Origin of the sequence: Solibacillus sp. FSL K6-1126, assembly GCF_038003445.1 — a bacterium.
GTDB classification, from domain to species: Bacteria; Bacillota; Bacilli; order Bacillales_A; family Planococcaceae; genus Solibacillus; species Solibacillus silvestris.
Genome location: NZ_JBBOPD010000001.1, coordinates 1,384,901 through 1,441,559, shown reverse-complemented (window position 1 = coordinate 1,441,559; position 56,659 = coordinate 1,384,901). Strand labels below are relative to the sequence as shown.

Genomic DNA, 56,659 nt, shown 5'->3' with positions numbered 1-56,659 from the left:
TTAGTGCACAATATATTCAACTCGAATAGATATTTTTTCACTAAATATTATATTGCACTGTGATACAGATCCCCATTCACCATACAATCATTAACGCCATTTCTTATTAAAGAAATGGCGTTTTGCTTTTAAGTAGCAGGCTCTTAATAACCATAAGTTATATCAGAATAAAAAATAAGTATTTTTAATGATATAGAAATGCGTGTATATTTTACTTGTGCAAAAGATTAATTTTGCAGCACAAATAATCGAATTCAAATTACGATTTTTCAAATTCAGGACTTTTACTCAGTCTACTATTGCTTTTATAAAAACAGCCTTCGTCAAAATTGATTGACGAAGGCTTTTTATTATACAACTTCATGATAGTAAAGCGCATATAAATCATTCAATGTCACTTTGCCAAATGCAAAATCCATTACATTGTTATCCACCAAAAATTCAGTTAGCTCGCTTAACAGCATCGGTTCCGAACTAGGAAGATGCAGCAGTGTCATATCTGTAACGAGTGTTTGCTGCTCAATTAACGGATACTTTTCTTTCAGCAGCGCTTTTACGGATTCCTCCATATTTTTCACCCGCACTGTTTTGATTTTCGCCTGACTGAATCCTTCAATAATTTCATTCGTATCGACCAATTTGCCTCCATTGAACAGGAAAATCCGGTCGGCGTACTTTTCCAGATTATCGAGCAAGTGCGAAGCGATAATGATCATTTTCCCCTCGGCCTTTTTCTTCATTAAAATCTTAGAAATGATTTCAATATTATTCGGGTCGAGCCCGTTCATTACTTCGTCCATCATCATAATGTCTGTATTTGCTACAATTTGCATTGCAAAACAAAGACGCTGACGCATACCGAGTGAATAAGTACCCGTTTTTTTATTTACATAATGGCCCATATTCAGCGCTTCAATTGTTTCGTCGATCATTTTCGGATCGGACTTCCACATCGTTGCGAACATTTTTAAATGGGCACGACCGCTTAAATGGTTATATAAATCACTTTGATCCGGCATCATCGACACAAACTCGTGAATTTTCACCTCGTTTGATTTACTCGAATAGCTAAGATTACCGTTAAACGATACTTTCCCGCTTGTTGGCGGCAAATAGTTCATTATGACATTCATCAAAGTGGATTTTCCGGTTCCGTTTGGTGCAACTAGCCCGATCATCTCGCCCTGTTCAAACTTGATTGAAATATCGTTGAGTACTTTCTTTTCAGCAAACTGAACGGTAATATTTTCAATAGCAATCATCCGTTGTTCCCCCTATTTTACAAGCTTGAAACGTTTATTAAGTGAAATGAGCAGCGTAATTACCAATAGGACAACCGCGCATATTGTCAATAATAGCAGGCCGTATTGATAATCTACATTCTCACTTCCTAAATAATAGTTCTGATAACTAGACACAACTTTTCCGACATGTATATACGTTGTAGGTACTTTTTCCACTTCCCAAAAATACCCGATACCGCGGCTTAGATAAAACTTTTCGCCAAAAATGACTAATAGTCCGGCCGCCAAGTTCACCATTTCTTGGCGAAACAGTACACTGCTTAAAATCACAACATTGATAATGACAATAAACCATACAATCAGTAATGATAAAGACCGACCCAAAAACATGCCTAATGTCATTATATTAGCTAAACTCTCATTCCCCCATTGCAAGAAATTAAAAGCATACTCGGGTGATGGCAGTTTAAGATGGCCGAAACCTGATTGAGCCCCGATTATCATAAAACCAATAAGTAAAGGAACAAATAATGTGATACTGCCGATAAAAGCAACACATATTTTTACGAGCAGCTTCTTCCAGTCAGCAATCGGAAAACCTTTTAACAGCGACGGGTGACGACGATCCTTCGTCACAATATCGATCGCCAGTAATAAGGTACAAATAATTAATATTAAAGGAAGCGGGCCTTTCAGAAGTCGCTCAAACGTCTGCAATGCCGTACGTTGTTCAAAAACACCAATCGACAACTCGTAATTCGCCTCATTAAAAGCACCGTACCGGTAATGTTGATCCATCGCATTTAAAGCACCTTCCACATTTGCAAATTCCCTGTCTGCCACATAATATCGGTCATTATAGAAAAGGTGTTCATTATAAAAAGTCAAATAGTTCATTTGAACATACCAGGCGCTTGTTACTTCCGCATACTTTTTCAGATCATTTGCATCAAGGGCATCCATTCTTGCCTTATCCAGCGGGTTGATATCAGCAAAATCATAATATGCTCTAACTGATGTCGGATGTACTTCCCATAAATCCCTCTTACTTAAATCATCAATAAATTCCTGACGCGTTAAATAGCGGGCTTCAATTTCCTCCCGATCGACCTTTTCAATCGGATCATAGGCAGGTGCGATTTTAAATGCATAAAATATCGCAGCAAATGCCAAAAGAAAATAGATCGCCAAGTTTTTCTTATTCGTAAAAAACTGTTTCAGCTCAAATTTAAAATATCCGTACATTTCTTTTCCCCCCTAGGCCCTTTTAATTTTTCCTGTAGAGAAGAATGTTTTAATGACGAATAACATGATTAAAATACAAATACTCATAGTCAGTAATCCGATATTCATCGTTACATCCACAGGTCGCACTAAATCTAACGGCATTCCATTTAAAATTTCATTGAAGTTCATAAAATGGAACGGATTGTACGGGAATATACTAATAATTGAAGGGAAAATAATAGGTAAAAAGAATAGAATAAAATGAACAAACAATGTTAAATACATATTTTTCAGCAGAACATTTAAAATAATTGATAAGAGCATTACAAATATCGAGATGACGATCATGTAGACAATACATAGTACAATATAGTACACACTTGAAATTAATGCCGGCTCACCTAAATAAACGGCTACTTTTTCGGAACTATCTCCCAAACCATTAAATAACAATGGCGACGCGCTAATAAAGATGAGTACAATAAATGCAACAACATATAAAAAGGCAATGATACATTTGGATATCATATATTGGTCAAAACGAACAGGATAGCCTTTAATAATACTTGAATGCTCAAAATCATCCAGCAAAATCGAGCTCGTATAGAAGCTCATGAATATGTACCAGCCAACACCTACTAAACTAAAGAAATACAATAAAAATGGTATGTAATGAGATAAATCACTAATCGTATTTTTGCCCGATTCGTACATCGTTTTAAAATATAAATAGTTTAATGAATTTTGGAACTTGGAAGGCAGTAAATCCTCCACTTTTTCATACTCTTCCATCTCAAAAGCTTGTTGACGCAGTTCTGCAATACGGTAGGACGCCTCATAATACATAGGATAATTTTCTACAGTTAATGAGGCAATTTGTAAAGCGACGGCACTTTTTTGCTGTGTCAGATTTTTAAATAATTCACTGCCATCCCCGTCCCTTGAGGCATCCTGCACTTGGAACTTGGATAATACAGCACGCGAACTGTAGTAGTCGCCCCTTTTTTCATTGAGCTGATCCCCTACTGACTGTGCTTTAATAAAAAATATACAGCCGAACACAATGACGATCACAATGACGATCACTGCAAGTAACGCGACAATATTTTTTCGGTTGGAGCGTTCGATTAATAACCCTACTTTTAACGCCTGCAACATAGATAATCTCCCTCCCCTTCTATATATCGACATTGAAAACGTTTACAAACCTAAAGTTCAAAAACAGGTACTTTATTAGAATAATCTATCAATTAATAATTTTCAAACTAAAAGGTAAATTTTCAATAAAAAGGAAGAAAATCCTTCTAAATTCACTACTCTCCTTTAACTATTTCGTTTCATAACTGAAGTCAATATGAGATAAAATTATTTTTATATAATACACCTATTTTTTACAAAATTGTGAACTTTTTGTTTCTAACATGATTCGACACTGTATTATTTTGTAATAAGTTACGATGAATAAGCGCTGTTTTATTTAACTCAAAAATAGTAAAACATCGTAATACTTCAGAAAGGAATATAAATTTAGCAATGAGATTTTTATTTTTCAAAAAAATATTTAGACTAAGATTGAGAATAAGAATTGAATCTAAAAGAAAAGACATGTACAAAAAAGCAAATGATCTAGGATTCACACACCCTGAAGTAGTACATTGCAGTCAAGAGTTAGACGAATTACTTAATAAGTATTCGGATACTGCTGCATAACAATAGAGAGAATACATAAATAATGTCGCTCAGGTTCTGTACCTAGACCTGCCGTATTTATGTTTTGTTATTAAAAAAGCGTTGGAGCATAAGCCCCAACGCTTTCTTTTTATTATATTTTTGTATATACACAATTAAATACCGTCCGTGTTCATCAATACAATATGCCAGCCATCCGGATCCGCAATCGTCACACCTTTTTCTGCCCAATACGGATTTTCCGGTGGAACTTCATCGTATCCCATATTAGCGAGTCGAGACTGTACAGTTTGAATTTGTTTGACATTAGGCATATAAAAAACGAGCAAATTATCTCCCGTTGGTGCAGGACATGGACTTCCATCAACATGCTCAGTAAATTCCAGATGATACGATGCATCCGGTAAACCAATCATGATGCCGGTATATCCACGATGCCCTTTAAAGCCACCAAGCTTCTTAAGACCAAGACCTTCACAGTAAAAACGTTCGATTTGTTCTAATTGATCAGTTGGCCGTGCGATACGAAATTGTGCTACATGTAATGTTTCTGTCCACTGTTTCATTTACATCCCCTCCTTCTTCCATTTTAGATAGAAAAGGAGAAAAATACTCTACAACATAAGGATGAAATCAAGATCCTACATATCGTATATCTGTTAATATGAAAAACGCGTTGGAGCATGCAGCCCCAACGCTTTCCTCTTAGTACATCTTCATATATTGGTCACGTTCCCACTGTGTAACGGTTGTGCGGAACATATCAAACTCCACTTCTTTTGCTTCTTTAAAGTTTGCATAAATATGTTCACCTAACGCATCGATGATTACTTCATCTTTCGCTAAAGTACTTAATGCAGCATCCAATGAACCTGGTAAACTTGCAATACCATAAGCTGCACGCTCTTCAGCATTCATCACATAAATGTTACGATCAACCGGTGCTGGTGGCTCGATTTCATTTTTTACGCCATCCAATCCTGCAGCCAAAATAACAGCCATTGCTAAGTAAGGGTTTGCAGATGGGTCAACTGAGCGTAATTCAATACGAGTTGATAGACCGCGAGATTCCGGAATACGTACTAATGGTGAACGGTTTTTTGGTGACCATGCCACATAACAAGGTGCTTCGTAGCCAGGTACTAAACGTTTGTATGAGTTGACAGTCGGATTCGTCACCGCTGTAAATCCTTGAACATGCTTTAATACACCTGCTAAGAAATGTTTTGCCGTTTTTGATAACTGTAAGTCTTCCCCTTCATCCCAAAACGCATTTTTGCTTCCTTGGAATAATGATAAGTTGAAATGCATTCCTGAACCGTTCACGCCGAATAATGGTTTTGGCATAAATGTCGCATGTAAGCCATGTTTACGCGCAATTGTTTTTACTACTAATTTGAATGTTTGGATGTTATCGCATGCTTCCACCGCGTTGGCATATTTGAAGTCAATTTCGTGTTGACCCGGAGCAACTTCATGGTGCGATGCTTCAATTTCAAAGCCCATTTCCTCCAATTCCAATACGATATCGCGGCGGCAGTTTTCCCCTAAATCTGTCGGTGCCAAGTCGAAGTAGCCACCATCATCGTTCAACTCTAATGTCGGGTTGCCTTTTTCATCTAATTTAAATAAGAAGAATTCTGGTTCAGGTCCTAAGTTAAAGCTTGTAAAACCTAATTCCTCCATTTCTTTTAACATTCTTTTTAAGTTAGAGCGAGGATCCCCTTCAAAAGGAGAGCCGTCCGGACGGGCGATGTCACAAATTAGTCGGGCTACTTTCCCTTTTTCTGCAGTCCATGGGAAAATCATAAATGTATCTAGGTCCGGGCGCAAATACATGTCAGATTCTTCAATACGTACGAAGCCTTCAATTGAAGAACCGTCAAACATCATTTTGTTATCCAGTGCTTTGTCTAACTGACTTACCGGAATTTCAACGTTTTTAATTGTTCCTAAAATATCGGTAAATTGCAGACGAATAAATTTAACATTTTTATCTGCTACAATTTTCTTAATGCTTTCTTTCGTTGCTTTGCTTGTTCCATTCACCATTACATTTGCCATACTTCAACACTCTCCTTTTTAGTTGGTCCTACTCAGTTTTATATTGAAAGAAACGCGATAAATCGCCTTGACGTAGCGATGTTTTTTGCATGCGCTGTGCCTGCAGCATTTCTTCACGCAATATAGTCCGCAATTCTGTATCTGTCACGCGTACCACGTCAGGTTTCTTTACATACTCTTTCGATCTCATTGCAAATACCTTTTTGACACCCGCCATATTAATGCCCTGGTCGAGTAACTCTCTTATTTCCAGCAATGCATCAATATCATCAAGAGAAAACATCCGGCGATTCCCTTCTGATCTGGCAGGGACGATTAGTTCATGTTCCTCATAATAGCGAATTTGTCTGGCCGTTAATTCCGTCAATTGCATAACCATGCTAATCGGCAGTAACGGCATAGCTCTTCGAAACTCTCGACTCATTATCTCGCCTCCCTCTTCTTACCATTTACTTTAAACTAATGTAATATCCCTTGTCAATTCAATGTTATAAAAACTAACATACGTTTTTTAGAACGATCTTATCGCATAATTCGAACATTCCCTTAAATGGTTTTTTAATCCATGTTACGTTTCAGTACATATCCCGTAATTAAATGACGTAAAATTTCATTACTATATACATTGATGCTATTTTTTTTGCAAAAAAGTTGGTTAATTTACTCGTTGAAAAGTCATCTGGCCGAAATTCATGTATAATTATTACCATGCAAATTGAGGGGGAATTTTATGTCGAAGCAAGACATCGCAAAGTCAATCGGACAAAAAATCATTGTTATTATTGGCGGTTTAATCGCCGCTTATGGATTAGAAGCAGTATTAATACCAAATAACGTATCGGATGGCGGAATTACGGGGATTAGTATCGTTATTTCTCAGCTAACGCCAATATCATTAGGCCTGCTGATCGCCTTACTAAACATCCCGTTTATTTATTTAGGATATAAACAAATCGGAAAAACATTTGCTATCAATTCTGTTATCGGGATTGCATCATTAGCAATCGGTACTTCGCTTATGCACCATGTACCAACAATCATTACTGGCGATGCGTTGCTTATTACAGTTGTAGGGGGGATCATTTTAGGTATCGGTATGGGTTTAGCACTCCGCAATGGTGGGGCTCTCGACGGGATAGACATGCTTGCTGTGTTACTTTCCAGAAAACTCCCTTTTGGTACAAGTGATCTCATTCTATTTTTAAACTTTTTCGTTTTCATTATCGTTTCGTTTGTTTTCGGATTCAAAGGTGCCTTGCTATCAGCAATTGCGTACTATATTGCATCGAAAGTTATCATAATTGTAGAAGAAGGACTAAGCGGCTCTAAAACATACAAAATTATTACGAACGAGCCACTTAAAATGGTCGAAACGATCCGGGACCGCTTAGGACGAAGCGCCACATTCAATACGGTATACGGTGCTTACTCGCATCAGGAGTTCCAAGAAATCACTTGTGTAATTAACCGAATGGAGGAAAGCAAAATAAAAGGAATCATTCGTGAAATCGATCCGAATGCCTTTGTGACGGTGTACGAAGTAGTCGAAGTTAAAGGAGGAAACTTCAAAAAGCAAAATATCCACTAAAACAGAAAACGGGTGTGTAAAAGGAAATTTTTCCTCTTACACACCCATTTTTTTAATTCGTATTTACTTCACCGCTGCGATTCGGAATACATAATCCGATAACAGCTCCAACTACAGCCGGTACAATCCATCCTAAGCCAATTGAATAAAGCGGCAAGTAGTCCGCATAGATCGTTGAAATAGATGACAACAAACTTACTTCAAATGCCGGTACACTACCGATCAATGCATTGTATCCATCAATTATACTAATAAAGAATACCAGCACAATCGCACCTGTAAATACAGGTTTTTTATAGTGAAACAACGGTCCTAAAAGTGCCAGGATTATTAACACAATTGCCAGCGGGTAAAGGAACATCAACACCGGAACCGCATATGTAATAATATTCGTTAACCCAAAGTTCGCAATGATAAAAGAAACAGCACATAGCATCACTACAAATGTTTTATAGCTGATTTTCGGAAACACTTCATGGAAAAACTCACTGCATGAAGTAATGAGCCCAATACTTGTTTTCAAACATGCAAGTACAATAATAATCGCCAACAAAATCGCACCGTATGAGCCGAAGTAATGATCAGCTACAGCCGCAAAAATTTGCCCGCCATTTTCAAATGTACCAATAGCGGTTACACTTGATGCTCCCATGTAAGCAATCAGACCGTATATTAGCATCATTAATGCCATTGCAAAAATACCCGATTTCCAAGTCGCTTTTGCAATTTCTTTTTTATCTGTAATACCTGTCCGTTTAATCGCATGGATGACTACAATACCGAACGCAAGTGAAGCAAGTGCATCCATCGTATTATAGCCTTCTTTAAATCCTGTCATAAACGCCTCGTTAATATAAGTCCCAGCAGGCTCAACAAATTTCCCCATCGGAGAAAATAGACTAATTCCGATTAATACAAATAAAAATATTAAAAAGGCTGGCGTTAAATATTTTCCGATAATGTCCATTATTTTCGCCGGATTTAACGAAAAGTAAAAAACTATCGTGAAGAAAATAAAACTGAATACTGCTAGCCACAATGTTGCCTGCGAAGGATCGATAAACGGTTCAAATCCAACGACAAACGGCACGGTTGCTGTACGTGGAATTGCAAAAAACGGCCCGATTGTTAAATATAAAGCCAATGCAAAAAACAATCCAAACACCGGATGTACTTTACTTGCCAAATCACGCAATCCATTACTTCCCGACAATCCGATTGCCAGAATTCCTAAAAACGGCAAACCAATTGCCGTAACTAAAAAGCCAATTAGCGCAAACCAATAATTCGTTCCTGCCAATTGCCCCATTTGAATCGGAAATATTAAATTTCCCGCTCCAAAAAACATACCAAACAGCATCGTTCCGATTACTGCATAGGTTGAAAATGGTATTTTTTTGTCCATCATATTCTCTCCCAAGATGTCATTTCATGGTGTTTTAATGAAACGTCCTAATTTTCTTAACAATGTACAATATCATATCAGCCCTATAACAGAATGACAATAGTAATAGTAAATATAAAAGGAGCGGTGTCATAAAGTTAACACTTTTACGACATCGCTCCAAATTTTATTATTTAATTAAGCTAAATATTGTCGGCGCTGATTTTCAATCCATACACGCATTGTACGGTAAAGCATCGTCACGACAACAATCATCATAATTCCTTTAACAATATTAAATGGTAAAATACCCAGTACGATCGTTTCGTACATATTATATTCGAAGCCTAGTAAGTACGTATACAGCGGTAAGAACGCCACATAATTTAATGCTGCCATTCCTAGTGACATAACAACCGTAGAAACAACTAAGCCAGTCATTAACCCTTTTGCAGAAGGGAATTTTTTATAAATATAGTAAGCTGGTAAAATGAATAATACACCTGTAGCAAAGTTTGCCATATGACCTACCGGAATCCCTTCAGGAGCCCCTGTGTAAATCCAGTCAAGCACATTTTTGACAAGTTCAACTAGAATACCCGCAACAGGACCCATTGTAATCGCCGCAATCAATGCTGGCACATCACTGAAATCAATTTGTAAAAACACTGGGAACCATGGTAGTGGGAAGTTTAACAACATTAGAACAAATGAAACTCCACTCAGCATTGCGATTGTTACGAATGATCGTAACTTTAAACTTCTTTTTTGCATATAAATCTCTCCTCTTTGCTGATTCCATCTCGCAAGAAGAAAGGACGTATCAAATCATTTCATGAAAAAACCCTTATACTCAAATAGAGCATAAGGGAGAAATAGGCACACTTAAATAAAGGGTCTATCAGTGCATTTGCAGCAATTCCTGATTTTTGTATACGAAAAAATATTCCGCAACAAATAAGGAACTTGAAAATAAGTACTGCAAAGCACGGCATTTTCAAAAAAATGACGACCGTACCTTCACCTTCTCCCATCCAGACTATACTGTCGGCTTTGGAATCGCACCAAATCCTGCACACAAAAGTGGCTCGCGGGCTCGAAAAGTTTGACATAACTTCCTCCAAGTAAATGGTCAGAGGTTATCACTTTTATTACCGCCGGTCGGGAGTTACACCCTGCCCCGAAGATGAATCAATATGAAATTATGTAACAATTACCTTGCTACAATTCTTATTATATATAAAAAAAAGGAATTGTAAAGCCCATTGCTTACAATTCCTAGTAAATTAATTTGGATTATTGAAATTCATAATGGATACGATTTGCAGCTATCGGCTTCTCCACTGGTTTTGTGAAATCAAAACCGCCCCATTGTTCCTGTACAATATTTTCGAATTTGACTTGTTTATCAAAACTTGCCGCTGTCATTATTAACCCTTCAATCATTCGCATTGCTTGTGCAGGCTCGTAATTCTCCAAGTTTAAAGGCTCTTCAAATGTAATCGTAACGACTGATTCAGCGTCTTCAACTTTTAAATATACACCTGGCAATATAACCGTTCTATATATATCGTTCGCTTCCACCGTCATATTTTTGATTGCTTCTTCGACATTTGTAAAGCTCATTCGGAAATTCGGACTTAAATATACCGCCCCATTGCGCATCTGATACATAAAATAATTATATTGAGCGTTCTCATCGTTTAATAGAAACGGCTCATTTACATCGCCAATATGATCGAAGTAAATTGGTTTTCCGGAGATATTTTCTATTTGCACTTCCGTATATGCATCACTGAAAGTATCGACAAGTGAACCAAGATAATTCGATAAGGAAGCTGTTCCTGCATCATATTGGTGACCTTCCGGCAATATGTGAACAAGCGTGTTCCCTTCTTCTCGCAATTCACCCTTGTAAGGATGATATTCATTAAACCCGAGCGACTGTTCATCAAGCAACGGACTGAATGTATTATAAAGTTCCAGCTTTGACGGATTTTCTGTACCTGTTTTTTCGGCAACAACTTCATTTGGAATCAATATGCTCACTGGTACGCTTTCTGCATCATCCCCTGAAAGACCAATTTCTAATAATGTGTTGTCGGCAAGCTCATTTTCATAAACTAACGTTTGCTCCGGTTGAGCTTCCGTCGTAAAACTATTAATCATGGAGCGCTCATGTTGTGTAGACGCATCTTCTTTTGCACTCATCGTCATATTTTCTTCCGTTTCTGGAGTCTGAATGTCAAATGTTTCATTTTGCATTGTGACGGACTCATTATTCCCTATAAATTGTGCGCTGATTAAAACAATAATAAATATTGATGCAATCGAAACGAATAACGGTGCCCAACGGATTCCTTTTTGATTGTTTTGCTGTATATGAGGCGGATCTTCATTAAATGCTCCATCATCCTTTAATCGATTAAATACCTCATCTTTTGAACGATGATCGGTTACTTTCGGTGCTTTTTTCAGAAAAAGTTCAATCTCTTTTTCATCCCAATGCTCCTTTTTCATAATGGATTCGCCTCCCTTCCTTCTTGCGCTTCCAATAGCAGCCGCAGATTCTTTAAAGCACGGTGCTGTGTCGTTTTAACTTTGCCGGGCGTCCACCCTAAAATTTCAGCTGTTTCCTGGATGGACAGTTCTTGAATAAATCGCATAATAATAACCATTTTCTGATCTCCTGAACATTCTTCCAATGCAACCAATAATTGATGGAGCTGATCATTTAATTCGGTAAATTGTTCAGGTGAAGGGATTGGGCTTACGAGTTGCTCTGTCTCCCAATCAAATGCTGTAAATGCATGCTTATCACGTACTTGTTTTTTTCTGAAATAATCGATCGCTACATTTTTTGCTATTGAAAACAGCCAGGTTTTTTCAGAGCTTTTCCCTTCGAAACGGTCGTATGATTTTAATACACGAACATACACTTCATGGGCAAGATCCTCAGCTGTGGTACGGTCTTTTACTAAGTAGAACAAAAAATTAAAAACATCCTGATGATACGTATCGTATAATCGATGGAAAATGGATTGCTGCACCCATCCCACCTCCATTCACGTAATTTGTCGTTTTCGAAACAAAAAAGTTACAATAATCATCCGTTTATAAACGAACTAGTCATTTAAAAAGAAAAGTTTATCACTTTGAGCGATTCAAAATGATAAACTTTTTTATACTCATTATTCCATTACCCCATTTTTTTAAGGTAATGGCAAGTAAAATGTAAAGGTTGTACCTTGCTGTTCGACACTATCAACAGAAATTCTTCCGTTATGTGCTTCCACAATATTTTTCGTAATGGCCAGACCTAAGCCCGTTCCGCCTTTTGAGCGAGTACGTGCTTTATCAGCTTTGTAGAACCGTTCGAATACATATGGCAAATCATCTTGAGGAATGCCTTGCCCTGTATCTTTCACTTGAATTTTTGCGTAATTTTGCTCATTTATCATAGAAACAGTCACGGATCCATCGGCTGGTGTATGGCGAATCGCATTATCAATTAAGTTCGTTAACACTTGCTCGATGCGGTCCTCATCAATCGAAATAAGCGTTTCGTCCGAAAAGTCTGTTTCAATCTGCAGTTGCACATGGTTTTCTTTCGCTGTTTGGTCAAACTTATGTGTCATTCTTTCAATAACTGTAACTAATGGTACTTCTTCCTTATACAGGGTCATATGTCCCGATTCCATCCGCGCCAAGTCAAGTAAATCTGTTACAAGACGACTCATACGCTGTGATTCATCATATATTACACGGATCATATCTATACGTTCTTCCTCTGTTGTCACAACCCCATCAATAATCGCCTCTGAATAGCCTTGAAGCATCGCGATTGGTGTTCGAAGTTCATGTGAAACATTGGCGATAAAATCCGATTTCAGCTTTTCCAGTTTTGTTTCCTCGGTTTTATCTCGTATAACAGCGACTGCCCCACGAATGGAGTCCCTGCTGTACAGCGGACTAATCGTTATACTGTAATAGGATTTGCCCATTTCAAACTCTTCGTCCAGCTGATCTTCAAAATTCAATACATGATCAAGCATTTGATAAAGTTCATCAGGTATCGGCTTGGAGCTGTCCAATCCTTTTTCGACGAACCATTTTTGCAGTAGTCGCTCTGCAGGAGGATTGCTCACTAAAATCGTTTTATCACGATTAAATGTAATAACGGAATCGGTCATCGATGTTAAAATACTCGATAATTGTTCTTTTTCCTGGTTGATCACTTCCAAATGATGCTTCAATTGGCGGCCCATCTGGTTAAACGCAACGGCAAGCTGACCAATTTCATCATTTTGCTTCGTTTCAATTTTAGAATCGAAACGTCCCTTCGCCAATTCGAATGCATGCTCTCTCATTTTACGCAATGGAAGCGTTATTTTAGAAGATAGGAAAAATGCAAAAATTGTCGTCAATATAAATGCGATGGCTGCAGCTATAACAACAATTTTTGTTGTTTCATTACTTGTCTGGTGTAACGCATCGGGATTTTTGTATATAAAAACGGCCCCATGTAAGTCTTCAACACTTTTCAGCGGGAAACCTAATACAATATAATTGGTGTCGCTCGCATCTTCTTCCCGATTTGAAGGCAACTTCAGTTCCTCTACTATCGGCTCTGATGATGCATATACTTCTTCAAATGCATTACTGCTTATTATTTTTTGCTGAATTTCTTCTTTATTGATTCCTTCTTGTCTTGCATACAATATTTCATCTGAATTTTTGGCGATAAGTACATTTGTTGTTTCCGTTAATAATTCCGAAATAATCGCAAACTGCTTATCATCGATTTCTTCCTCATCGATAATGCTCGCAATAGCTGCAGCTGTTTGCCTTAATGAAGCCTCGGACTGCTCGTTATGATAGTTTTCAAGAAACTCCAACATGAAAATGGTGAATATAAACAGGACAAATGAAACGAGAAGCAAAATGGTTCCCCATAGCTTCCCGACAATACTTGTTGCTATTCTAATCATTTACGACCTCGAATTTATAGCCTACTCCCCAAACCGTTACAATCATTTTCGCTGCATTTTCAGAGACACGGTTCAGTTTTTCACGCAGGCGCTTTACATGTGTATCAACTGTGCGCAGATCACCAAAGAAATCATAATGCCAAACTTCTTTTAATAATTGCTCACGGTCGAAAACTTTATCGGGTGATTTCGCCAAAAAGTACAATAATTCGTATTCTTTCGGTGTTAAATTTACTTCCGTTCCATCTGCTGTCACACGATGTGCATCATGATCAATTGTTAAATGCGGGAACACAACTAGATCTTTAGATGATGAAGAATTTGAAACAGGTGAAAATACTGCTGAACGACGTAATATTGCTTTTACACGCAACACGACTTCTCGCGGACTAAATGGTTTCACAATATAATCATCCGCACCAAGCTCAAATCCTTGTACACGGTTTGCTTCTTCACCTTTTGCCGTCAACAATATAATAGGCGTTGTTTTCTTTTCGCGCAGTTCAGCACAAACTTCCAAACCATCTTTTTCAGGCATCATAATATCCAACAAAATACAATGATAATCTTTTTCAAGTGCCATCGAAAGTGCTTGTTCTCCATTTTCCGCTTCTTCTACTAAATAGCCCTCACGCTCTAAATACATTTTTAACAAACGACGAATTCGATCCTCGTCATCCACTATCAACACAGAAATATTTTCAGACACTGGTGTTGCCCCTTTCAAAACTCTATTTCTCTTCTCTATTGTACCTTTTTAGTGAACGATTGAAAAGAAAAGCCCAATCATTGTGATTGAACTTTTCGAACTTTATGACTGTTTATTAATTATTTTGTATAGAATTGGAAACTATTATAATTGCTTTAACGATAGGTTAAAAAGCAGTTATTGTCACATTATGCATAAGAGTGTAATCCTGCAATAACAAGATTTACAACGACTAAATTGAATAAGATGATTAGAAAACCAATTACCGTTAGCCAAGCACTCTTTTTTCCTTCCCAGCCTTTTGACAGACGCAGGTGTAAAAATGCTGCATAGAACAGCCATGTAATAAGGGCCCATACTTCTTTCGGATCCCAGCCCCAAAATCGTCCCCATGCTTCCTGTGCCCAGATCATCGCAAAAATAAGCGCGCCTAATGTAAAAATCGGAAAAGCAATTAAAATCGAACGGTAGGCAATTTCGTCCATCAGCGTCGAGTTCACCCGTTTAACTAATGGCTGAAACATTTTCGCTATCTTTCTTCTAAAGATTAGTCGAATGAGTATATAAATAATTGTACCGAATAGAGCAGACCAAAAAACAGTTGTGAGTTTCCGTGCATCGATCAATGCCGGTAACTCAAATATCGGTGTCATACGGTCTTCAGACAGCTCCACATACTCATTCATACCGAAAATAGCCGGCATCAAATACGTTGAAGTACTGACCTGATCCAATGTATCAACGTATTCATACTTCGCTTCATAATCCATTGCATTAAATGTAACCGTTGCCGCAACGAATCCTACAACTAATACACAGCAGAACATGACTGCTTCCAGCCAAAAACTTTCTTTTGAGCGCTCGTCCATATTCACATTTCTCAGCAAATAAATAAGTCCTGCTACCGCACTAATCCCAAAAATCGATTGCCCTAACGCTGCAGTTGTAACATGGATCGTCAGCCAATGACTTTGCAGTGACGGTACTAATGGACTTACCTCTGTCGGGAACATAGAGGCATATGCAATAATCAATAATGCAATTGGTAAAGCAATAACCCCTAATGCTGCAACTTTATACGTAAAGTAAATAACGATAAACGATAGAACGATGAACATACCGAATGCTGTCGTAAATTCAAACATATTACTAACCGGTGCATGTCCTGTATAAATCCAACGTGTAATAAAATAACCTAACTGCGCAACAAAACCGATAATTGTAACAACAAGGGCAATTTTCCCGTATTTATCTGCCCGAGCTGCTGCTGTGTCATTTTTTACTTTAATTGCGCCTGCAAATAAAAATGTCCCTACCAAATAACTAATAAATGCCGCATACAGTAAATAACCGCTTAAATCGATTAAACTCATAAGGTTTTACCATCCTTTTCTGTTTCAACATGTTCGTTGTTTTCTATTTCCTGTTGATCTACGTATTGTGGTAAATGAGCATGCTTCGTTAATGCATCTAAATCCTTTTTCATACTAAACCAGTTTTTATTCGTATGTGCTGCCATGCGTATTGTTCCATCCGTCAACTGTTCAATCCATATGCGGCGATGATTCCAATAGGAACCGATTACAACACCAATCATAAAGATAATGCCCCCTACAATTAAAATAGGGATTGTCCGGTCATAACGGATCGTTAAACCCGACATATGTCGCGTTTCCACATTCGAAAACTTCATTTTATAAATATTGTCACCCTCTGGCTCCAGTGTTTGCTGGATCGCAACAAAGCTTGTCTCCCCATCTGGTGTTTCAGGGGTAGTCATTTTAAAAATAAATGCCGGATTATTCGGTGTTTGGGTAGCAGTTTGTGGTACACCATCTTCAAAACCTGAAAAGTCCGGATAAAAACCCATTAATTCGACCTGTGCGCCATTTTCGAGCGTATATACTTCCTGTGGGTTCGTTAAATCAATGCTTAATTGGCCTAGCGATTGTTCTGTTTCCTTATTGATTAAATCAAAAACCATTGTTTTAATCTCATTTAATCGGAAATCCATCTGATAAAATGCATAGCCCTCATGCTTGAGCGGATGGTTTACCTGAATTCCGTATTGCTTCACTTTTTCCAGGTTTTCCGCCTGTCCTGGTACGCTATTTTCCTGCTGTTTATACAATGTCACGTCTGTCTGGTAATTTTTTGCGACTACATTGACCCCTTGTTTGATCTGCTCGCCTTGCGGAACATTATCGTAAGTCTCCAAAATAAATTTATCATTCTTCAGGAAATACCCGTCCATACCCGGTACAGCACGTGTCTCGCCTTCACGAAGCCACATCGATTCATCAACGTACATGCCCGGGACTAAATGGAGCATGACCCCAATTAAAAAGACAATTAATCCAACATGGTTTACATAGGCACCATAGCGCGAAAAACGTCCACGTTCCGCTAAGATGGAATCATCCTCACGTCGGACATTGTATTTCAATGTTTTTAAAGATTGTTCAACGAGCTGAAGTGTTTGATCGGGCGTTTCAGTTGGTTTCCCCTCACCAATAATTCGCTGACGCTTCATAAAGTTTGAATGTCGTTTAACTCGTTGGTTTTTTAAAGATTTATGTAATGGAATACCTCTATCTATACTTGCAATAATAATGGACACGCCTAACATTAATACAAGTAATTGGAACCATAAGGATGAATAAAGATCCGATAAACCTAACGCGTAGTATATTTCACCGAACCATCCATAAACATCCGAATAGTACTTTTCCTTCTCAGCGTCTGTCGCTACGCTTATGTAAAACTCCTGAGGCAGGATTGTACCAATTGATGCTGCTATTAAATTGATAATAATGAGCGTAATTCCGACTTTCACACTTGAGAAAAAATTCCAAATCTTATCAATAATTGACTTGTTATAAGTTTTTGAACGTATGGCTGTCCCTTCGTACCGCATATCTGCAATTTTTTTGCTTTTTTCTTCTGCGGATAATGGAGAACCGCATTTTTGGCAGAGCGTTGTACCTTCAGGATTTTCATGCCCGCATTCACAAAGTAGTTTATTCATTGCGTAAAAACTCCTATTCCGGCTTGATTGACTCCATATATTGCACAATTTCCTTCTCGGTCATTTCTCCAGTAATAATACGGTCTATTGTACCGTCGGGTTTAATGAAAATTGATGTAGGCAGGGGTCCAATATTATAGGCAGTGAAAACACTTTTCGTTTTATCGATCGCAACCGGGAACGTCATCCCCATATTCGCCACATATTTTTTCACTTCAAATTCAGACTGTGCGAAGTTAACGGCAATAATTTGAACATCCTGGCCCTTAAATTCCGCATATTGACGCGTCATTGCAGGGAATTCTCGTTCACACGGCTCACACCATGTACCCCAGAAATTCAGTACGACACCCTTTCCCTCGTAGTCTTTCAATCTATGTTTTTCCCCTTGTAAATCTACTACTTCAAAATCAGGCGCCTGTGCCCCGGCTTGTACAATATTTATTTTATCTTTCGTTACGGCAGCGTAAACTGTATATCCGATTGCGATTGCTAAAATGGTTAAAATGATGCCGCGAGTCACAGAACGTTGTTTCTTTTTTTCCAAATAAAAAACCCCCTTCCACTTCAGCAAGTACTGTTGCCTATTATAGCAAATTATTACAAAATTTAAATTCTTTTCTTTCAGAAGGGTTTATGCATATCATAAACAATTAATTGTTATAATCAACTTTACCTGTCTCCGCTAATACACGAAGTAGTTTTACTTCATGTTTAGTCAGCTGACGGTATTCTCCTGGACTAAGACCTGTTAAATCCAAAAATGCAAAGCGCTCGCGTTTTAATTTCACGACAGGTGTACCGATTGCTTCAAACATACGGCGGACTTGGCGATTTCGCCCTTCATGGATCGTAATCTCACAAATTGCTTTACCGGCATTCTCATCAAAGCTAGTCATGCTTACTTTTGCAGGAGCCGTTTTACCGTCCTCCAGCTTAATCCCGCTTTGCAGTTTCATTAAACCTTGCTTTGTAGGAATTCCTTTAACACGCGCAATATACGTTTTGTCGATTTTGAATTTCGGATGCGTCATTAAGTTTGAAAACTCGCCGTCATTCGTTAAAAGCAATAACCCTGTCGTATCATAATCTAAACGCCCTACCGGGAAAATACGCTGATGAACATGTTTCTTAAAAATGTCTGTAACCGTTTTTCGCCCTTTATCATCAGTAACTGCCGAAATATAGGCACGTGGTTTATATAGTAAGAAATATACTTTATCTTCTTTTTCAAGCTTTACGCCTTCTACTTCAATCGTGTCCGAGTTGGATACTTTTGTTCCAAGCTCTTTTACTACGACTCCATTTACTTTTACTTTACCTTCTACGATTAATTGCTCTGCTTTACGTCGTGATGCAACGCCTGCATAGGCAATCACTTTTTGTAATCTTTCCATAAGTTCACCTCATTGATTGATAAACTGCAAAGACGCATACTTCTTCAGCATTCGCCTTTGCACTTTTCGTTTACTGCTCTGTTAAATTTTAAATATCATTGCTGCAATCCACAATTACGAGCGAAAATAAATCCTTAACGAATAAAAATTATGTCATACTTTCAGAACTTAATCAATTATGCCTTGGTGTAATCGCGTCCGGACTGGGCTATGAGGCTCACAGGATGTGGGTCAGTCAGCTGTTGTCGCATGATGCGACGCTTTTAAGCTGGCTTCCTTTTTTAGAACTCCTTTTCGAATCCATGACATCCACCGGAGGCTTAACTTCAATCCTGAAGTTAAAGATATTTCACTTTTCGGATTATTTTACTGTAACAAGTTTTGATGATACGAGCATTTCATCTGCATATAAAAGCCAAACCCCTCGATTTGACCCTTTCAGCCGTGAAACTTTAACAATATGCTCAAAATTCGGCCGTTCTTTCTTATGAAGCAGCATTTGGAACGGTTCATCTAACTCGATGGCCAATCCATTCGCATTATACTTCCCTTTTTTCACAATCGTTTGTTGCTCAAAATTATTGTCGATAAAATCCGCCAAGTTACGGTGGATATTCCAATCATTTCCTTCATTAATAGTAACGACAACAAATGATTTTTGTTCCCGTTCAAAGAAAGTTGCCAATGTTCGTCCAGCCACTTTTGTGTAGCCTGTTTTTCCTGCAATGGCGCCTATCTTTTCATGCATAAGTCGATGTTTATTTTTCCACTGCCTGCCATCCGAAAAATTTTGAGTAGATGCAATTTTTCTGAATTGTGGATTCATCATCGCAATTTGCAGCATTTTTGCCGTATCGTAGGCAGAGGATAGATGGGCCTCATTGTGCAGCCCTGTAGGATTTGTAAAAGTTGTTTCATGCAATTGATAAAGCTCGGCCTTTTCGTTCATAAGCTGAACAAAACCTTCTACAGATCCGCCAATATGCTCTGCCAGCGCAGTAGCGGCATCATTCCCTGATTGCATCATTAAACCATGAAGCAAGTAATCAATCGTATATGTCTCGTTTTCCAGTAAATAAATCGATGAGCCTTCCACAAGTGAGGCTTCCTTCGAAATAACCACTTCATCGGTAAGCTCACTATTTTCCAAAACAACTAGGGCAGTCCAGATTTTTGTGAGGCTGGCGATCGGAAGGCGTGCATGTTCATTCACGCCCATTAATGTCCGCCCATTTTCCGCGTCGATAACAACATAGCTATTAGACGCCGCCTGAATTTGTGACGAACCACTCAAAAATACGAACATTACAACAATAGAAACAAACCACTTTTTCAACAGGCCACTCCTTTAATTTTGGTTAAATGTTTCCTGGAACTTCGTTAAAAATAAATCTGTCGGCTGATCATCTTCCTGATCGACTTCTTCCGGTAACGGCGGCAATTCTTTAATGTTTTTTAACCCAAAATAATTCAGAAATTCTTTTGTCGTCCCATATAAGATTGCCCGTCCTGTTCCTTCCGCTCTGCCAACTTCCTGTACAAGCGCCCTTGAAACAAGTGTTGCAATCGGACGTTCGCTTTTCACCCCGCGCAGATCTTCCACTTCCGCGCGCGTAATCGGCTGCTTATACGCTATAATTGCCAGAACCTCTAATGAAGCAGCGGTTAATACTTGATTTGTCGGGTTTTCAATTAATTTTTTTAACGTGTCGGTTACTTCCGGTTTTGTTGTTAACTGATATGTACCGGCAAGTTGTTTTAATGTAATCCCCCGCATTTCCTCCTCATTGTAATGAGACAGGAGTTCGCTTAATCCTGCTTCAATATCCATTGGCTCTACTTCTATATATTGTGCCAGTTGTTTAACGGTCATACCTTCATCACCAGCTACGAATAACAGTGCTTCAATTCGGCTCAGTAAGTTGTTCGTATTCATCATTGATCTCCTCCTTTGTCAATAATACGGATAAATCATCGAAGTTATTTTGTTGTTCGACAAAAATCACTTGGCGCTTCATTAATTCCAGTAATGTTAAAAACGTCAAAACAAGCATTGGCTTATCCTCTGCTTCAAACAATTGCGAGAACATCACTCTTCCGCCTGCATTTTTTAAAATGCTTACAACGGAACGCATTTGTTCCTTCACTGAAATTTCCTGTCTTGCGATGCGCGTTGACAACGGTTTTTTTAATTGTTTACGACGCATTAGTTTTTGAAACGCACTTAACATATCGTAAACATTTACATTTTGATCAAAAAGCGCTAATTGTTCTTCCGGCATAAATTCCGACAAGTCCGCTGGCGCTTTCGTGAACACTTGCCCACGTTCTGTTTCCAATTCCTGAAGTTGGACAGCTGCTTCTTTATATTTTTTATATTCGATTAAACGTGCAACAAGCTCTTCCCGTGGATCGACCTCATCAATTTCGAGCTCCTCTGCATCGATTTCATTTTCATTAATCGGAATGAGCATACGGCTTTTAATCGCCAATAATGTTGCGGCCATTACTAAATATTCGCTCGCTTCATTCAGTTCCAATGTTTGCATCGCATGGATGTGATCAATATACTGTTCCGTTAATTCCGCCATTGGAATATCATATATATCAATTTCCAAACGATGAATTAAATGCAATAATAAATCTAGTGGCCCACTAAAGGCGTCTAGTTTCACTTCGTAAGACATAAAATACCACCTATCGTTAATCGGAAATTATCATTAGCATCTAATTCGCGCTATGATTAATTTTACGTTTTGCTAGTTACTTTATTCGTCAAAATTCAACAAAATATAGCAGAACCTATTTAATTAGTATAGAGGAAAGGGGACAACAATGCATCCTTTGTTTCATCCACTATTTATCGATTATTGCGCCTATTTCAACGGCAATAATGACTATTTTGAATGCCATGAAGTTTTAGAAGAATATTGGAAGGAAATTGCACCAAAAGAAAAGCTTCATCCGCTAGTAGGCTATGTCCAGCTTGCGACAGGTATGTACCATTGGCGACGGTCAAACGTAACTGGCGCTGCACGCATAATAGAGAAAGCCATTCTTAATTTTGAGCTCAATCGCAATAGTGAATTTTTCGAGTTTATTGATTTAAAACAACTGCTCCTGATAATGAAAAATCAGCACCGAAAAATACAGGAAAATGAACCATTTAAACATTTCAAACTCCCTATTACAGATCGGCAGCTGCAAGAAAAAGTGCAACAGAGAATAAAGGCGATTCCTCTTATGGATTCACACTTTCTATTCAATAAACATATGCTTCGGGACCGGACGGAAATACTTGAAGCACGAGAATTAAAAAAAAGAAGTCGACAGTAAATTAGTCGACTTCTTTTAATATAGGTATACATTTTTGGACAAATGCACTTGTATCTTCATTTGCTTGAATATGCTCATATCCCATACTCCGCAGTTCATGTAACATTTTCAATGCGACACCTTCACCGCGATACGATGGAATGACTGTAATATGTTGAACGACTGCAGTATCTTTTTCTTCTGCAATCCCTATAGCCCCTACATATTCTTCGCCATTTTTCCATAAGAAGAGTGTCCAATTTTCTTTTTGTTCATATTGTTGAATGGTTTCCATTAAGCGTTTAATGTCTTTTTCCTGTGGCATTAACGAAATTAATCCCATTGCAATTTTTTCAAGTGCTTTTTTATATCGAACTAACATTTTACATTCCCTCAATTCTACCATTGCACATCCTATCAAAAGATCGACCGAATTGCAATAACACAATTTTCCAACGTTCAGTTTGAAAATTTGTAAATTAGCGGACTAATAATGTAAATGAACAACAGCGACCAAACCACAATTCCAATGAATAGACCGAAACCCCATTTAGCTTGCCTGGATAATTTCAACGACTATTCACCCTTTGTTAATGTTAACGGTAAATCATTTACCACTAAATCTTCATAGCTTTCACGTTTGATCGCTAATTGGTGCTCCCCGTTTTCAACGAATACAACGGCCGGTCTTGGAACACGGTTATAGTTTGATGCCATCGAATAACCGTATGCCCCCGTACAGAACATCGCTAAAATATCACCGGTATGTGCATTTTGTAATGACGCATCAATAATTAACTTATCTCCTGACTCACATAGCTTACCTGCAACAGTGTATGTACTTGTTTTTGGGTCATTTGCTTTGTTGGCGATAATCGCTTCATATTTTGCATCGTAAAGTGCCGGACGAATATTATCGCTCATCCCGCCATCAACCGCAATATATTCACGCACATTTGGCACCGTTTTCTGAGAACCGATTGTGTACAGTGATGTACCTGCATCTCCAACTAAAGAACGGCCTGGCTCAATCCAAATTTCCGGCATTGCCAAATTCAGCTTTTTACTTTCCTCCTGAACTGTTCGAATCATATCCGCCACATATTCATGAGGTTCCAAAGGCTTGTCCTCTTCAGTATAGCGGATACCGAAGCCACCGCCCAGATTCAGTACTTGTGCATCAAAACCGTGCTGTTCTTTCCATGCACCCATTTTTTGCATTACTTTGCCCGCTGCTAAACTAAAGCCTTCTGTTTCAAAAATTTGAGAGCCGATGTGGCAATGTAAACCTAATAGCTCGATATGTTCATCGCTTACTACTTGCTTAAATGCCTCATCAGCCTGGCCATTATTTAAGTCAAAGCCAAATTTAGAATCTGCTTGACCTGTTGTAATAAAATCATGTGTATGTGCTTCAACACCTGGTGTTACACGCAATAAAATTTTCATTTTCTGATTTTTCTGCTGTGCGATTTCTTTAATTAACGAAATTTCGTAAAAGTTATCGACTACAATACAACCGATTCCCGTTTCAAACGCCAATTCAAGCTCGGCAACTGATTTATTATTGCCATGGAAATGAATGCGATCTGCCGGGAATCCAGCTTTAATCGCTGTATAAAGTTCTCCGCCTGATACAACATCCAGCGACAGATTTTCCTGCGCAGCTAACTGATATGCCGCAACACAGGCGAATGCTTTAGATGCGTAGGCAACTTGCGCTTTTACACCTAATTGTTCAAATGTACCGATAAAGCCGCGTGAACGTTTACGAATTAACGCTGTATCATAAACGAATAACGGTGTCCCGTATTGTTTTGCCAATTCAATTGTATCTACCCCGCCAATTGTTAAATGACCGAGTTCATTAATTTGCTGTGTTCCATATAAATGCATCGTATTCTCCCCTGACTTAGCTAATCCTCGCTAATATTCTCAAAAATCACAAAATATTATATGAGAACTTTAACATAGGTGTCAAAGTGATGCAATTCATGTTTATACACGTTTTCGCTTTTTTGCGTTCACGATAAATGGCCTTGGTGCATCTTCCGACATCGGTGTTCGAATAACAACACGAGCGAATGCCTTCGGGAAAAACGGTACAAGCGGCCATAAATACGGCACATTCATCGGTTTTAATGAACATAAATAAGTGAAAATCAGGAACGCCCCAATAAAGAATCCATTAATTCCAAATAAAGCGGTTGCGCTTAATAGAATCAAACGGAACACTTTCACCGAAATACTCAATTCGTAGTTTGGAATCGCAAATGTAAAAATGGCAGTAATCGCAGTATAGAGGACAATTTCACTTGAAAATAGTCCAACATCGATCGCAATTTGCCCGATGATAATACCGGCGATCAGTCCCATTGCGGTCGATAACGGTGTTGGTGTATGAATCGCTGCAATTCGCAAATATTCAATCCCGATATCCGCAATTAATATTTGCAGGAATATAGGAATTTCACCTTTCTCATTTATCCCGATAAACGCTAACCTATCGGGGAGCAGCTCCGGATGTGTAACGAGTAAATACCAGTAAGGAAGTAAAAGAAAGCTTAAAATAACCGCTCCAAAACGAAGGAACCGCATTATCGTACCGACCAGCGGCGCCTGACGATATTCTTCCGCATGCTGCAGCAAATGGAACATCGTGACAGGGACAAGCATGACAGAAGGCGATGTATCGACCATTATCGCAATATGCCCCTCTAAAATATGGGCGGCTACAATATCAGGCCGCTCCGTATAACGGACAAACGGCAAAGGATGATATTTTTGCTTAAACAGCCATTCCTCCAACGATTTGTCACTCATCGTTAATCCATCATGATCAATTTGCTGAAGCCGTTCACGGATCCATTCTAAATGACGTTCGTTTACCAGATCATCCAAATACGAAAGTACGATATCTGTCTGGCCATAGGTCGTTACGTGGTGCATATGAAATCGCAGCTTTTCACTTCGAATCCGTCGACGAATCAGTGCCGTATTCAAAATAATATTTTCTGCAAAACCATCCCGCGAACCGCGAATAACCTTTTCATTATCCGGTTCTTCCGGATTCCGTCCCGGATAATTCCGAAATTCCGTCAAATAGCAGTAACCGCTTTTCGTAACAAACCCTACTCGCCCACTTAAAACTCCGAGCATAAAGTCATCAATCGACGACGCTAAATCTACTCCGAAGAAGTTGAAGTGGGCGTGAAAATAATCCTGTTCATCCAGTATTTCTTCATCATCGTTGTCCCGTTGTAAATCAGACAGTATTTCCGTCAGACTGTCTCCATTGATGAGACCGCTCACATATACCATTAATGTCGGTAAATTTTTTATCGTAATTTCTTTAATACATAAATCAAAGTTCTTCTCTGGCTCAAATTTTGAATTGAAGAAGCCTTCTGCAATTTTCATTGATGTAAAAAGCTGATTTGTCATTTTTTCACCGCTTATTCATATTTAGTCTAATACACCATGGAGTAATTGCGGGTCACTTAACTTATCTGCTTAATGTAGACTGATCCATCCATGATTTCAACTGGGCTAGTATTTTCTTTTCCAATCGTGATACTTGTACTTGTGAGATACCGAGACGATCGGCAATTTCCGTCTGGGTTAAATCCAGATAATAGCGGAAATAAATGATCGATTGTTCCCGTTTCCCTAGTCTCTTCAACATGTCTTTTAATGGAACGTAGTCAAATGCAAGCTCAGACTTATCGTCCCGCATCTGATCCATTAATGTAATGGAATCTCCATCATTTTCAAAGAGCTGATCATGCAAACTAGCCGGATCACGCATCGCGTCAGTTGCCAATAAAATATCTTCTTGTGAAACTTGCAAGATTTCAGCCAGCTCTGCAACAGATGGAGGTTTTTCATTCGTTTTTAAATAGTCATCAGTCGCATGACGAATTTTGTAATTCAATTCCCGAATAGAACGACTTACCTTTACCATACCGTCATCTCTTAAAAAACGTTGAATCTCCCCAATAATCATCGGCACTGCATATGTGGAAAATTTCACTTCATAGGACAAGTCGAATTTATCAACCGATTTCATTAAGCCAATACAGCCAATTTGAAACAAATCTTCCAGTTCAACACCCCTTGATGCGAAGCGTTGAACGATAGACCAAACAAGTCTAGTATTTCCTTCAATCATCGTTTTTCTCGCAACTTGATCGCCTTGTTGTGACTTTGCGATTAGTTCACGCATATAAGCTTGCGTTAATAACGTTTCAGATGACTGCTCGATGTTCCCCATCCCCTTATTTCGTTATGTCACGAGTGTCCCTATTGGCAAAATTTGTTTTGTGAATGTTACGACTGTGCCTTTTCCTAGTACGGATTCTACTTGCAGGAAATCCGAAAAACTTTCCATAATTGTAAAGCCCATTCCGGAACGTTCAAGCTCCGGCTTCGTTGTAAATAATGGCTCACGTGCTTGTTCGATATCTTCAATTCCGCAACCTTCATCTTTAATTGTCACACTGACTTCCGAACCGTAACGAACCGCATAAACCGTAATAATGCCATGCGGATTATCGGCATAACCATGGATAATGGCATTCGATACAGCTTCTGATACGATTGTTTTACATTCCGATAGCTCTTCAATTGTCGGATCGAGTTGTGCCAAAAAGCTTGTGACGGCAATACGTGCCAACCCTTCATTTTCACTGCGCGCCAAAAAAGTTAGCGTCATTTCGTTATCCATTGACAATCCCCCTCGCTGTGTGAAATAACTTGCTGTTCAGATGCAAATTGTATGAGATTTCCTAAACCGGAATACTGGAATATTTTCTGCATCGTTTTTGACGGATTTAACAAAATTGTTTGTCCATCGACAGCTCGGAGTTCTCGCATTCTGCCAAGCACTAATCCAATTCCGGAACTGTCCATAAAATGCAAATGCTCTAAATTCCAGACGAGTAATTTTACATTTCCTTGTAAAATAGCTTTCGATATATGTGTTCTCACTTTTTCTGTCTCATGATGATCCAGTTCGCCAAATAGTTGGACAATCAATACATCATTTGGATACATCGTTAAATTAAAGTTCACCTACATCGCCTCCTTCTTGCATGCAAATTCGGCAAGTTCAGAAATAATCCTATCTAGCTGACAAAACTAGTGTTCATTCGTTAAAAATAGTGCTCCTGCGACAACTAAAATCAGTATAGGTAACGCGGTCTATTTTTAATCATCCTGCACATGAAAAAAGAGACTGAACAGAAAGTATTACCTTTCCATTCAGTCTCTTATTCTTTGTTCTTTTTCAGAAATTTATACATGTTATATTGTGGCTTCGGTCAATTTATTCTGTGCCTGCACTTCATGCTCCGATAGCGGGATGCCATTTGCTAGCAATTGGCATTCTTTAAACGCATAATGTGTGCATCCAATACAATTATTCACCTCGATATACTGGCATGCCGCTGATATTGCGTCACTTGTCGTATTATAAAAATGTTCCGCTTCCATTAAATCATACAAACCGCTTCGCTTTAGCATTTGCTCTAATCCTGGCTGAACATTTGTTACGAAAACTTTACCACCGTAAGAGTTTATATTTTGAAGGATATTGCGGAAATATTCTTCCCCTGTCGAATCGATATACGGCACTTTTCGCATACGAAGGATAAACACTTTCGGACGTTGCTGTATTGTCTTCAGCATTGTCTGTTCAAACTTTTCGGCAGCGCCAAAAAATAGAGGACCTTCTATTGTATAAATACTGATTTGCGGACAATCATGAAAATCCGGTACAATCTGAGGATGCACCTTACCGTTCTCCCTGTCCAAATTCGGCAGTACTTTGGAAACAGTCAGGCTATCGCTCATGCTTTTCGCAAATAGGATCACCGCTAAAATGAGTCCAGCCATTACAGCAACCGTTAAGCTCATAAATACTGTCAGTAAAAATGTAATACATAGAACAAGCGAATCTCCGGATTTCAATTTTAGAATGTGCGCGAAATGGTGCCGTTCGCTCATATTCCATGCGACCATCATGAGTACAGGTGCTAAACTCGCAAGTGGGATATGTACCGCGAATGGCGCGAGCAATAATAGCGTGACTAAAACGAAGATCCCATGGATTACCCCTGACATTGGCGAAACAGCACCGGATTTAATATTAGTAGCCGTTCGTGCAATTGCCCCGGTAGCAGGTATTCCTCCAAAAAACGGTGTCACAATATTGGCAACCCCTTGCCCGATCAGTTCCCGGTTACTGTTATGTTTGCTGTTCGTCATGCCGTCTGCAACAACCGCCGATAACAGCGATTCAATCCCGCCGAGCATTGCAATGACAAACGCCGGTCCGATGAGCATGTAAATACGTTCAAATGTTATTTCCGGTATGTGGAACTGAGGAAGTGTATTCGGTATTGCACCATATGTGGAGCCAATTGTGGCAACATCCCCCTGTAAAAAAAGTACCGTTACAACAGAGGACACAATTATGCCGATAAGGGCACCCGGTACTTTCGGTAAAACTTTCGGTGCCATAAGTATGAATGCGAAACTTATCATTGCAACAAGTAAACTATAAAAATTAACGGTATCAATATTGGAAGCGATTTCATAAACGTTCATATGAAACTCCTCATGCTGCTCCATATTGGTTAACCCTAAAAAATTTCCGATTTGTCCAGTAAAAATAATGACGGCAATTCCTGCTGTAAAGCCTACTGTAACAGGCCTCGGGATAAATTTGATCAGTGACCCCATCCTGAAAATCCCCATCAGCAGCAGCATAACCCCCGCCATTAAACCTGCGATGAGCAAGTTCTCATACCCGTAAACGAGCACAACCCCAAGCAAAACCGGAACGAAAGCACCTGTCGGACCGCCAATTTGGAATTTTGAACCTCCTAATAAGGAAATTAAAATACCTGCGATAATTGCCGTGTAAATGCCGTATTCCGGTTTGACCCCTGAGGCAATGGCAAAACTCATCGCCAGCGGTACAGCAATAATCCCGACAATCGTCCCGGATAACAAATCCTTTTTGAAATGGGCGAATGAATAGCCTTCAAATCTTCTCGACCACTTAACTTTCATAGTATCCCTTCTTCTTATAAATATTCATAAAACAGAATTTTTATTACCTTAAGCAGTAATATACTTCTTAGTTTAACATATTTGTAAAATATTTAAAGCACAAAAAAGTCTTCCGTAACCCATACTGGACTGCGAAAGACTCTTAATTTTTGTTATTGTGTAATAATGGCTTCGATTAATTTCGGTGTTTCGACTTTTTCTGCAGAAATGTATACATGTGCATAAATCTTTTCCAATACTGCGTCGACATCTTCTGTATTGGCATGAATTGTCATAAGCGATTCGCCTACTTCGACCTGATCGCCTACTTTTTTATGAAGGACAAGCCCTACCGCTAAGTCAATTTCAGATTCCTTCGTTGCACGACCTGCACCAAGAAGCATTGCAGCTGTTCCGATATCATCCGCTTCAATTTTTGAGACATAGCCTGCCTGTTTTGCAGGTACATCAAATTTGAATTTAGCCTGAGGTAAACGGGATGGGTCATCAACGACTGAAGCATTTCCGCCTTGTGCAGCGATGAATTTTTTCAGTACTTCCAATGCTGCTCCACTTGCAACAACTTCCTCCAGCATTTTTCGAGCTTCTTCGATTGTTTTTGCTTTTCCGCCAACAACAACCATTTGAGAGCCTAATGTATAGCAAAGTTCATTTAAATCAGCTGGACCTTTACCTTTTAATGTATCGATTGCTTCCTGAACTTCAAGGGCATTTCCGATTGCATATCCTAAAGGTTGACTCATATCAGAAATAATCGCCATTGTTTTACGACCAACGCTGTTTCCGATTTTCACCATCGCTTCAGCCAATTTAATTGAATCTTCAACTGTTTTCATAAATGCGCCGTCACCAGTTTTAACATCGAGGACAATCGCATCTGCACCTGCAGCAATTTTCTTCGACATAATTGAACCGGCAATTAGCGGAATGCTTGAAACTGTTCCTGTAACGTCACGTAGCGCATAAAGCTTTTTATCTGCTGGTGTTAAGTTACCTGATTGACCAATTACAGCCATTCCGATATCATTTACCTGTTTTGAAAACTCTTCACTTGATAACTCAACGTGGAAACCTTCAATCGCCTCAAGCTTATCGATCGTACCGCCTGTATGACCTAAACCGCGACCACTCATTTTTGCTACCGGAACACCGACAGCTGCTACCATTGCAGTTAATGGTAATGTCGTTGTATCGCCAACTCCGCCTGTTGAATGCTTGTCTACTTTTACACCAGCAATTGAAGAAAGGTCTATTTGATCACCAGACTCAACCATTGCCATTGTTAAATCCGCGCGTTCGCGATCTGTCATATCCTGAAAGTAAATAGCCATACATAACGCACTTGCCTGATAATCAGGAATCGTGCCATCAGTATATCCTTCTACAAAGAAGCGAATCTCAGCGGTTGTCAACTCTTCGCCGTTACGTTTTTTTTCAATAATATCTACCATTCTCATGTGGAAAATCCTCCTTATTTCAGCTCTGCTAAAAAGCTTTTTCCGAACTGCGGTGCCGCAATATTAAAATTATCTGCAATTGTTGCTGCAATATCCGCAAATGTTTCACGTAACTCTAATTCTGCCCCAGCTGTAAAGCGCGGTGAGTAAACAATTAATGGTACGTATTCACGTGTATGGTCTGTACCAGGGAATGTCGGGTCGTTCCCGTGATCTGCCGTAATAATCAGCAAATCATCTGCTGACAAAGCATCCAGAACTTCCGGTAAACGACGGTCAAATTCTTCCAATGCTTGACCATAGCCAATTGGATCACGTCGGTGTCCAAAATTCGCATCGAAGTCCACTAGGTTCAAGAAGCTAATGCCATGGAAATCACGACGAACAACTTCCGCCATCTTATCCATACCGTCCGTGTTGTCTTTCGTACGGATCGCTTCTGTTACCCCGTCACCATTAAAGATGTCCGAGATTTTACCGATTGCAATCACATCAAGATTCGAGTCCTTCATTTCAGCCATTGTTGTGCGTCCAAATGGCGTTAATGCATAGTCATGACGGTTTGATGTACGCGTAAAATTGCCTGGTTGGCCAACGAACGGACGGGCAATGACACGACCTACTAAAAATTCAGCGTCCAACGTTAGTTCACGTGCAATTTCACAAATTTTATAAAGTTCTTCTACTGGAATAATTTCTTCATGTGCTGCAATTTGCATAACCGGGTCTGCCGATGTATACACAATAATTGCACCTGTTTCCATATGTTCCGGACCGTAATCGTCAATGACAGCGGTTCCACTGTACGGTAAATTACAAAGCACTTTGCGGCCAGTTGCAGCTTCCAACTTAGAAATCAGTTCTTCAGGAAAGCCTTCAGGATATACTTTAAACGGCGTATCGATGTTAAGCCCCATAATCTCCCAGTGACCCGTCATTGTATCTTTACCAACAGATGCTTCTTGCATCATGCCGTAAAATGCAGCCGGTTCTTCAGTTTTATTAATCCCTTTAAGTTCACGAATATTCGATAAACCCAATTTCTCCATATTCGGCATATTTAAGCCATTCATTTTTTCTGCGATATGTCCTAATGTATTTGAGCCAGCATCGCCAAATTTATCGGCATCCGGTGCTTCACCGATACCAACAGAGTCCATTACAATTACATGTATTTTTTTAAACGGTTGCATAATGCTTTCAACTCCTCTTCTTTCATTCTATTTTACATAAAACGTCTAAATAAAGTAAAGGTCAGACATCCGATTTCAGAAAGAATTATTTTTAATAGAAAAAAGTAAGCTTCCCATTAGTCTTACGTGTTTATGCCGTTTTTAAGCACGCGGATGGAATTGTTTATATACTTCCGATAAACGAGTTTTGCTTACATGTGTATAAATCTGGGTCGTCGATATATCTGCGTGTCCTAAAAGCTCCTGTACTGCACGTAGATCTGCCCCGTTTTCTATCAGATGTGTCGCAAAGGAATGACGCAGAACATGCGGTGTAATCTCTTTGGAAATACCTGCTGTAGCTGCATGCTCTTTAATGATCTTCCAGCAGCCTTGTCTTGTGAATCTTTTCCCTCTCTGTGTAATGAAAAACGCATCATTTTTTAATGCATCACCTAAAAGCTGAGGCCGTGCCTGTTCCAAATAATTGATACATGCCTGAATCGCACTTCGACCGAGTGGAATAATCCGCTCTTTACCGCCTTTACCAAACACACGGACAAAGCCCATCGTCAAATGAACATCCTCCAAGTTCAGGTCAATCAGTTCGCTTATACGCATACCGGAACCATACATCATTTCCAAAATCGCTATATCCCGCGTGCCCTGTGGTTTTTCAACGGACGGTGCTGTCAAAAGTGCATCAATTTCTTCTATTGATAATACTTTTGGTAAGGACAGTTCTTTTTTAGGCATTTCCAAATGAACGGTAGGATCTTGATTTGTCACCTTTTCCCTCAATAAAAACTGATGAAAGGAACGAATCGATGAAATTTGTCTTGAAATCGTCTTCGATGACTTCCCTACAGAACGTAAGCTGTCCAAATAAAGCAAAATATGTTCGCGCATAACGTTATCAAATTCCATAATCTGCTGTTCATAATGGATGTGACGGGCATATGCGACTAAATCACGCTTATAGGATTGTAGTGTATTATCAGAAAGCTGCCGTTCCACTTTAATAAAATGTAGATAATCTTCTATTGAATCTTTTAAAGCTTGCATAAAAATCGCCCCTCTTGCATTCTATACATCTATATTACCATTTTCGTACAATTGAAGTGTTGTTTTATCCTTCGATGATCCATTTTTTCAACAAAACACACTGTTCATATGTAATAGCTTCCATTTACAAAATGTACTATTTGCGGTATTCTTGAAAGTAAAACGTGACAGATAGAGGTGATAATTTGGGATCGACAAACTAAAAATCGGAGAGCTTGCTGCAGCAACAGGTGTAACAAAACGAACTATTGATTATTATACGAATTTGGGCCTTCTAAAAGTTGAACGTTCGGCATCCAATTATCGCTATTATGATAAAGAGATGATTGAGCGTATACACTGGATTGAAGAGCAGAAGAAGCTTGGCAAATGCCTTGAAGAGATTCACAGCTTACTTGGCCCTTCTAAAGAAGAACCCGAAGAAATTGATATTCAGGATATTCGATTGCAAATGCGTAAGCTTGAACATGATGTAACGGTATTAATGGAGCATTTAGATGACAAAGAGCGGCAGAAGCTTCGAAAAAAAGTGTCGCCTGAAAGTGTTGCACTCATGCAATCACTATTATTAATTTTAAATAACTAGGAGGTGAACGTTCTACTTCGTGAGTAGGACGCTCGTTTGACCACAATCATTAACTTAATTATTTTCTCGGTTTTAATCGCTTTTACTGCCTTTTTCGTTGCAACGGAATTTGCAATCGTAAAAGTACGTCAATCCCGTATTGACCAACTTGTAGCTGAAGGTAAAGCCGGTTCCATTTCAGCTAAAAATGTAACAACCCACCTTGATGAATATTTATCGGCCTGTCAATTAGGTATTACGGTAACAGCACTAGGAATCGGTATGGTCGGTGAATCCACATTTGAGTTTATACTTCACCCACTGTTCGAATCGATCGGAATTGGCACAGAATATATTCATTGGTTTACATTAGGTGGCGCATTCTTTTTAGCGACATTCTTCCACGTAGTTGTAGGTGAACTTGCACCTAAAACGATTGCTATTCAAAGAGCAGAAGCTATTACACTGGCATTCGCAAAGCCTATTCAATTATTCTATAAGCTTATGTTCCCTTTAATCTGGCTATTAAATGGTTCTGCACGTTTATTATTAAAATTGTTCGGTATGCGACCAGCGAGCGAACATGAACTCTCACATACTGAAGAGGAATTGCGCCTGCTTCTATCGGAGAGCTACAAATCCGGTGAGATTAATGTCAATGAATTAAAATATGTAAACAATGTGTTTGAATTCGACGATAAAATCGCACGTGAAATTATGGTTCCCCGAACAGATATTATCGGTTTCGATGTAACTGCAACGTTCGAGGAAGTGTTAACACAAGTTTCAGAGGAACGCTATACCCGCTACCCGGTTTACAATGGGGACCGCGATAATATATTAGGTTTTTTAAATATTAAAGATTTTTTAACACTTGGTATGAATAACAGGATTGACCCGGTAACATTTAAGCTTGAAGACTTCATCAATCCAGTTATCCATACAATTGAAACAACGCCTATTCAAAGTTTACTTCAGATTATGCAGAAAAAACGTATTCACATTGCCATTTTGCTCGATGAATACGGTGGTACTAGCGGCATGATTACCGTTGAAGATATATTGGAAGAACTTGTTGGTGAAATCCGTGATGAGTTTGACGATGATGAAGTTTCAGATATTCGGAAAATCGGTGAAGACCATTATTTAGTCTACTCGAAAGTATTGCTTGAAGATATTTCTAAATTGCTCTTTCTGGACATCGAAGACGCGAATGTTGATACAATCGGCGGCTGGTACTTCACAAACATGCCTGACCTGAATATTGAAGATACATTTATATTTGAAAACTATGCATTTAAGATCCATGAAATTGATGGCCATCAGCTACAATTTTTAGAGATCAAAAAAGTGCATGATCTTATTGAACAGTAACCTGTATCCAAGATAATTTTCATCTGTATGCACATTCTCCTGAAAGTTTAATACGACAGTATGAATCTCGTAACGTTTTAATTGTAAGAGCTTCGGGAATACAATAAGTATTCATACAAAAGGAGAGTGTATATATATGGCAATTATCAAATCAGTAGAAAACGGTGTGCAAGCAAAATCAGTAATCGAATCATTTATTACCGAGGGCTATGATCGCGATCATATTCATGTTTTCGCAAACAGCAACAAGCGTGCAGAAGACATTGCAGACTTTTTCAATGTGGATGCAAGCAAAACGCCTGAAACAACAGAAGATGACAAAGGATTCCTGGCATCGATCAAAAACTTCTTCCAAAGTACTCCTGAAGATTTGCACCACCAGCTTGCTGATATTGGTGTAGGCGAAAGTGAACATGCATCAGCAAAGAATGATCTGGATGCCGGTAAGGTCTTGATTGTTGCCCATCATCCTGGGAAATAAATAAAAATATTAAAAGAGGTTGGGACTTAACCCAGAAATGCCATTTTTCTCTGAGAGAAAAATGGCATTTTTTTGCTGAGCGTTAAAAATTGATTTCCATTCCGGGACGCTTTCCGCGGGCGTGGCCTGAGCCTGTAGTCTCAGGCGTCACGCTATTCCCGCAGGAGTCGCCCTTCATTCCAATCAATTTTATAAAATATCCGTTTCTTAATAAGGTTTTTCTCCTTAGTTAATGAAATTTCTTCTTCTGTCTCAACCTCTTTTTTACTGTCTGCTGAGAACTAATTGGATTTCTCCGTCTATTCCACGAACGAGCCAGTGAACATAGAATTCTTCAATTCTATTTTTACACACAAAAAAAGAACAGCTGGATACGCTGCTCTTTTTTTGATTATAGATTATGCATCGCTGTCTCCAGAGTTGTCATTATTGTCATGACAACGCCAGCAGATGCCATGGAATGTCAGACGGTGATCTTTGATAATAAAGTTCCAACGTTTCTCCACAATTTCTTCTACATCTTCTAGTAAATCTTCTTGAATTTCATCTACTGCGCCACATTCGATACAAACTAAATGATGATGGAAATGCTTCGCGCCCTCTTGACGTAAATCATAACGGGATACGCCATCACCAAAATTAATTTTATCGACAATTTTCAGCTCTGTTAAAAGCTCCAGTGTACGGTATACAGTAGCTAGTCCAATCTCTGGTGCCTTTTCTTTTACTAATAAGTAAACATCCTCAGCACTTAAATGATCTTCCTCATGCTCCAATAAAACCGCTACTGTTGCTTCTCGCTGTGGCGTCAGCTTATAGCTCGCACTATGCAGTTGCTTTTTAATTCGATCAATACGGCTCTCCATATGTGACGCCCTCCTAAACTCTTTTCATTATACCAAATGAGTAAATCTCATTACAAGATAATGATTATTTAAATAAATAAGTAATTGCTAAATATTCGACTGCAAAAACAATTATCATCACCACTATAAGGAAAATTACCTTTTTCCATGGCATCACCGTTTTCAATGCTCGTCTATTTGTAGTTTTAGTTGTTATTTGGTAAAGCATAATTAACAATACACAATATATTAACTGAAACGGAAACCACCAAAATGCATAGAGTTTAATAGATTCATGCTGTACGAGTAAATAGACCGAGCTAAAGCCTAAAAATGTTACTTTAATCGCAATAAAAATAAGGCCGATACGCGGCAAATATTTATGTGTCGAAAAGAATAATACAATACTTAAGGCAACTATGAAAGGAACTACACTCCAAAGCAGTTCAGGTTTTTCCATTTGGAGCAGTCTACGATCACTATATTTAATAATTTGCTGCACTTGTCCAATATCGAATAACTGATAACATACCACACCACAAATGAAACATACGACAATCATCGAAGTATATTGAATATATAGATATTTACGCATTTGGACGCCTCCTTGTCCATACAACTTATGCACATAAATTGTCCTTATGCGTAAACAATTATTGATTTAAATATTCATTTTTAACTTCAACCATAAAATCGCAAAAGCCGTTTTGGCATCGTAAATACGGCCGTCCGCAACCATCGCTTCAGCTTCTTCCAGCGATACTTCCATTAACTCTACAAATTCATCTTCATCCAAATCAACCGGAATGTCTAATTTTTTTAACTTTTCGACTACGTAAATATGAATAATTTCATCCGCAAATCCCGGGGAAGTTGCGAAAGCCTGAACAAATTCGAAATGATCAGACGTATACCCCGTTTCTTCCTCCAGCTCACGGCGAGCCGTTACAATAGGCTCCTCCCCTTTTTCCAGCTTACCGGCAGGAATCTCTATAATGGAACGTTCAAGAGCTTTACGGTATTGTTCCACAAGTAAAATTTTATTGTTTTCTGTGATGGCAATTACTGCAACTGCACCTGGATGATTAATAATTTCGCGCTTCCCTGTTTCACCATTCGGAAGCGATACATCGTCTACTTTTAATGAAATAACCTTCCCGGAATAAATAGGTTGGGATTGAATTGTTTTTTCTTCAAATTTTTTCATGACCATGCCTCCACTTGTTCTCTTGCTTCTATTCATTGTACCATTAGTAAGAGCTTTTCTAAAATATTGAACCAGGGAGGAAATTAAGATGAAAAAACGACAATTAGGTACAAGCAATCTTCATATTTCTGAAATTAGTCTAGGCTGTATGTCATTACCTCCAAATCCAGCAGAAGCAGAAGAGGTCATTCATGCTGCAATTGATGCAGGCATTAATTATTTTGATACCGCAGACCTGTATAATAAGGGAGAAAATGAAAAAGTTGTTGGCACTGCACTGAAACAACACCGCCACAATATTTACCTGGCATCAAAAGTCGGAAATCGTTGGGAAGAAGGAAAGGAAGGATGGGGCTGGGATACGTCCGCAAATTATATTAATAAAGCTGTACGTGACAGTCTGCAGCGTCTACAGACCGATTACCTGGATCTTTACCAGCTACATGGCGGAACGACTGAAGATAATTGGGAAGGAATTACCGACACATTTGAAAGCCTGAAAAAAGAAGGACTTATTCGCGAATATGGCATTTCCTCCATCCGACCGAATGTGTTCATGCCATTTCTGCAAAACAGTGATGCAATCAGCAATATGATGCAGTTTAATATTTTTGATGAACGTGCAAGTGAATTCTTCGATTTGATTCAACAGACTGGCGCTTCTGTGGTAATACGCGGATCAATTGCAAAAGGCTTGCTGACAAATGAATGGCGCACACGCTTAAAGCCCTTTATGAGTTACGATGAAGCGGCTGCAAACGATGTATTGCAGAAAATCGAACAGCAATTCGGCGATGTTCATGCAGCAGCCCTCGCTTTCAATTTACAGTATCCAACGGTTGCTTCAACAGTCATCGGTGCGCGTACACTTACACAACTGAAACAAAATCTGGATGCCTATGAAAAAGCGCAATCGCTGCAAAATATTTCGGAGATCGACAAATGGACGAAAACCGACCGTTACACTGAGCATAGATGAAAAAATGGATTGCTCTTGTCATTGTCGGGGTAATGGTGGTCATCGTCATGTCCAATATGAGCTATGAACAGCAAACGATTATTCCGGCGTTAAAAGACCTTTTAAAAGACAAGCCATTTGAAGAATGGTTAAGTCAATTTGAAATTCCTTATTGGGGAAAAATTATATCAGTCGATACTCGCGGCTACTTTCAATTCCTTGAATTTCTTATTCGGAAAGCAACGCATTTTTTCGGCTACGGTTTATTAGCGGTTATAGTCTATATTTTGTATCGGAAACTGAAATGGCGCTTTGCAGCATTGCTTGCCTTTATTACTACCGTACTGATCGCAAGTCTCGATGAATATCGCCAAAGTACGATCCCGGGTCGCAGCGGCCTCGTTGAAGATGTCGTACTCGATGCATGTGGCGCACTGACATTGTTAGTGTTGGCAAAACTTATTTTTGTTGTATTAAAAAAAGTAGGTAGGACATAACCAAAAGCCATTTTTCTCCGGGAGAAAAATGGCTTTTTGCTGTGCTTAAAAATTGATTTCCATTCCGGGACTCTTTCCGCGGGCGTGAGGCCAACAGGATGTTGGTCACAAAAGCGTTGCCACAGGACGTGGCGTTCTTAGCTTTTGTTCCTAGTCTCAGGCGTCACGCTATTCCCGCAGGAAGCTTGCTTGTAGCGAAAGGCATAGCCGTCAGCTAATGTTTTCACAGTGCGAAAGGTGAAACCGTCAGCACGAACACTCGCCCTCCATTCCAATCAATTTTATAAAATCCGTTTCTTAATAAGAATTTTCTGTTTAAGCTTCTAGCGGGCCGTTTCGGATACCCGTTAAAATTTTGAACCTTTGTCACCGTATTGATTTAACAGTTCTTCAAAGCTCATATTTTTTTCGCGTTGTTTTCGTTCAAATGCCGCTTTTGCCAGACGTTCTTCCTCTTTCGCCTTTTCGTCTGCCACCATTTCCTGCTTCGCTGCCTTTAGCTTGGCCAATACATCGCCGCCTAGCTGATCGGCCAATGTTGCCGCCTTATCCTTTGGAAGCTCGAATTCATTCGTCGTTCTTTGCTGTTTCTTTTTTGCCATTATTTTCACCTACAATTAATTTTAGCGTTGTACAATTGTTGCAACACCCTGTCCCCCACCAATACATAAAGTTGCAAGACCTAATTTTGCATCTTGTTTTTGCATTTCATGTAACAAAGTAACTAAAATACGTGTTCCGCTTGCCCCAATTGGGTGACCAAGTGCAATTGCCCCGCCATTTACATTTAGTTTATCATGATTGAACGCCAATTCGCGATCAACTGCAATCGCCTGTGCTGCAAACGCTTCATTCGCTTCAATTAAATCCATTTCATCCAATGTTACATTCGCTTTCGCCAGGACTTTTTTGACCGCTGTTACCGGTCCGATTCCCATCACAGAAGGATCAACTCCAGCGCTCGCATTTGCGACGATTGTAGCCAGTGGTGTAAGGCCTAATTCAAAAGCCCGCTGCTTTGACATAACAACAACCGCTGCAGCTCCGTCGTTAATACCTGAAGCGTTCCCTGCAGTAACCGAACCTTCTTTCTTGAAAGCAGGTCGTAATCCGCTTAATTTTTCTGCTGTTGTTCCATGTTTCACATATTCATCTTGTGTAAATAGAATCGGATCCCCTTTACGTTGAGGAATTTCTACCGGTACAATTTCTTCAGCAAATTTATTTGCAGAAATCGCCTCAGATGCACGAGCCTGTGATCGTGCTGCAAATTCATCCTGTTCCTGACGCGAAATGTTATATTGATCACACAGGTTTTCAGCAGTGATCCCCATATGATAATCATTAAATGCACACCATAAGCCATCCTGAATTAATGTATCGACAATTTTTTGATCGCCCATGCGGAAACCTTCTCTTGCATTTCGCATAATATATGGTGCTTGACTCATATTTTCAAAGCCTCCAGCGACAACAACATCTGCATCCCCGGCAATGATTGCTTGTGCTGCTAAATGAACGGCCTTTAAGCCTGAACCACATACTTTATTAATTGTCATCGCTGGAACGGTGTATGGAAGACCAGCCTGAATACTTGCCTGTCTTGCCGGGTTTTGACCTAAACCTGCTGCGAGAACATTCCCCATAATAACCTCATCAACTGTCGTCGGATCTAATTGAACCCGATTTAACGCTTCTTTTATTACGATACTCCCTAAAGTCGGAGCTGAAATATCTTTTAATGCCCCCTGAAAAGCACCAATTGGCGTACGTACTGCACTTACTATTACAACTTCTGTCATGAATATATCCCCCTTTATTGTGAATGGTCCCTTTGTGAGCAAATGAGCTTACAAAGATTTTATCAAATATTTCGTATTTTTCACACAAAAGTTTCCAATAGTAAATAGATACATATTAGTTGATTTATCACAATAATTCATCAAATATTAAATTAATTAAGGAGTGATTTTCATGAAAAAACGTACACTGTTTTTATCTGGCAGTATTGTAACAACGCTGCTGGCAGCTGCTACAACGATCACTGGTGTCGTGATGACAAATCACATTATGTATATAAAGAAAAAGGACGATGCTTTCATCCGTGAACGTGAAATAGCGGCAAAACGCTTTGACGAAGCATGGTATGAAGGCTGTCCAAAAGAAATTTTAACGATCGATTCCCCAAATGGCTATACAATAAGCGGCATCTATTTAAAACCTCTGGAAACGAAAAATACAGTGATTATCTGTCATGGTGTCACAGAAAATAAAATCAACTCGATGCGCTATGCCCGTATGTTTGAACGTCTTGGTTTTAATGCATTTGTGTACGATCATCGCCGTCACGGAGAATCACAAGGGAAAACAACAAGTTACGGCCATTATGAAAAATACGATTTACAGGCAGCAGTTGAGACAATCCGAACTATTACCGGGGAAGACGCCCTGCTAGGTATTCACGGGGAATCAATGGGTGCGGCTACAACCCTGCTCTATGCAGGTACGCTGGCCGATAATGCAGATTTCTATGTTTCCGACTGTGCTTTTTCAAACTTCCCAGAACTATTAAAGCGGATTTTTGAAAGTGTTGTACCAATTGATTCGAAATATACACTCCCTTTTGCCGACTTTTTCATGCGGATTCGCGATGGCTATTCTGTTAAAGAAGTGATGCCGATTGATGCAGTGAAACACATTCAAAAACCTGTCCTCTTTATTCACAGTACACCGGATGATTTCATTCCTTCCTCTATGACCGAAGAACTGTACGAACAAAAACCTGAACCTAAAATGCTGAAACTGTTTGAAAAAGGAGAGCATGCGAAATCATTCAATGATAACCCGGGTGATTATGAGCAAACGGTTGCCAAGTTCTTGCACGACTATGTACCGGCATACCGCAATATAACGGATTCTTTACTATAAAGGTAATAAGCACTTTCTGTTCATGTCATTGAACAGGAAGTGCTTTTTTAGTGGGACGGAAACTAATTCCCCTTATTCATCCCCCGCCCAAACAAAAAAGCCCCCCATTTATCTGAGGGCACTTCACATTACCTATTCATTATTAAAAACGATATGCCATTCATCGCGTTTTGCTAAAAATTCTTTGGCCAACTGCTGTGCACCTTCCAAACTATGGCTTGCCGCCCAACCGCATTGGACTTCATTGCAGGCAGGTACAGCTGTCGCCGCCAACACATCCTGTACAGTCTTTTCCAAAATCGACAACACACCTTCGTAGTCATCATAGTTCATAAAGGAGACATAAAAGCCTGTTTGACAGCCCATTGGCGAGATATCAACAACTGCGTCACTATGATTGCGGATACGGTCTGCCATTAAATGCTCCAGTGAATGAAGTGCCGGCATTTCCATATGTTCTTTATTCGGCTGCTTTAAGCGGATATCATATTTTGTCACGACATCGCCCTTTGCCCCTTCCTTTGTGCCTGCTAACCGTACATACGGTGCAGCCACTATCGTATGGTCTAAATCAAAGCTCTCTACATTCGTTTTTTCTGTTGCCATTTATTTGTCCCTCCAATACTTACAATCTATATAAGGATAGACTAGATTATTTTCCTTTTCAACAAAATATTCTGAATTTTGTTTTAGAGAAAATAAAAACTACCTTCATCACTCAATAGAATGCGAAAGGTAGTCCAACTTTTTATTATTTATCTTGGAACTTGTTCATTTGTGCCATCATTTGACGCACTTGTTTTTCAGACGGTTTACGTCCCATTTGTGCCATCATCACGCGAATCATTTGTTCATTAATTGGCGGGTTTTCTTTTAAATACTTCATCATATATTGACGAGCCGCGTAGAACCCAATTGCCACGCCCCCGATTAAAGCTACGACGATAAGTGTAATACCTAACCATAAAGCCATTTTGTCCAACCTCCTCCACTACTTATGTACCGAGAAAAACTCTCCAACAAGCATTATACAATAAAAGTTATTACGTTTCTATATATTTTAACTTCTCCTGACAGAAGTTCAGTCATGCAAATAGCCGTCTGAGTCCATCTCAGCCTCGAGACCTAGATGAAAATACAGTAACAGGTCGTTATCGGATTTTTAAATCTACGGTAACATGAACATATCAACTACAAGGAGGAACACATAATGAAAAAGTTTTTCTTATATTCAGCGGCTTTCATCACAGCGATCATCGCACTTTGCCTGCTCGCACCGGTAGCCGGCTTATTAATCTCAGGAGCACTTTTAGCAGCGGGTCTGCACTATTACACAGAAAGTAAATCAACTTTCGGAAAAGTAATGAGCCTCGTTGTCGCTTTAGCCGGTTTAGTAAGTGCATTATCAAACATTCCGGGCTTTATCGGTTTAGCTGCGATCGGCGTATTGTTTTATCTTTATAAAGCACGTAAAAACGAAAAGATTGAATTTTTACCAGGCAAAAAAGAGGAAGAAAATCCATTTACAAACTTTGAACGTGAATGGGCAAATTTAAATAAATAGGAGCGATGGACAATGAAAAATTTATTTACAAAATTTAAGTATTCAATACAGGCCGATTTACATGATATGTTTGACAAAAAGGTGGACAAAAACCCGATTAAAATGCTGAACCACTATATTCGTGAAGCAGAAAAACAAACGGAAGAAACAGGTAAATTACTTGCACGTCAGGCACAGCTTAAAAAAGAACTGGAACTGCAGCTTTCCCAAACAATCGAAATGCTTGAGAAGCGTGAAAAACAGCTTCAATTGGCACTTTCGACAGAAGAGGCTGAACTGATTGCGTTTGCACAGGAAGAAGTCACAGCTTACACTGCCAGAAAGCATGCCCTTCTTGCAAGCATTGATGCGGCCAATACTGAATACTTTGCACTGGAACGCAAATTCGAAACGATGAAACATAAAATTAAAGACATGAAAGTGCGCCAACTTGAGCTGATGGGCAAGGAAAATGTTGTGCGTGCCAACCACCAGATGGATAAAGTACTTACATCTGACAATGCCGGTAATTTCGATGAACTATCAACTTATATTGATGAATTATCACAAAATATTGAGCGTAAATATGAAATAACTACTTTTGAAGCTCGATTGGCACAGCTTGAAAAAGAACAAAAGCTCATAGAACAGCAAAAATAATGATATAATGCGTTAAAGGAGAAGGCATCGTGCTTTCTCCATTTTGTACGTTATAGGGGGAGGCACCATGCCGAAAATCACGTCTGATCAGCTTGCAATTATCGCGATGAGTATGGCACTTGTCGTATTAATCGAATTAACTCTTTTCAATAATGGCACCGTGTTTATACTGATTTTAGGTGCACTGTTTCTCTTTTTTAGCTTTAAAAAGAAGAAACGTTACTTATTATGGACGGGACTCGTTCTATTATTCTTTGCCATAATTAATATTTGGACATTGCGCCTTTTAATCATTGGTGTGCTTGTCTTTATTTTATACCAATACTTAACGAAAAAAGAGCAAGTGATGGAAATCAAAAGTCAGCTTGCCAATACATCCAATCAAAATATATTAATCGGAACAACAGGTGCTCCGACAGAAAGCTATCATTGGAAGGATATTCATATTCAACGCTTTATCGGCGATATTACTATCGATACGACCGAAACCATTTTACCAAACGGGAAATCAATTATAGTGATCCATCAATCTCTTGGAAAAGTACGGGTTATCGTACCTTATGAAGTGACGATTCAGCTTCATTATTCCACTTTATATGGTGAAGCAGCATGCCTGCACTATGCGCCAAAGCAGTGTATTAATGAACAGCTCCATTTTGAGGATGGAGAAATGGATGCAAAACGTGTCCTTGTCCTTTATGTGACATCGTGGATTGGTGATGTGGAGGTGCAGCGCGGATGATTGCATTTATAATACGATTTTTTATTTTGATGATGGTTTTTGCGACATTTGCTCTGAATATTTTTGTTTTCCTGCTCGGTCAGCCGCAGGAAGAGACTTGGCGTTTTTTATGGGAAAGCGGTGAGTATTCAATACCGATTGTCGCTGTGATCGCCATTACCGCAACAACAACCAGCTTCTTTATTTCTTTATGGATATCGATTTCTTTAAAAATAAAAGAAAATCAGATGACCCGCATCGTGAAAAAAGTAGCTGAGCCTGATTTTGCACAAAAATTCAAGAAAGCAAATGGTTCGTTAAAAAAGGCCTTGCGCGAAACGAACGAATTAATTGAAACACAGCGGACATCTTTACAGCGACTTTCCAATGAAAAAGTGGAAACAAATGACGCCATCGTCCAGGAGCGGCTCCTTGCAGAACGTCAGCGTCTTGCGCGGGAACTGCATGATTCTGTTTCCCAACAGCTGTTTGCGGCATCCATGCTTCTCTCCGCGCTTACAGAACAGCGTCAAGATGATTTTGCACAAAAGCAGCTCAAACAGGTGGAAAAAATCGTCCAGCAGGCACAGCTCGAAATGCGCGCCCTACTCCTTCACTTGCGACCTGTCGCATTGCATAATAAAAGCTTGGCAGAAGGTTTAGAAGATCTGATTGTAGAATTACAGGAAAAAGTGTATTTCAATATTGATTACCAAATTGAAGAAATCGGATTATCGAAAGCGGAGGAAGATCATTTATTCCGTATTGCCCAAGAAGCTTTATCAAATACTTTACGGCATGCAAAAGCAACTGAAGTCGAGCTGTTATTAATCGCACGTGATCAACTTGCGATTTTGCGCATTCAGGATAATGGCCTTGGCTTTAATTTGGAGGGAGATAAAACGACTTCGTACGGGCTGCGCAATATTGCCGAACGCGCTGTCGAAATTGGCTGTACGTATAAGATTGTCTCTGTACCGGATGAAGGAACAATTGTCGAAGTGAAAGTTCCGCTCAAAAAGGAGGAACAAATGAATGATTAAAGTTGTCATAGTAGATGATCACGAAATGGTTCGAATCGGTGTTGCTGCCTATTTATCGGCACAACCCGATATCGAAGTCATCGGTGAAGCGACAAACGGCGAGGAAGCGATTGAAAAAGTGTTGGCATTGAAGCCGGATATTGTGCTGATGGATAATGTGATGCCGATTAAAACGGGTGCTGAAGCGACTGCAGAAATTCTGGCACAATGGCCGCAAGCAAAAGTAATGATTGTCACGAGCTTTATCGATGACGATAAATTATACCCTGCCCTTGAAGCAGGCGCTGTCAGCTATATACTGAAAACGAGCAACGCCAAACAGATTGCCGATGCAATCCGGAAAACGATGGACGGAGAAACGGTTCTTGAGCCGGAAGCAACGACACGGGTAATGGCACGTATGCGCGGTACCGCCCCTGCCCTGCATAACCATTTAACAGACCGGGAAATGGAAGTCCTATTATGTATGGCTCGCGGCCTTGCCAATCAGGAAATCGCGGAAGAACTGTTTATCGCATTAAAAACGGTCAAAACCCATGTCAGCAACATTTTAAGTAAACTCGAAGTGCAGGACCGCACACAGGCTGTCGTCTATGCATTTCAAAATGGATTAGTAAAGTAAGGAGAATTATTCATGACATTTACGTACGAAAACTTTGCAAAAGACGGGACACTCACATTACTTGCCCCCCTGTTCACCCTATTGCTGATTTTCTCAGCGTTGTTCATTATCGTGCTGCTGGGCTTTAGTATCAATCCTAAGATCATGTTATTTATTGGTGCACTCATTATTTTATTAAGTGCACAATTGCAGTCGATTGCAGGAATTTTGGCAGATGAACTAAATTTAGCAAGTTCCTCGAAAAACTTTTACATTTTTATCGCAATCGTTGTGATTCAGTTAGGATTAATCGTGTTTGCGTTTGTGAAGGATAAAAAGAAGAAATAGTAGCGAATGGCTGAAGCTGCCCTGAAGGTTAGTTGATAACTTTTGGGGCGGTTTTTTAGGGGTGGGCCAGGGGTATGGAGTACGCCTTTCGTTGATTTATTAGAACTTTTTTCGGTTTATTAGATGATCGGAGTGACATATTAGAACTTCTGATGGCTTTATTAGAAAATCAAGTGTTTTTGGCCTTAAAACTGGTTTTTATAGGGTTTCAGGGGAGCTATGGAATGCCCCGGCATTGTTATATTAGAACTTTTTTCGGTTTATTAGATGATCGGAGTGGTATATTAGAACTTCTGACAGCGATATTTGAAAAGCGGGCGTTTTTGACCGAAGAACCGGTCTTTATAGGCTTTCAGGGTAGCTATGGAATGCCCCGGCATTGTTATATTAGAACTTTTTTCGGTTTATTAGAAAATCGGAGTGGTATATTAGAACTTCTGACAGCGATATTTGAAAATCGGATGCACTTATTAGAAAAATAACACCATATATTAGAAACACTTACATATATTAGAACTTTTTCGATTTTATTAGAACTTTCGGCGTTTTATTAGCGTCCGTAGTGTTAATGAATACTTCAGCTTTAAAAAAGCCCACGCCCCGCTTCCTTGCAAAGCGTTCGTGAGCCCCAGACCATATTATTTCAAATCATTCAATATAGTAAACAGTGCATGTTTCGCATCGATCAACTGTTCATGTGCCTGTCCCTGCTGTTCCGCATTTTCCGCTTCATAAAATGATGATAATGCCTCATCGATTTGTTTATAGGAATCAAATAGGTTTAAATCATCCACTTTTTTATTACCGAAAATATCAATGAACATGCTTAGCTGATATTGAAAGTTTTTTTCATACATCGTCAACACATGCCTCTTATCATCGATCTGCACTTCATCGTTCAAAATATACGTCTGAAAATCGACCAGATCTATATACGCTTTTTCCAGTTCTACTGCATATTGGGCCTCTTTATCATTCCCTTTATTCCAGTCCAGAATCTGAATAAAAATGAGTAAAAATAGAATGATTGTTAAGTAGATCGAAATACCTTTCCAAGATAAAAACTTCATGCTTTTTCCTCCATCTGCCGGTCCTTGTTTAATTGAAAAGATATTCTTTCAAATTTTCCAATGTTGTGTCGATGCCTGAACGTAGCGATGTTTGATCTTCGCGGCATTTCTCAATTGCCTTTTCAATGGCAATCAAAGCATTTTCCAAAAACGGTTCGGCATTCAAATCTTTGTAAAGCTGTGTTAAAACGAGCGCCTTATTCCAGTACCATCTTGCATTTTCCGGATCCAGTTCGATTGCCCGCTCAATATAGACCATCACATCAAACGGCGACCAGTTAAAACGGTTCATCGTCTGTCCAGCTATCCCGTAATACAACGCCTTGTTCGGATGATGCTTCACCGCTTCCATAAAGCAGTGCACACTTTCATCATAATGGTGCGCCATTAAAAAAAGATGCCCCTGTACATAAAACGACTGCGCTTTCCGTTCCGCCTCGGCTGTTCGTGCATCATCTTCAAGCTGTTTGACTTTTGCTGAAAACTGCTGTTCATCCTTGATTGCCCGCAATTGCTCAAGCTCATCATTTTCAGGATAGCTTTCATTCGCACGTTCGACACTTTGCGAAATCTGTACGGTCGGTTTCGGAAATTTTTCATACTCGTATTTTTCGAAGACTTTTAAAAATTGAGTTGCCTGTTCATTTTCGCCGCTTTGTGATTGGCGTTTCGCTTCTTCATAGCATTTCAAAAACTGCCCGTCATAAAAATACTGCTCCATGTTCGACATTTAAAACACCCTTCTGTTTTTCATTCACTATTTGTGAATGCATCGATAATATGTATTTCATTCAAAAGTATGTATAGTAATAAAGGTGTCCTAACGAAAACATTAGGACACCCCTTTGAACTATTTTGAGATTGTGCCTGCTACTTCGGCAATCACGATTTGTGAACCTAGCATTGGTGACTCACCTTGGTGGTGGCCGCCGCCTTCACCTTCAGATGGACGTTTATGAGATTGTTTGAATGCATCACTTTCACGCCATACAGCAAAGTTTTCTTTTGAATCCCAGTACATAACAACGCTCATTTCATCATATTCTTCAAATTGCGTTGAAACTAATACTTCTACTTTTTGGAAACCTTCAAATTCCTGTAATGGACCTGGTTGTACAAATTGTGGGGCCATTTTTTCGGCAAAACCTTTTTTTACTTGGATACGGTTTGTTACTGTAATCATGATTACCAACTCCTATAATTTAGCGTTAACTACTTATATATTTATTTAAGCACTTTCAGAACTGTTGCGCAATAATTCACGCTATAATAAGGAAAATCAAATATTAAGGAAGTTATCTCAATGAAATTTACTATTATTGCGACGAGCGATATTCATGGACATACAGAACGTTTTTCACAGCTTGCGCAAATGATTGCTGCTAGACAGCCCGCGCTGTTAATCGATAATGGCGATTTTTTGCAGGGCAGTCATTTAAGCTATTATTATGATTATATTGTCGAAAAACAGCACCCGCAAATCGAACTTGCGAACAAACTCGGCTATGATGTCGCAGTTTTCGGGAATCATGAATTCAACTATTCTTCCGAAAAAATACAATCGATCCGTGATGCATGCAGTTTTCCTTGGATTGCCGCAAATATCCCGGGGTTTGCTCAACCGTATGTTATTAAGGAAATAAACGGGCTACGTATTGCTGTCATAGGGATCACAACTCATTTCACAAAAAACTGGGATGAATGTGAATCGACAAAGCATCTGCATTTTGAAAACTCATTTGAATGTGCGAAAAAAACCGTTAAGCACGTCCGCGAAATTGAACAGGCACAGCTTGTCATTTTAAGCTATCACGGCGGTTTTGAACGTGATCTTCATAGCGGTCACCTAATAGATCTGGAACAAGGTGAAAACGAAGGCTATCGTATGCTTCAAGAAATAGAAGGCATTGATCTATTCATTACAGGACATCAGCATCTGGAAATTGCCACAGTACAAAATGGTGTCGCTGTTGTTCAACCTGGTGCAAATGCACATTGCTTTGCACAAATTGATGTCACTGTGGAAGATGATACGTTTTCTTTTGAACCGGCTATCATCCAAGTTGATCCTGCCTTAAAAATGCAGTCCTTCCACGGATTTGAGGCCTGGAAAAAGCAACCGATCGGAACAGCGGATAAAGCGCTGACCTATGCAGACTTTTTTACGCCCCGCACAAAAATGACCGCATATACACAAATGCTACATGATATGCAGCTTCATTACACCGGTGCCCAAATTTCTGTTATTGAATTGCCCTACCATTCACAAGGGGGCTTTCCTCAGAGAATAACCCGTGAAGATGTTTTACATAATCTCCCCCGAGCAAACCGACTGCTCGTCATCCAAATGACAGGTGCTGAAATCCGCCAAGCGATTGAACAAAGTGCAGCTGTCTTTGCGCTAAATGACCAAGGGCAAATCGATTTTAGTATGGCTGTGAACTATCCGGAGCCTCAGCCGTATATTTATGATCTGTGGGGCGGCATTGATTATACAATTGATTTACGCCAACAAACTGGTCAACGCGTCACAAAGCTGACTTTTGAAGGAAATCCCATTCAGGATAATGAGATCTTTGAAGTTGCCGTCAATAGTTACCGTGCTACAGGGGCGCACCAGTTGCCGATGTTTCAAAAACAGCCTATTCGAGAAGCGGATAAATTCATTCCCGATTTAATGATGGATTACATAGAACAAACCAGTCCGCTAACGATTCAGATTAAAAATGAGTTCCAAATGAAGTAAATTATCTGCGCATTATGTATGTCAATCACTTAAATTGGCATACATTTTTTATTTTTCGAAAAAATTGAAACTTTTTCCCAATTCATCCGTAAATTTATATAAATAGCATGAAGGAGGTGGCAACTTGTTTGGTTATTCCATTGAAACCATTTATTTATTCATCTTAATCGTTATTGGGTGTTGCACTATTCTTTACTTATTTTTTGCAGATATTGCAGATGTGTCCATCGATGGAACGCCATTTTTTGACCCGGCTGTAATCCTATCGTTTATTACATTCACTTCGGCTGCGGGTTACTTGCTGGAACAGTTTACAGGATTAACAAGTTTCATCATATTCATCATTGCTCTTTTAATTGCGAGTTTATTGACAGCGCTTCTCTATTTTTTCCTGCTTGTTCCTTTACGTTCAGCAGAAGTGTCCCTTGCCTATACAGATGAATCGCTTGAAGGTCAGACAGGAAAAGTGATTGTGCCCGTTCCTCTTGATGGTTTTGGGGAAATGGTGATCGAAACGGCAAACGGCATTATATCAAAGCGTGCAGCAAGTTATCATCAAGTAGAGATACCGTATGACACACAGGTTTTAATTATTGAGATGCGTGATGGTACAGCAATGGTCGCGATTTATGAGAAAGAAGAAATTCATTTTTAGAAACAGGGAGGAATTTTTATGTCAGGTTTAGCAGGTATATCTGGAATTTTAATAGCAGTTGGGGTAGTCGTATTTCTAATTGTCGCTCTTGTAGCCGTCTATATTATGAAATATCGCACAGCTGGTCCGGATGAAGCATTAATCGTAACAGGTAGTTATTTAGGCAGCAAAAATGTACATACCGACGATTCAGGAAATCGTATTAAAATTATCCGCGGTGGTGGTACATTTGTATTCCCGGTTTTCCAGCAGGCAAAACCATTAAGTCTACTTTCAAGTAAATTAGAAGTAACGACTCCGGAAGTTTATACAGAACAAGGTGTTCCTGTAATGGCAGATGGGACAGCAATCATTAAAATCGGTGGCTCAATTTCGGAAATTGCAACAGCGGCCGAGCAATTTTTAGGAAAAGATAAACAGGAACGCGAAAGTGAAGCACGCGAAGTACTGGAAGGTCACTTACGTTCGATTTTAGGTTCGATGACGGTAGAAGAAATCTATAAAAACCGTGATAAATTCTCGCAGGAAGTGCAACGTGTCGCATCTCAGGATTTAGCGAAAATGGGCTTGATCATTGTATCATTTACGATTAAAGATGTGCGCGATAAAAATGGTTACCTGGATTCACTTGGTAAACCGCGAATTGCTCAAGTGAAGCGTGATGCAGATATCGCAACAGCTGAAGCAGATAAAGAAACACGTATTAAACGTGCTCAAGCAGCTCAGGAAGCGCAACAGGCCGAATTAGAGCGTGCTACTGAGATTGCAGAAGCCGAGAAAAATAATCAGTTAAAAGTGGCAGAATACCGCCGCGAGCAGGACATTGCAAAAGCCCGTGCCGATCAGGCGTACGAATTGGAATCTGCACGTGCTAAACAGGAAGTAACGGAACAGGAAATGCAAGTACGAATCATTGAGCGTCAAAAGCAAATCGAATTAGAAGAAAAAGAAATTCTGCGTCGTGAAAAGCAATACGATTCAGAAGTAAAGAAAAAGGCAGATGCGGATCGTTATGCAATCGAACAAAATGCCGAAGCACAAAAACGTAAAGAGCTTGCGCAGGCAGATGCGGAGAAGTACCGTATTGAAGCACAGGCACAAGCTGAAGCAGAGCGCATTCGTTTAGATGGTCTTGCGAAAGCAGATGCAGAGCGTGCACAAGGTACGGCGGAGGCAGAAATTATCCGTCTACGCGGTCTTGCGGAAGCGGAAGCGAAAGAGAAAATTGCGGAAGCGTTTGAACAGTACGGTCAGGCAGCTGTCCTTGATATGATTGTTAAAATGTTACCAGAATACGCAAAACAAGTTGCTAGTCCACTTTCGAATATCGACAAGATTACAGTTGTGGATACAGGGGGCGGTACGAACGGCGGCGCTGGTAAAGTAACGGGCTATGCGACGGATTTAATGGCTGGCTTGCAGGAAACATTAAAAGCATCTTCCGGTATTGATGTAAAAGAACTAATCGAAACATATGTCGGAAAAAATGCGTTTGAAAAATCGGCAATAATTCCTCGCGAAGATTTCTCACGAGTAGAAGAAATACTTGAAAAATAAGGTGTTCAATAAAAAATACAGCATTCTTCCATAACGGAAAATGCTGTATTTTCTTTTTATTAAATTTTAACCGTCCAGCCAAATGTATCTGCAACTTTACCGTATTGGATGCCTGTTAATGTATCGTAAAGCATTTGTGTTACTTCACCGATTTGGCCATTGTTGACAGAAATGACATCATCCAGCCATTTCAGCTCCCCTACCGGCGAAATTACAGCGGCAGTTCCTGTACCGAACGCCTCTTCCAATGTGCCGTTTTTAGCAGCTTCCACAACTTCTTCAAAGGCAATTGCTCGCTCTTCAATCGGGATATTTTTTGATTTTAATACTTCAATCATCGAATCGCGTGTAATCCCTGGTAAAATACTGCCGTTTAATGCAGGCGTAATTACTTTTCCAGAAATTTTAAAGAAGATGTTCATACTGCCGACTTCTTCTACGTATTTATTTTCTTTCCCGTCCAGCCATAATGTTTGAGAATAGCCTTGTTGCGCAGCAATTTCTGAACCTTTTAAGCTCGACGCATAGTTACCGGCTGTTTTCGCTTCACCTGTACCGCCAACTACGGCACGAACATATTGCTGTTCTACTAAAATTTTAACCGGGTTAATGCCTTCTTTATAATAAGAGCCAACCGGTGACATAATAATCATAAATTTATAGCTTTTCGCAGGATTTACACCTAAATAGCTCTCTGTCGCAATAATAAATGGTCGAATATAAAGTGATGTACCTGGCGCTGTTGGAACCCACTCGCGATCTACTCGAAGTAATTCTTTTAATGCTTCTAATGCAAAATCCTCATCAATCGGCGGAATGCAAAGGCGTGCATTGGAAGAATTTAATCGCTGGAAGTTACGGTCCGGGCGGAATAGCTGTACTTCACCATCTTCTGTCATATATGCTTTTAAACCTTCAAATACCGCTTGTCCATAGTGGAATACCATCGCAGCAGGACTTAATGTAATCGGAGCATATGGTGTAATTGTCGCATTATGCCATCCTTTTCCATCTTCATAATCCATAACAAACATATGGTCAGTAAAAATCTTACCAAAACCAAGCTGTTCTGCAGGTGTTTTTTGTTTTCTATTTGTTGATAACTCAGTTGTAATTTGGTATGTTGTCATAATCTCATGCTCCTTAACTAATTTTAAGTTGATACACTATATCATACCATGTTATTTTTAGAAAATTTAGTATTTTTTAATTTCCGTCAAAAAATATTTTATTCTAGCAGTTTCATTAGTTTTCGAGCAAATTTCTACCCAATCACTCTTTTACTTTTATAAGTTTATTAACAGGTGCTGTTATGCTATGTAAGAACGTTTCTTCATGCTCCTTTTTCACAGCAGCCAAAACCGCACATGACGGACCTGCAGAATCGGTTAAATTGACATCGGCTGTATAACACTCTCCGGTAAAACGTGTAATTTCTGCCCCAACTCCCTTAGAACCTGTTGGCCATATTGCTTGGATGAAGCCATTGATCAGTCCTTCATACACCTCATTTAAATGTGCAATTTTATGTGGATTTTCTATCACATCATTTCCGACAAGCGGTTCGCCGATAACATAAAACTCACAACGATCCGTATTCCGTTCGAATTGTTTTTTTCCAAGCATCGTAAGAGAGACCGCCGACTGAAGCGACTGAAAATTCGTTTCACTCGAGCCCATTAAAGGAGGTATTTCCAGCCCCATTTCCGAAAATGCTCTTTTAAACCCTTGCTCATACTCTGACCATACTTCATCGCCCGAGAAATTGGCCATTAATAATTGAACCGGGATGGCACCCGCGCAAAGTTGCTCTAAAATAGCAGTACGTGCTGTAAAATAGGCAGTCACTTCATTGGGTACCTGTACAATATCATGCTCTTTTGTGCCGATACAACCCGAATTATCAATCGAAACGACTAACCCGTTCACTTCTATCGAGTTTCTCATACATTAACCCCTACTCGCTGTACGACTGTTTTCAATACAGGCATGACAAGTATTGCGATCAGGCAGTTTACAGCTGTCGCAATTGTTAATGAGGCAATCGAGCCGATGTAAAATGCCGGAGAAATAAGAAAATAAAATGGAATCGGTGCAATAATACCATTTGCGATAATGACAAATATCCATTTTAAAATTTGAAGGCCTTTTTGATGCATAACTGCAAAGATCGCAACAATCACAAACATTTCCGCCGCAATTATAAGATGTAAAATGCCTAGCGGGAAACCGGATGTGAATCCTGTCGCGACATGCCCGAGTGCTCCTGCCGCGCCTGCAAAGACTGGCGGTAGAAAGATTGCACTAATTAAAGCAGGAGCAGAATCGAGTGCAGCTGTTGCCACGACCCCTACCGGCACTTTAATAAAACTGCCAATCACACAAATAGCCGCAATTAATGCTGTTAAAATAATTAAACGTAATTTAGTTTTGTTCATGAGAATCTCCTTTTAAAATTTGTGGTATGCCGTACCATACACGAATGACCGTCTGTGCTTCATTGCAAAGCTTCTGGTATAACCTACCGCAAGTGTCTCTTAATTGCCGTGCTTCTTTTTCAAGCGGGACAACACCGCGGCTCGTATCTGTACAAATACAGATCAGTTCTGCCTGTTCAGCAATTTGCATAAGCTGTCCGAAAATTTGCTGTGCCACCTTTTCTTCGGATTCATGAAGATACGGTAAAATCATCTGTTCAAAATTGCTTATTATGTAACGCTCGTTTTCTTTTATTTCTTCCGGTTGTGGTAAGTATCCTTCATAAATAATCAGTTCTTTTGCCGGTAACTGCGCGATCACTTTTTCTGCATATTTTCGTTTACCGTTATGTGCGCCTCCGAGTATAACGTACATCTCACACCTCCTATGAGTTCCTCTATTGTATTCCAGCCAAGTGTGTAAATCGTTCGATGATTGGCCACTGTTTGCTGAAAGGATTGCGCTTTCCCCCCGTAAACGGCAAGTAATAACCGAATCACTCCTCCGTGTACGATCAGCGTATATTCTTTCTTTTCATTTACAATTTCACGAAAGCCTTTCAATACACGCTGCTTGAACTGGATAAAGGTTTCACCGTTTGGAATCGGATGATTAATCGGGTCATCAATCCAAGCCCGGTATATTCCATTATGCTGCAATTGTTCATATGTACACATTTCAAAGTCCCCAAAATGCAGCTCACGCAAGTTTCGGTAAGCGATAAATTCGGCATTCGGAAAATAACATTGTGAAGTTTCACGGCATCTCCGTAAATCGCTCCCATAAACGATACCTGGCTGTAGATCGATCTTGGCTTCCACTTTTTTCAGGATCGGCTCATCTGTCCAGCCAATATATTTCCGTTCTGTATTTGCTTTCGTTTTTTCGTGCCTGATTAAATGCACAGTAATATCGTGAGCCATAGGACAACCTCCAATCCTTCACCGAGCGCACCGAGCAAATCGCCTGTTACAC

General features: G+C 39.5%; 64 protein-coding genes and 1 riboswitch (1 of these 65 only partly in view). Of the genes, 19 read left to right on the top strand and 45 right to left on the bottom strand.

Annotation, left to right across the window (positions count from 1 at the left end):
- Positions 1 to 350 precede the first annotated feature (350 nt).
- From MHH44_RS06920 to MHH44_RS06910, 3 genes are read right to left on the bottom strand one after another with little or no spacing between them, the layout of a single operon-like run.
- A complete protein-coding gene (locus MHH44_RS06920) occupies positions 351 to 1,262 on the bottom strand; it encodes an ABC transporter ATP-binding protein (protein ID WP_014824331.1) in 912 nt (303 codons plus the stop codon).
- Between the two features lie 12 nt (positions 1,263 to 1,274).
- Positions 1,275 to 2,489: an ABC transporter permease gene (locus MHH44_RS06915; protein WP_340798129.1), complete on the bottom strand. Its 1,215-nt coding sequence runs from the start codon at positions 2,487 to 2,489 to the stop codon at positions 1,275 to 1,277.
- A 12-nt stretch (positions 2,490 to 2,501) separates the two neighbouring features.
- A complete protein-coding gene (locus MHH44_RS06910) occupies positions 2,502 to 3,629 on the bottom strand; it encodes an ABC transporter (protein WP_340798128.1) in 1,128 nt (375 codons plus the stop codon).
- A 375-nt stretch (positions 3,630 to 4,004) separates the two neighbouring features.
- Between MHH44_RS06910 and MHH44_RS06905 the strand changes: the two genes are divergently transcribed.
- Positions 4,005 to 4,181: an aspartyl-phosphate phosphatase Spo0E family protein gene (locus tag MHH44_RS06905; protein ID WP_014824333.1), complete on the top strand. Its 177-nt coding sequence runs from the start codon at positions 4,005 to 4,007 to the stop codon at positions 4,179 to 4,181.
- Between the two features lie 134 nt (positions 4,182 to 4,315).
- On the opposite strand, the gene MHH44_RS06900 is transcribed toward MHH44_RS06905, so the two are convergent.
- The 3 genes from MHH44_RS06900 to MHH44_RS06890 form a co-directional block, all read right to left on the bottom strand.
- Entirely contained in the window at positions 4,316 to 4,726 is a 411-nt protein-coding gene (locus tag MHH44_RS06900) for a VOC family protein (protein WP_340798127.1), read from the bottom strand.
- Between the two features lie 139 nt (positions 4,727 to 4,865).
- The gene (glnA, locus tag MHH44_RS06895; RefSeq protein ID WP_173364558.1) at positions 4,866 to 6,212 is read right to left on the bottom strand and encodes a type I glutamate--ammonia ligase; all 1,347 of its coding nucleotides are present in this window, start codon (positions 6,210 to 6,212) and stop codon (positions 4,866 to 4,868) included.
- Between the two features lie 40 nt (positions 6,213 to 6,252).
- Positions 6,253 to 6,648: a MerR family transcriptional regulator gene (locus MHH44_RS06890; protein WP_008408113.1), complete on the bottom strand. Its 396-nt coding sequence runs from the start codon at positions 6,646 to 6,648 to the stop codon at positions 6,253 to 6,255.
- A 306-nt stretch (positions 6,649 to 6,954) separates the two neighbouring features.
- On the opposite strand from MHH44_RS06890, the gene MHH44_RS06885 reads away from it, so the two are divergent.
- The gene (locus MHH44_RS06885; RefSeq protein WP_014824336.1) at positions 6,955 to 7,812 is read left to right on the top strand and encodes a YitT family protein; all 858 of its coding nucleotides are present in this window, start codon (positions 6,955 to 6,957) and stop codon (positions 7,810 to 7,812) included.
- Between the two features lie 52 nt (positions 7,813 to 7,864).
- Here MHH44_RS06885 and brnQ read toward each other — a convergent pair whose 3' ends face one another.
- The 13 genes from brnQ to MHH44_RS06820 form a co-directional block, all read right to left on the bottom strand.
- Positions 7,865 to 9,217 (bottom strand): branched-chain amino acid transport system II carrier protein, encoded by a 1,353-nt coding sequence (brnQ, locus tag MHH44_RS06880; RefSeq protein ID WP_340798126.1) that lies wholly within the window; start codon positions 9,215 to 9,217, stop codon positions 7,865 to 7,867.
- Between the two features lie 177 nt (positions 9,218 to 9,394).
- Complete coding sequence (locus MHH44_RS06875; protein WP_014824338.1) at positions 9,395 to 9,970, bottom strand: ECF transporter S component; 576 nt, start codon at positions 9,968 to 9,970, stop codon at positions 9,395 to 9,397.
- 244 nt (positions 9,971 to 10,214) lie between these two features.
- Positions 10,215 to 10,388, bottom strand: a riboswitch (FMN riboswitch).
- A gap of 104 nt (positions 10,389 to 10,492) precedes the next feature.
- Positions 10,493 to 11,716, bottom strand: coding sequence for a hypothetical protein (locus MHH44_RS06870; RefSeq protein ID WP_340798125.1), 1,224 nt, complete (start codon positions 11,714 to 11,716; stop codon positions 10,493 to 10,495).
- Positions 11,713 to 12,246, bottom strand: coding sequence for an RNA polymerase sigma factor SigX (locus tag MHH44_RS06865; protein WP_340798124.1), 534 nt, complete (start codon positions 12,244 to 12,246; stop codon positions 11,713 to 11,715). The genes MHH44_RS06870 and MHH44_RS06865 overlap by 4 nt, the downstream gene beginning before the upstream one ends.
- A 162-nt stretch (positions 12,247 to 12,408) precedes the next feature.
- Positions 12,409 to 14,187, bottom strand: coding sequence for an ATP-binding protein (locus tag MHH44_RS06860; protein ID WP_340798123.1), 1,779 nt, complete (start codon positions 14,185 to 14,187; stop codon positions 12,409 to 12,411).
- A complete protein-coding gene (locus MHH44_RS06855; protein ID WP_014824342.1) occupies positions 14,180 to 14,896 on the bottom strand; it encodes a response regulator transcription factor in 717 nt (238 codons plus the stop codon). Before MHH44_RS06855 ends, MHH44_RS06860 begins: the two co-directional genes overlap by 8 nt.
- Before the next feature lie 188 nt (positions 14,897 to 15,084).
- Entirely contained in the window at positions 15,085 to 16,269 is a 1,185-nt protein-coding gene (ccsB, locus tag MHH44_RS06850) for a c-type cytochrome biogenesis protein CcsB (RefSeq protein WP_008408105.1), read from the bottom strand.
- Complete coding sequence (locus MHH44_RS06845; protein WP_340798122.1) at positions 16,266 to 17,924, bottom strand: cytochrome c biogenesis protein ResB; 1,659 nt, start codon at positions 17,922 to 17,924, stop codon at positions 16,266 to 16,268. The genes ccsB and MHH44_RS06845 overlap by 4 nt, the downstream gene beginning before the upstream one ends.
- Positions 17,925 to 17,937: 13 nt before the next feature.
- The gene (gene resA, locus MHH44_RS06840) at positions 17,938 to 18,471 is read right to left on the bottom strand and encodes a thiol-disulfide oxidoreductase ResA (RefSeq protein ID WP_008408103.1); all 534 of its coding nucleotides are present in this window, start codon (positions 18,469 to 18,471) and stop codon (positions 17,938 to 17,940) included.
- A 106-nt stretch (positions 18,472 to 18,577) separates the two neighbouring features.
- Complete coding sequence (locus MHH44_RS06835) at positions 18,578 to 19,321, bottom strand: pseudouridine synthase (protein ID WP_008408102.1); 744 nt, start codon at positions 19,319 to 19,321, stop codon at positions 18,578 to 18,580.
- 361 nt (positions 19,322 to 19,682) lie between these two features.
- Positions 19,683 to 20,657, bottom strand: coding sequence for a D-alanyl-D-alanine carboxypeptidase family protein (locus tag MHH44_RS06830; protein WP_008408099.1), 975 nt, complete (start codon positions 20,655 to 20,657; stop codon positions 19,683 to 19,685).
- 12 nt (positions 20,658 to 20,669) lie between these two features.
- The gene (gene scpB / locus MHH44_RS06825; RefSeq protein WP_014824346.1) at positions 20,670 to 21,260 is read right to left on the bottom strand and encodes an SMC-Scp complex subunit ScpB; all 591 of its coding nucleotides are present in this window, start codon (positions 21,258 to 21,260) and stop codon (positions 20,670 to 20,672) included.
- Complete coding sequence (locus tag MHH44_RS06820) at positions 21,226 to 22,008, bottom strand: segregation/condensation protein A (protein ID WP_008408096.1); 783 nt, start codon at positions 22,006 to 22,008, stop codon at positions 21,226 to 21,228. The genes scpB and MHH44_RS06820 overlap by 35 nt, the downstream gene beginning before the upstream one ends.
- 148 nt (positions 22,009 to 22,156) lie before the next feature.
- On the opposite strand from MHH44_RS06820, the gene MHH44_RS06815 reads away from it, so the two are divergent.
- Positions 22,157 to 22,657 (top strand): DUF309 domain-containing protein, encoded by a 501-nt coding sequence (locus tag MHH44_RS06815; protein ID WP_340798121.1) that lies wholly within the window; start codon positions 22,157 to 22,159, stop codon positions 22,655 to 22,657.
- A gap of 1 nt (position 22,658) precedes the next feature.
- On the opposite strand, the gene MHH44_RS06810 is transcribed toward MHH44_RS06815, so the two are convergent.
- The 10 genes from MHH44_RS06810 to xerD form a co-directional block, all read right to left on the bottom strand.
- Positions 22,659 to 23,018 carry a GNAT family N-acetyltransferase gene (locus tag MHH44_RS06810; protein WP_340798120.1) on the bottom strand — a complete coding sequence of 120 codons (360 nt, stop codon included), beginning with the start codon at positions 23,016 to 23,018 and terminating at the stop codon, positions 22,659 to 22,661.
- Between the two features lie 194 nt (positions 23,019 to 23,212).
- Entirely contained in the window at positions 23,213 to 24,532 is a 1,320-nt protein-coding gene (lysA, locus tag MHH44_RS06805) for a diaminopimelate decarboxylase (RefSeq protein WP_340798119.1), read from the bottom strand.
- 102 nt (positions 24,533 to 24,634) lie between these two features.
- Positions 24,635 to 26,080, bottom strand: coding sequence for a spore germination protein (locus MHH44_RS06800; protein WP_340798118.1), 1,446 nt, complete (start codon positions 26,078 to 26,080; stop codon positions 24,635 to 24,637).
- Between the two features lie 61 nt (positions 26,081 to 26,141).
- Positions 26,142 to 26,909: a SigF/SigG family RNA polymerase sporulation sigma factor gene (locus MHH44_RS06795; protein WP_079525741.1), complete on the bottom strand. Its 768-nt coding sequence runs from the start codon at positions 26,907 to 26,909 to the stop codon at positions 26,142 to 26,144.
- Positions 26,910 to 26,921: 12 nt separating this feature from the next.
- On the bottom strand, positions 26,922 to 27,362 hold the full coding sequence (gene spoIIAB, locus MHH44_RS06790) for an anti-sigma F factor (RefSeq protein ID WP_340798117.1): 441 nt from the start codon (positions 27,360 to 27,362) through the stop codon (positions 26,922 to 26,924).
- Positions 27,347 to 27,709, bottom strand: coding sequence for an anti-sigma F factor antagonist (gene spoIIAA, locus MHH44_RS06785; protein WP_008408083.1), 363 nt, complete (start codon positions 27,707 to 27,709; stop codon positions 27,347 to 27,349). The genes spoIIAB and spoIIAA overlap by 16 nt, the downstream gene beginning before the upstream one ends.
- 231 nt (positions 27,710 to 27,940) lie before the next feature.
- On the bottom strand, positions 27,941 to 29,713 hold the full coding sequence (locus MHH44_RS06780; RefSeq protein ID WP_340798116.1) for a SulP family inorganic anion transporter: 1,773 nt from the start codon (positions 29,711 to 29,713) through the stop codon (positions 27,941 to 27,943).
- 152 nt (positions 29,714 to 29,865) lie between these two features.
- On the bottom strand, positions 29,866 to 31,170 hold the full coding sequence (locus tag MHH44_RS06775) for a pyrimidine-nucleoside phosphorylase (RefSeq protein WP_340798115.1): 1,305 nt from the start codon (positions 31,168 to 31,170) through the stop codon (positions 29,866 to 29,868).
- 14 nt (positions 31,171 to 31,184) lie between these two features.
- Entirely contained in the window at positions 31,185 to 32,363 is a 1,179-nt protein-coding gene (gene deoB / locus MHH44_RS06770; RefSeq protein WP_014824351.1) for a phosphopentomutase, read from the bottom strand.
- A gap of 141 nt (positions 32,364 to 32,504) precedes the next feature.
- Positions 32,505 to 33,407 carry a site-specific tyrosine recombinase XerD gene (xerD, locus tag MHH44_RS06765; RefSeq protein ID WP_014824352.1) on the bottom strand — a complete coding sequence of 301 codons (903 nt, stop codon included), beginning with the start codon at positions 33,405 to 33,407 and terminating at the stop codon, positions 32,505 to 32,507.
- Between the two features lie 190 nt (positions 33,408 to 33,597).
- On the opposite strand from xerD, the gene MHH44_RS06760 reads away from it, so the two are divergent.
- From MHH44_RS06760 to MHH44_RS06750, 3 genes are all read left to right on the top strand, one after another.
- Positions 33,598 to 33,993, top strand: coding sequence for a MerR family transcriptional regulator (locus MHH44_RS06760; RefSeq protein ID WP_306460343.1), 396 nt, complete (start codon positions 33,598 to 33,600; stop codon positions 33,991 to 33,993).
- Between the two features lie 36 nt (positions 33,994 to 34,029).
- Positions 34,030 to 35,346 (top strand): hemolysin family protein, encoded by a 1,317-nt coding sequence (locus MHH44_RS06755; RefSeq protein ID WP_339264075.1) that lies wholly within the window; start codon positions 34,030 to 34,032, stop codon positions 35,344 to 35,346.
- Between the two features lie 136 nt (positions 35,347 to 35,482).
- Positions 35,483 to 35,827 carry a general stress protein gene (locus tag MHH44_RS06750; RefSeq protein ID WP_008408074.1) on the top strand — a complete coding sequence of 115 codons (345 nt, stop codon included), beginning with the start codon at positions 35,483 to 35,485 and terminating at the stop codon, positions 35,825 to 35,827.
- Between the two features lie 398 nt (positions 35,828 to 36,225).
- On the opposite strand, the gene fur is transcribed toward MHH44_RS06750, so the two are convergent.
- The 3 genes from fur to MHH44_RS06735 all read right to left on the bottom strand — a co-directional run bounded on the left by fur (position 36,226) and on the right by MHH44_RS06735 (position 37,879).
- Complete coding sequence (fur, locus tag MHH44_RS06745; protein ID WP_008408071.1) at positions 36,226 to 36,693, bottom strand: ferric iron uptake transcriptional regulator; 468 nt, start codon at positions 36,691 to 36,693, stop codon at positions 36,226 to 36,228.
- Between the two features lie 64 nt (positions 36,694 to 36,757).
- Positions 36,758 to 37,267 carry a hypothetical protein gene (locus tag MHH44_RS06740; protein ID WP_008408069.1) on the bottom strand — a complete coding sequence of 170 codons (510 nt, stop codon included), beginning with the start codon at positions 37,265 to 37,267 and terminating at the stop codon, positions 36,758 to 36,760.
- A gap of 66 nt (positions 37,268 to 37,333) precedes the next feature.
- The gene (locus MHH44_RS06735) at positions 37,334 to 37,879 is read right to left on the bottom strand and encodes an NUDIX hydrolase (RefSeq protein WP_340798114.1); all 546 of its coding nucleotides are present in this window, start codon (positions 37,877 to 37,879) and stop codon (positions 37,334 to 37,336) included.
- 88 nt (positions 37,880 to 37,967) lie between these two features.
- Here MHH44_RS06735 and MHH44_RS06730 point away from each other — a divergent pair, with 88 nt between their 5' ends.
- On the top strand, positions 37,968 to 38,858 hold the full coding sequence (locus MHH44_RS06730) for an aldo/keto reductase (RefSeq protein ID WP_340798113.1): 891 nt from the start codon (positions 37,968 to 37,970) through the stop codon (positions 38,856 to 38,858).
- A complete protein-coding gene (locus tag MHH44_RS06725) occupies positions 38,855 to 39,334 on the top strand; it encodes a VanZ family protein (protein WP_340798112.1) in 480 nt (159 codons plus the stop codon). The genes MHH44_RS06730 and MHH44_RS06725 overlap by 4 nt, the downstream gene beginning before the upstream one ends.
- Before the next feature lie 347 nt (positions 39,335 to 39,681).
- Here the strand turns inward: MHH44_RS06725 and MHH44_RS06720 are convergent, their stop codons facing one another.
- Both MHH44_RS06720 and MHH44_RS06715 read right to left on the bottom strand, forming a co-directional pair.
- Complete coding sequence (locus MHH44_RS06720; RefSeq protein WP_008408065.1) at positions 39,682 to 39,936, bottom strand: YqkE family protein; 255 nt, start codon at positions 39,934 to 39,936, stop codon at positions 39,682 to 39,684.
- A 21-nt stretch (positions 39,937 to 39,957) separates the two neighbouring features.
- A complete protein-coding gene (locus tag MHH44_RS06715) occupies positions 39,958 to 41,136 on the bottom strand; it encodes an acetyl-CoA C-acetyltransferase (RefSeq protein ID WP_014824358.1) in 1,179 nt (392 codons plus the stop codon).
- Between the two features lie 172 nt (positions 41,137 to 41,308).
- Here MHH44_RS06715 and MHH44_RS06710 point away from each other — a divergent pair, with 172 nt between their 5' ends.
- Complete coding sequence (locus MHH44_RS06710; protein WP_008408063.1) at positions 41,309 to 42,262, top strand: alpha/beta hydrolase; 954 nt, start codon at positions 41,309 to 41,311, stop codon at positions 42,260 to 42,262.
- A gap of 132 nt (positions 42,263 to 42,394) precedes the next feature.
- Here MHH44_RS06710 and MHH44_RS06705 read toward each other — a convergent pair whose 3' ends face one another.
- Positions 42,395 to 42,868: an S-ribosylhomocysteine lyase gene (locus MHH44_RS06705; RefSeq protein ID WP_014824374.1), complete on the bottom strand. Its 474-nt coding sequence runs from the start codon at positions 42,866 to 42,868 to the stop codon at positions 42,395 to 42,397.
- Positions 42,869 to 43,013: 145 nt separating this feature from the next.
- Entirely contained in the window at positions 43,014 to 43,235 is a 222-nt protein-coding gene (locus tag MHH44_RS06700; RefSeq protein ID WP_008408061.1) for a YneF family protein, read from the bottom strand.
- A gap of 237 nt (positions 43,236 to 43,472) precedes the next feature.
- Here MHH44_RS06700 and MHH44_RS06695 point away from each other — a divergent pair, with 237 nt between their 5' ends.
- The 7 genes from MHH44_RS06695 to MHH44_RS06665 all read left to right on the top strand — a co-directional run bounded on the left by MHH44_RS06695 (position 43,473) and on the right by MHH44_RS06665 (position 47,660).
- The gene (locus MHH44_RS06695; protein ID WP_340798111.1) at positions 43,473 to 43,826 is read left to right on the top strand and encodes a lmo0954 family membrane protein; all 354 of its coding nucleotides are present in this window, start codon (positions 43,473 to 43,475) and stop codon (positions 43,824 to 43,826) included.
- Positions 43,827 to 43,838: 12 nt separating this feature from the next.
- A complete protein-coding gene (locus tag MHH44_RS06690; protein WP_014824375.1) occupies positions 43,839 to 44,465 on the top strand; it encodes a PspA/IM30 family protein in 627 nt (208 codons plus the stop codon).
- 67 nt (positions 44,466 to 44,532) lie between these two features.
- A complete protein-coding gene (gene liaF / locus MHH44_RS06685; RefSeq protein WP_008408058.1) occupies positions 44,533 to 45,207 on the top strand; it encodes a cell wall-active antibiotics response protein LiaF in 675 nt (224 codons plus the stop codon).
- Positions 45,204 to 46,229 (top strand): sensor histidine kinase, encoded by a 1,026-nt coding sequence (locus tag MHH44_RS06680; protein ID WP_340798110.1) that lies wholly within the window; start codon positions 45,204 to 45,206, stop codon positions 46,227 to 46,229. The genes liaF and MHH44_RS06680 overlap by 4 nt, the downstream gene beginning before the upstream one ends.
- Positions 46,222 to 46,851 (top strand): response regulator transcription factor, encoded by a 630-nt coding sequence (locus MHH44_RS06675; RefSeq protein ID WP_065216994.1) that lies wholly within the window; start codon positions 46,222 to 46,224, stop codon positions 46,849 to 46,851. Before MHH44_RS06680 ends, MHH44_RS06675 begins: the two co-directional genes overlap by 8 nt.
- Before the next feature lie 12 nt (positions 46,852 to 46,863).
- Positions 46,864 to 47,178 (top strand): acyl-CoA dehydrogenase, encoded by a 315-nt coding sequence (locus MHH44_RS06670; protein WP_340798109.1) that lies wholly within the window; start codon positions 46,864 to 46,866, stop codon positions 47,176 to 47,178.
- A gap of 152 nt (positions 47,179 to 47,330) precedes the next feature.
- Positions 47,331 to 47,660: a hypothetical protein gene (locus tag MHH44_RS06665; protein WP_340798108.1), complete on the top strand. Its 330-nt coding sequence runs from the start codon at positions 47,331 to 47,333 to the stop codon at positions 47,658 to 47,660.
- Between the two features lie 156 nt (positions 47,661 to 47,816).
- Here MHH44_RS06665 and MHH44_RS06660 read toward each other — a convergent pair whose 3' ends face one another.
- The 3 genes from MHH44_RS06660 to MHH44_RS06650 all read right to left on the bottom strand — a co-directional run bounded on the left by MHH44_RS06660 (position 47,817) and on the right by MHH44_RS06650 (position 49,431).
- Entirely contained in the window at positions 47,817 to 48,248 is a 432-nt protein-coding gene (locus MHH44_RS06660) for a hypothetical protein (protein ID WP_014824378.1), read from the bottom strand.
- 28 nt (positions 48,249 to 48,276) lie between these two features.
- Positions 48,277 to 48,978, bottom strand: coding sequence for an O-linked GlcNAc transferase (locus tag MHH44_RS06655; RefSeq protein ID WP_340798107.1), 702 nt, complete (start codon positions 48,976 to 48,978; stop codon positions 48,277 to 48,279).
- A 120-nt stretch (positions 48,979 to 49,098) separates the two neighbouring features.
- Positions 49,099 to 49,431: a heme oxygenase gene (locus MHH44_RS06650; protein WP_008408043.1), complete on the bottom strand. Its 333-nt coding sequence runs from the start codon at positions 49,429 to 49,431 to the stop codon at positions 49,099 to 49,101.
- A gap of 120 nt (positions 49,432 to 49,551) precedes the next feature.
- Between MHH44_RS06650 and MHH44_RS06645 the strand changes: the two genes are divergently transcribed.
- The 3 genes from MHH44_RS06645 (at position 49,552) to MHH44_RS06635 (ending at position 53,206) form a co-directional block, all read left to right on the top strand.
- Positions 49,552 to 50,994, top strand: coding sequence for a bifunctional metallophosphatase/5'-nucleotidase (locus tag MHH44_RS06645; RefSeq protein WP_340798106.1), 1,443 nt, complete (start codon positions 49,552 to 49,554; stop codon positions 50,992 to 50,994).
- A 124-nt stretch (positions 50,995 to 51,118) separates the two neighbouring features.
- A complete protein-coding gene (locus MHH44_RS06640; protein ID WP_008408041.1) occupies positions 51,119 to 51,649 on the top strand; it encodes a hypothetical protein in 531 nt (176 codons plus the stop codon).
- An 18-nt stretch (positions 51,650 to 51,667) separates the two neighbouring features.
- Positions 51,668 to 53,206: a flotillin family protein gene (locus MHH44_RS06635; RefSeq protein ID WP_087615283.1), complete on the top strand. Its 1,539-nt coding sequence runs from the start codon at positions 51,668 to 51,670 to the stop codon at positions 53,204 to 53,206.
- Between the two features lie 59 nt (positions 53,207 to 53,265).
- Here MHH44_RS06635 and MHH44_RS06630 read toward each other — a convergent pair whose 3' ends face one another.
- The 6 genes from MHH44_RS06630 to cobS form a co-directional block, all read right to left on the bottom strand.
- The gene (locus tag MHH44_RS06630; protein ID WP_008408037.1) at positions 53,266 to 54,336 is read right to left on the bottom strand and encodes a branched-chain amino acid aminotransferase; all 1,071 of its coding nucleotides are present in this window, start codon (positions 54,334 to 54,336) and stop codon (positions 53,266 to 53,268) included.
- Positions 54,337 to 54,478: 142 nt separating this feature from the next.
- Complete coding sequence (locus MHH44_RS06625; protein WP_340798104.1) at positions 54,479 to 55,153, bottom strand: hypothetical protein; 675 nt, start codon at positions 55,151 to 55,153, stop codon at positions 54,479 to 54,481.
- Entirely contained in the window at positions 55,150 to 55,644 is a 495-nt protein-coding gene (locus tag MHH44_RS06620) for an ECF transporter S component (protein ID WP_340798103.1), read from the bottom strand. The genes MHH44_RS06625 and MHH44_RS06620 overlap by 4 nt, the downstream gene beginning before the upstream one ends.
- The gene (locus MHH44_RS06615; RefSeq protein ID WP_340798102.1) at positions 55,631 to 56,059 is read right to left on the bottom strand and encodes a bifunctional adenosylcobinamide kinase/adenosylcobinamide-phosphate guanylyltransferase; all 429 of its coding nucleotides are present in this window, start codon (positions 56,057 to 56,059) and stop codon (positions 55,631 to 55,633) included. The genes MHH44_RS06620 and MHH44_RS06615 overlap by 14 nt, the downstream gene beginning before the upstream one ends.
- Positions 56,002 to 56,607, bottom strand: a complete 606-nt coding sequence (locus MHH44_RS06610) for a histidine phosphatase family protein (RefSeq protein WP_340798101.1) — start codon at positions 56,605 to 56,607, stop codon at positions 56,002 to 56,004. The genes MHH44_RS06615 and MHH44_RS06610 overlap by 58 nt, the downstream gene beginning before the upstream one ends.
- On the bottom strand, positions 56,580 to 56,659 hold the 3' portion of the coding sequence (gene cobS, locus MHH44_RS06605; RefSeq protein WP_340798100.1) for an adenosylcobinamide-GDP ribazoletransferase. Its footprint extends 694 nt past the window's final position; only the last 80 of its 774 coding nucleotides appear in the window; the start codon falls outside the window, past its right edge; it ends in the stop codon at positions 56,580 to 56,582. Before cobS ends, MHH44_RS06610 begins: the two co-directional genes overlap by 28 nt.

What these genes read in the sequence shown, in the direction of transcription:
- MHH44_RS06920 (WP_014824331.1), bottom strand. Translation starts at nt 1,262, where the DNA reads ATGATTGCTATTGAAAATATTACCGTTCAGTTTGCTGAAAAGAAAGTA.
- MHH44_RS06915 (WP_340798129.1), bottom strand. Translation starts at nt 2,489, where the DNA reads ATGTACGGATATTTTAAATTTGAGCTGAAACAGTTTTTTACGAATAAG.
- MHH44_RS06910 (WP_340798128.1), bottom strand. Translation starts at nt 3,629, where the DNA reads ATGTTGCAGGCGTTAAAAGTAGGGTTATTAATCGAACGCTCCAACCGA.
- MHH44_RS06905 (WP_014824333.1), top strand. Translation starts at nt 4,005, where the DNA reads ATGAGATTTTTATTTTTCAAAAAAATATTTAGACTAAGATTGAGAATA.
- MHH44_RS06900 (WP_340798127.1), bottom strand. Translation starts at nt 4,726, where the DNA reads ATGAAACAGTGGACAGAAACATTACATGTAGCACAATTTCGTATCGCA.
- glnA (WP_173364558.1), bottom strand. Translation starts at nt 6,212, where the DNA reads ATGGTGAATGGAACAAGCAAAGCAACGAAAGAAAGCATTAAGAAAATT.
- MHH44_RS06890 (WP_008408113.1), bottom strand. Translation starts at nt 6,648, where the DNA reads ATGAGTCGAGAGTTTCGAAGAGCTATGCCGTTACTGCCGATTAGCATG.
- MHH44_RS06885 (WP_014824336.1), top strand. Translation starts at nt 6,955, where the DNA reads ATGTCGAAGCAAGACATCGCAAAGTCAATCGGACAAAAAATCATTGTT.
- brnQ (WP_340798126.1), bottom strand. Translation starts at nt 9,217, where the DNA reads ATGGACAAAAAAATACCATTTTCAACCTATGCAGTAATCGGAACGATG.
- MHH44_RS06875 (WP_014824338.1), bottom strand. Translation starts at nt 9,970, where the DNA reads ATGCAAAAAAGAAGTTTAAAGTTACGATCATTCGTAACAATCGCAATG.
- MHH44_RS06870 (WP_340798125.1), bottom strand. Translation starts at nt 11,716, where the DNA reads ATGAAAAAGGAGCATTGGGATGAAAAAGAGATTGAACTTTTTCTGAAA.
- MHH44_RS06860 (WP_340798123.1), bottom strand. Translation starts at nt 14,187, where the DNA reads ATGATTAGAATAGCAACAAGTATTGTCGGGAAGCTATGGGGAACCATT.
- ccsB (WP_008408105.1), bottom strand. Translation starts at nt 16,269, where the DNA reads ATGAGTTTAATCGATTTAAGCGGTTATTTACTGTATGCGGCATTTATT.
- MHH44_RS06845 (WP_340798122.1), bottom strand. Translation starts at nt 17,924, where the DNA reads ATGAATAAACTACTTTGTGAATGCGGGCATGAAAATCCTGAAGGTACA.
- MHH44_RS06835 (WP_008408102.1), bottom strand. Translation starts at nt 19,321, where the DNA reads ATGGAAAGATTACAAAAAGTGATTGCCTATGCAGGCGTTGCATCACGA.
- scpB (WP_014824346.1), bottom strand. Translation starts at nt 21,260, where the DNA reads ATGATGAATACGAACAACTTACTGAGCCGAATTGAAGCACTGTTATTC.
- MHH44_RS06820 (WP_008408096.1), bottom strand. Translation starts at nt 22,008, where the DNA reads ATGTCTTACGAAGTGAAACTAGACGCCTTTAGTGGGCCACTAGATTTA.
- MHH44_RS06815 (WP_340798121.1), top strand. Translation starts at nt 22,157, where the DNA reads ATGCATCCTTTGTTTCATCCACTATTTATCGATTATTGCGCCTATTTC.
- MHH44_RS06810 (WP_340798120.1), bottom strand. Translation starts at nt 23,018, where the DNA reads ATGTTAGTTCGATATAAAAAAGCACTTGAAAAAATTGCAATGGGATTA.
- lysA (WP_340798119.1), bottom strand. Translation starts at nt 24,532, where the DNA reads ATGCATTTATATGGAACACAGCAAATTAATGAACTCGGTCATTTAACA.
- MHH44_RS06800 (WP_340798118.1), bottom strand. Translation starts at nt 26,080, where the DNA reads ATGACAAATCAGCTTTTTACATCAATGAAAATTGCAGAAGGCTTCTTC.
- MHH44_RS06795 (WP_079525741.1), bottom strand. Translation starts at nt 26,909, where the DNA reads ATGGGGAACATCGAGCAGTCATCTGAAACGTTATTAACGCAAGCTTAT.
- spoIIAB (WP_340798117.1), bottom strand. Translation starts at nt 27,362, where the DNA reads ATGGATAACGAAATGACGCTAACTTTTTTGGCGCGCAGTGAAAATGAA.
- MHH44_RS06780 (WP_340798116.1), bottom strand. Translation starts at nt 29,713, where the DNA reads ATGAAAGTTAAGTGGTCGAGAAGATTTGAAGGCTATTCATTCGCCCAT.
- MHH44_RS06775 (WP_340798115.1), bottom strand. Translation starts at nt 31,170, where the DNA reads ATGAGAATGGTAGATATTATTGAAAAAAAACGTAACGGCGAAGAGTTG.
- deoB (WP_014824351.1), bottom strand. Translation starts at nt 32,363, where the DNA reads ATGCAACCGTTTAAAAAAATACATGTAATTGTAATGGACTCTGTTGGT.
- xerD (WP_014824352.1), bottom strand. Translation starts at nt 33,407, where the DNA reads ATGCAAGCTTTAAAAGATTCAATAGAAGATTATCTACATTTTATTAAA.
- MHH44_RS06750 (WP_008408074.1), top strand. Translation starts at nt 35,483, where the DNA reads ATGGCAATTATCAAATCAGTAGAAAACGGTGTGCAAGCAAAATCAGTA.
- fur (WP_008408071.1), bottom strand. Translation starts at nt 36,693, where the DNA reads ATGGAGAGCCGTATTGATCGAATTAAAAAGCAACTGCATAGTGCGAGC.
- MHH44_RS06740 (WP_008408069.1), bottom strand. Translation starts at nt 37,267, where the DNA reads ATGCGTAAATATCTATATATTCAATATACTTCGATGATTGTCGTATGT.
- MHH44_RS06735 (WP_340798114.1), bottom strand. Translation starts at nt 37,879, where the DNA reads ATGAAAAAATTTGAAGAAAAAACAATTCAATCCCAACCTATTTATTCC.
- MHH44_RS06730 (WP_340798113.1), top strand. Translation starts at nt 37,968, where the DNA reads ATGAAAAAACGACAATTAGGTACAAGCAATCTTCATATTTCTGAAATT.
- MHH44_RS06725 (WP_340798112.1), top strand. Translation starts at nt 38,855, where the DNA reads ATGAAAAAATGGATTGCTCTTGTCATTGTCGGGGTAATGGTGGTCATC.
- MHH44_RS06720 (WP_008408065.1), bottom strand. Translation starts at nt 39,936, where the DNA reads ATGGCAAAAAAGAAACAGCAAAGAACGACGAATGAATTCGAGCTTCCA.
- MHH44_RS06715 (WP_014824358.1), bottom strand. Translation starts at nt 41,136, where the DNA reads ATGACAGAAGTTGTAATAGTAAGTGCAGTACGTACGCCAATTGGTGCT.
- MHH44_RS06710 (WP_008408063.1), top strand. Translation starts at nt 41,309, where the DNA reads ATGAAAAAACGTACACTGTTTTTATCTGGCAGTATTGTAACAACGCTG.
- MHH44_RS06705 (WP_014824374.1), bottom strand. Translation starts at nt 42,868, where the DNA reads ATGGCAACAGAAAAAACGAATGTAGAGAGCTTTGATTTAGACCATACG.
- MHH44_RS06700 (WP_008408061.1), bottom strand. Translation starts at nt 43,235, where the DNA reads ATGGCTTTATGGTTAGGTATTACACTTATCGTCGTAGCTTTAATCGGG.
- MHH44_RS06695 (WP_340798111.1), top strand. Translation starts at nt 43,473, where the DNA reads ATGAAAAAGTTTTTCTTATATTCAGCGGCTTTCATCACAGCGATCATC.
- MHH44_RS06690 (WP_014824375.1), top strand. Translation starts at nt 43,839, where the DNA reads ATGAAAAATTTATTTACAAAATTTAAGTATTCAATACAGGCCGATTTA.
- liaF (WP_008408058.1), top strand. Translation starts at nt 44,533, where the DNA reads ATGCCGAAAATCACGTCTGATCAGCTTGCAATTATCGCGATGAGTATG.
- MHH44_RS06680 (WP_340798110.1), top strand. Translation starts at nt 45,204, where the DNA reads ATGATTGCATTTATAATACGATTTTTTATTTTGATGATGGTTTTTGCG.
- MHH44_RS06675 (WP_065216994.1), top strand. Translation starts at nt 46,222, where the DNA reads ATGATTAAAGTTGTCATAGTAGATGATCACGAAATGGTTCGAATCGGT.
- MHH44_RS06670 (WP_340798109.1), top strand. Translation starts at nt 46,864, where the DNA reads ATGACATTTACGTACGAAAACTTTGCAAAAGACGGGACACTCACATTA.
- MHH44_RS06665 (WP_340798108.1), top strand. Translation starts at nt 47,331, where the DNA reads ATGGCTTTATTAGAAAATCAAGTGTTTTTGGCCTTAAAACTGGTTTTT.
- MHH44_RS06660 (WP_014824378.1), bottom strand. Translation starts at nt 48,248, where the DNA reads ATGAAGTTTTTATCTTGGAAAGGTATTTCGATCTACTTAACAATCATT.
- MHH44_RS06655 (WP_340798107.1), bottom strand. Translation starts at nt 48,978, where the DNA reads ATGTCGAACATGGAGCAGTATTTTTATGACGGGCAGTTTTTGAAATGC.
- MHH44_RS06650 (WP_008408043.1), bottom strand. Translation starts at nt 49,431, where the DNA reads ATGATTACAGTAACAAACCGTATCCAAGTAAAAAAAGGTTTTGCCGAA.
- MHH44_RS06645 (WP_340798106.1), top strand. Translation starts at nt 49,552, where the DNA reads ATGAAATTTACTATTATTGCGACGAGCGATATTCATGGACATACAGAA.
- MHH44_RS06635 (WP_087615283.1), top strand. Translation starts at nt 51,668, where the DNA reads ATGTCAGGTTTAGCAGGTATATCTGGAATTTTAATAGCAGTTGGGGTA.
- MHH44_RS06630 (WP_008408037.1), bottom strand. Translation starts at nt 54,336, where the DNA reads ATGACAACATACCAAATTACAACTGAGTTATCAACAAATAGAAAACAA.
- MHH44_RS06625 (WP_340798104.1), bottom strand. Translation starts at nt 55,153, where the DNA reads ATGAGAAACTCGATAGAAGTGAACGGGTTAGTCGTTTCGATTGATAAT.
- MHH44_RS06620 (WP_340798103.1), bottom strand. Translation starts at nt 55,644, where the DNA reads ATGAACAAAACTAAATTACGTTTAATTATTTTAACAGCATTAATTGCG.
- MHH44_RS06615 (WP_340798102.1), bottom strand. Translation starts at nt 56,059, where the DNA reads ATGTACGTTATACTCGGAGGCGCACATAACGGTAAACGAAAATATGCA.
- MHH44_RS06610 (WP_340798101.1), bottom strand. Translation starts at nt 56,607, where the DNA reads ATGGCTCACGATATTACTGTGCATTTAATCAGGCACGAAAAAACGAAA.